47 protein-coding genes, 1 tRNA gene and 1 riboswitch (1 of these 49 running past the window's edge) are annotated in these 57,671 nt (G+C 69.1%); of the genes, 23 read left to right on the plus strand and 25 right to left on the minus strand.

The genetic code is table 11. The annotated features are described in order from the left end of the window. Positions 1 to 91 precede the first annotated feature (91 nt). Together ACIBL3_RS34845 and ACIBL3_RS34850 are read right to left on the minus strand one after the other, a co-directional pair. Entirely contained in the window at positions 92 to 991 is a 900-nt protein-coding gene (locus ACIBL3_RS34845; protein ID WP_396358119.1) for a winged helix DNA-binding domain-containing protein, read from the minus strand. 61 nt (positions 992 to 1,052) lie between these two features. Then, positions 1,053 to 1,604, minus strand: a complete 552-nt coding sequence (locus ACIBL3_RS34850) for an RBBP9/YdeN family alpha/beta hydrolase (protein WP_396358120.1) — start codon at positions 1,602 to 1,604, stop codon at positions 1,053 to 1,055. 85 nt (positions 1,605 to 1,689) lie between these two features. On the opposite strand from ACIBL3_RS34850, the gene ACIBL3_RS34855 reads away from it, so the two are divergent. Beyond that, positions 1,690 to 2,151 carry an Lrp/AsnC family transcriptional regulator gene (locus ACIBL3_RS34855; RefSeq protein WP_396358121.1) on the plus strand — a complete coding sequence of 154 codons (462 nt, stop codon included), beginning with the start codon at positions 1,690 to 1,692 and terminating at the stop codon, positions 2,149 to 2,151. Positions 2,152 to 2,326: 175 nt separating this feature from the next. Further along, complete coding sequence (locus ACIBL3_RS34860) at positions 2,327 to 7,453, plus strand: fibronectin type III domain-containing protein (protein ID WP_396358122.1); 5,127 nt, start codon at positions 2,327 to 2,329, stop codon at positions 7,451 to 7,453. Between the two features lie 3 nt (positions 7,454 to 7,456). Here ACIBL3_RS34860 and ACIBL3_RS34865 read toward each other — a convergent pair whose 3' ends face one another. Together ACIBL3_RS34865 and ACIBL3_RS34870 are read right to left on the minus strand one after the other, a co-directional pair. Further along, positions 7,457 to 8,299 carry an SDR family oxidoreductase gene (locus tag ACIBL3_RS34865; RefSeq protein ID WP_396358123.1) on the minus strand — a complete coding sequence of 281 codons (843 nt, stop codon included), beginning with the start codon at positions 8,297 to 8,299 and terminating at the stop codon, positions 7,457 to 7,459. Then, complete coding sequence (locus ACIBL3_RS34870; protein WP_396358124.1) at positions 8,296 to 9,750, minus strand: flavin-containing monooxygenase; 1,455 nt, start codon at positions 9,748 to 9,750, stop codon at positions 8,296 to 8,298. The genes ACIBL3_RS34865 and ACIBL3_RS34870 overlap by 4 nt, the downstream gene beginning before the upstream one ends. Positions 9,751 to 9,822: 72 nt before the next feature. Between ACIBL3_RS34870 and ACIBL3_RS34875 the strand changes: the two genes are divergently transcribed. From ACIBL3_RS34875 to ACIBL3_RS34905, 7 genes are all read left to right on the plus strand, one after another. Continuing rightward, positions 9,823 to 10,410: a TetR/AcrR family transcriptional regulator gene (locus tag ACIBL3_RS34875; RefSeq protein ID WP_396358125.1), complete on the plus strand. Its 588-nt coding sequence runs from the start codon at positions 9,823 to 9,825 to the stop codon at positions 10,408 to 10,410. Between the two features lie 120 nt (positions 10,411 to 10,530). Continuing rightward, positions 10,531 to 11,985, plus strand: a complete 1,455-nt coding sequence (locus tag ACIBL3_RS34880) for a M36 family metallopeptidase (RefSeq protein WP_396358126.1) — start codon at positions 10,531 to 10,533, stop codon at positions 11,983 to 11,985. Positions 11,986 to 12,189: 204 nt separating this feature from the next. Continuing rightward, positions 12,190 to 13,125 carry an oxidoreductase gene (locus ACIBL3_RS34885; RefSeq protein ID WP_396358127.1) on the plus strand — a complete coding sequence of 312 codons (936 nt, stop codon included), beginning with the start codon at positions 12,190 to 12,192 and terminating at the stop codon, positions 13,123 to 13,125. A 58-nt stretch (positions 13,126 to 13,183) separates the two neighbouring features. Further along, positions 13,184 to 14,776, plus strand: coding sequence for a CocE/NonD family hydrolase (locus ACIBL3_RS34890; RefSeq protein WP_396358128.1), 1,593 nt, complete (start codon positions 13,184 to 13,186; stop codon positions 14,774 to 14,776). A gap of 178 nt (positions 14,777 to 14,954) precedes the next feature. Next, positions 14,955 to 17,417 carry a LamG-like jellyroll fold domain-containing protein gene (locus ACIBL3_RS34895; RefSeq protein ID WP_396358129.1) on the plus strand — a complete coding sequence of 821 codons (2,463 nt, stop codon included), beginning with the start codon at positions 14,955 to 14,957 and terminating at the stop codon, positions 17,415 to 17,417. An 84-nt stretch (positions 17,418 to 17,501) separates the two neighbouring features. Continuing rightward, a complete protein-coding gene (locus ACIBL3_RS34900; RefSeq protein WP_396358130.1) occupies positions 17,502 to 18,329 on the plus strand; it encodes an aldo/keto reductase in 828 nt (275 codons plus the stop codon). Between the two features lie 4 nt (positions 18,330 to 18,333). Next, positions 18,334 to 18,401, plus strand: a riboswitch (guanidine-III (ykkC-III) riboswitch). Positions 18,402 to 18,422: 21 nt separating this feature from the next. Beyond that, positions 18,423 to 18,674, plus strand: coding sequence for a hypothetical protein (locus ACIBL3_RS34905; protein ID WP_396358131.1), 252 nt, complete (start codon positions 18,423 to 18,425; stop codon positions 18,672 to 18,674). Here ACIBL3_RS34905 and ACIBL3_RS34910 read toward each other — a convergent pair. Beyond that, the gene (locus ACIBL3_RS34910) at positions 18,671 to 19,534 is read right to left on the minus strand and encodes a hypothetical protein (protein ID WP_396358132.1); all 864 of its coding nucleotides are present in this window, start codon (positions 19,532 to 19,534) and stop codon (positions 18,671 to 18,673) included. The genes ACIBL3_RS34905 and ACIBL3_RS34910 overlap by 4 nt on opposite strands. Before the next feature lie 290 nt (positions 19,535 to 19,824). On the opposite strand from ACIBL3_RS34910, the gene ACIBL3_RS34915 reads away from it, so the two are divergent. The 3 genes from ACIBL3_RS34915 (at position 19,825) to ACIBL3_RS34925 (ending at position 22,968) form a co-directional block, all read left to right on the plus strand. Further along, positions 19,825 to 20,859, plus strand: coding sequence for an AAA family ATPase (locus ACIBL3_RS34915; RefSeq protein ID WP_396358133.1), 1,035 nt, complete (start codon positions 19,825 to 19,827; stop codon positions 20,857 to 20,859). 163 nt (positions 20,860 to 21,022) lie between these two features. Next, entirely contained in the window at positions 21,023 to 22,015 is a 993-nt protein-coding gene (locus tag ACIBL3_RS34920) for a DUF58 domain-containing protein (protein WP_396358134.1), read from the plus strand. After that, positions 22,015 to 22,968 carry a VWA domain-containing protein gene (locus tag ACIBL3_RS34925; RefSeq protein ID WP_396358135.1) on the plus strand — a complete coding sequence of 318 codons (954 nt, stop codon included), beginning with the start codon at positions 22,015 to 22,017 and terminating at the stop codon, positions 22,966 to 22,968. The genes ACIBL3_RS34920 and ACIBL3_RS34925 overlap by 1 nt, the downstream gene beginning before the upstream one ends. Positions 22,969 to 23,063: 95 nt before the next feature. Here the strand turns inward: ACIBL3_RS34925 and ACIBL3_RS34930 are convergent, their stop codons facing one another. Further along, entirely contained in the window at positions 23,064 to 23,537 is a 474-nt protein-coding gene (locus tag ACIBL3_RS34930; protein ID WP_396358136.1) for a hypothetical protein, read from the minus strand. Between the two features lie 442 nt (positions 23,538 to 23,979). After that, complete coding sequence (locus ACIBL3_RS34935) at positions 23,980 to 26,220, minus strand: glycoside hydrolase family 9 protein (RefSeq protein ID WP_396358137.1); 2,241 nt, start codon at positions 26,218 to 26,220, stop codon at positions 23,980 to 23,982. Between the two features lie 336 nt (positions 26,221 to 26,556). Between ACIBL3_RS34935 and ACIBL3_RS34940 the strand changes: the two genes are divergently transcribed. The 4 genes from ACIBL3_RS34940 (at position 26,557) to ACIBL3_RS34955 (ending at position 30,884) form a co-directional block, all read left to right on the plus strand. Beyond that, entirely contained in the window at positions 26,557 to 27,858 is a 1,302-nt protein-coding gene (locus tag ACIBL3_RS34940; protein WP_396358138.1) for an extracellular solute-binding protein, read from the plus strand. A 263-nt stretch (positions 27,859 to 28,121) separates the two neighbouring features. After that, on the plus strand, positions 28,122 to 29,012 hold the full coding sequence (locus tag ACIBL3_RS34945; protein WP_396358139.1) for a carbohydrate ABC transporter permease: 891 nt from the start codon (positions 28,122 to 28,124) through the stop codon (positions 29,010 to 29,012). After that, positions 29,009 to 29,833, plus strand: a complete 825-nt coding sequence (locus ACIBL3_RS34950) for a carbohydrate ABC transporter permease (RefSeq protein ID WP_396358140.1) — start codon at positions 29,009 to 29,011, stop codon at positions 29,831 to 29,833. The genes ACIBL3_RS34945 and ACIBL3_RS34950 overlap by 4 nt, the downstream gene beginning before the upstream one ends. Before the next feature lie 40 nt (positions 29,834 to 29,873). Continuing rightward, complete coding sequence (locus ACIBL3_RS34955) at positions 29,874 to 30,884, plus strand: LacI family DNA-binding transcriptional regulator (RefSeq protein ID WP_396358141.1); 1,011 nt, start codon at positions 29,874 to 29,876, stop codon at positions 30,882 to 30,884. Between the two features lie 247 nt (positions 30,885 to 31,131). Here ACIBL3_RS34955 and ACIBL3_RS34960 read toward each other — a convergent pair whose 3' ends face one another. From ACIBL3_RS34960 to ACIBL3_RS34990, 7 genes are all read right to left on the minus strand, one after another. Then, a complete protein-coding gene (locus ACIBL3_RS34960) occupies positions 31,132 to 31,629 on the minus strand; it encodes a DUF3145 domain-containing protein (RefSeq protein WP_396358142.1) in 498 nt (165 codons plus the stop codon). A gap of 171 nt (positions 31,630 to 31,800) precedes the next feature. Next, positions 31,801 to 33,222, minus strand: coding sequence for an acyl-CoA carboxylase subunit beta (locus ACIBL3_RS34965; protein WP_396358144.1), 1,422 nt, complete (start codon positions 33,220 to 33,222; stop codon positions 31,801 to 31,803). A 24-nt stretch (positions 33,223 to 33,246) separates the two neighbouring features. Continuing rightward, complete coding sequence (fabF, locus tag ACIBL3_RS34970; RefSeq protein WP_396358145.1) at positions 33,247 to 34,482, minus strand: beta-ketoacyl-ACP synthase II; 1,236 nt, start codon at positions 34,480 to 34,482, stop codon at positions 33,247 to 33,249. Positions 34,483 to 34,586: 104 nt separating this feature from the next. Then, entirely contained in the window at positions 34,587 to 34,835 is a 249-nt protein-coding gene (locus ACIBL3_RS34975; protein WP_130380551.1) for an acyl carrier protein, read from the minus strand. Positions 34,836 to 34,911: 76 nt separating this feature from the next. Then, the gene (locus ACIBL3_RS34980) at positions 34,912 to 35,910 is read right to left on the minus strand and encodes a beta-ketoacyl-ACP synthase III (RefSeq protein ID WP_396358147.1); all 999 of its coding nucleotides are present in this window, start codon (positions 35,908 to 35,910) and stop codon (positions 34,912 to 34,914) included. Beyond that, a complete protein-coding gene (locus ACIBL3_RS34985) occupies positions 35,910 to 37,100 on the minus strand; it encodes an acyltransferase domain-containing protein (RefSeq protein ID WP_396358148.1) in 1,191 nt (396 codons plus the stop codon). The genes ACIBL3_RS34980 and ACIBL3_RS34985 overlap by 1 nt, the downstream gene beginning before the upstream one ends. A 78-nt stretch (positions 37,101 to 37,178) precedes the next feature. Continuing rightward, positions 37,179 to 38,375, minus strand: coding sequence for a PucR family transcriptional regulator (locus ACIBL3_RS34990; protein ID WP_396358149.1), 1,197 nt, complete (start codon positions 38,373 to 38,375; stop codon positions 37,179 to 37,181). A 32-nt stretch (positions 38,376 to 38,407) separates the two neighbouring features. Here ACIBL3_RS34990 and ACIBL3_RS34995 point away from each other — a divergent pair, with 32 nt between their 5' ends. The 3 genes from ACIBL3_RS34995 to ACIBL3_RS35005 are packed head-to-tail and all read left to right on the plus strand — an operon-like array spanning position 38,408 to position 40,712. Then, entirely contained in the window at positions 38,408 to 39,448 is a 1,041-nt protein-coding gene (locus ACIBL3_RS34995) for a PHP domain-containing protein (RefSeq protein WP_396358150.1), read from the plus strand. A 21-nt stretch (positions 39,449 to 39,469) separates the two neighbouring features. Next, positions 39,470 to 39,676: a hypothetical protein gene (locus ACIBL3_RS35000; protein ID WP_396358151.1), complete on the plus strand. Its 207-nt coding sequence runs from the start codon at positions 39,470 to 39,472 to the stop codon at positions 39,674 to 39,676. A gap of 28 nt (positions 39,677 to 39,704) precedes the next feature. Continuing rightward, a complete protein-coding gene (locus ACIBL3_RS35005) occupies positions 39,705 to 40,712 on the plus strand; it encodes a pirin family protein (protein ID WP_396358152.1) in 1,008 nt (335 codons plus the stop codon). Here the strand turns inward: ACIBL3_RS35005 and ACIBL3_RS35010 are convergent. From ACIBL3_RS35010 to aceE, 5 genes are all read right to left on the minus strand, one after another. Beyond that, positions 40,678 to 41,211 (minus strand): hypothetical protein, encoded by a 534-nt coding sequence (locus tag ACIBL3_RS35010; RefSeq protein ID WP_396358153.1) that lies wholly within the window; start codon positions 41,209 to 41,211, stop codon positions 40,678 to 40,680. The two genes, ACIBL3_RS35005 and ACIBL3_RS35010, sit on opposite strands and share 35 nt — an antisense overlap. A 74-nt stretch (positions 41,212 to 41,285) precedes the next feature. Continuing rightward, positions 41,286 to 42,914, minus strand: a complete 1,629-nt coding sequence (locus ACIBL3_RS35015; protein ID WP_396358154.1) for a LuxR C-terminal-related transcriptional regulator — start codon at positions 42,912 to 42,914, stop codon at positions 41,286 to 41,288. Positions 42,915 to 42,947: 33 nt separating this feature from the next. Beyond that, positions 42,948 to 44,042 carry a flavin-containing monooxygenase gene (locus ACIBL3_RS35020; RefSeq protein ID WP_396358155.1) on the minus strand — a complete coding sequence of 365 codons (1,095 nt, stop codon included), beginning with the start codon at positions 44,040 to 44,042 and terminating at the stop codon, positions 42,948 to 42,950. Beyond that, positions 44,042 to 44,371 carry a hypothetical protein gene (locus ACIBL3_RS35025; protein WP_396358156.1) on the minus strand — a complete coding sequence of 110 codons (330 nt, stop codon included), beginning with the start codon at positions 44,369 to 44,371 and terminating at the stop codon, positions 44,042 to 44,044. The genes ACIBL3_RS35020 and ACIBL3_RS35025 overlap by 1 nt, the downstream gene beginning before the upstream one ends. A gap of 167 nt (positions 44,372 to 44,538) precedes the next feature. Further along, positions 44,539 to 47,268: a pyruvate dehydrogenase (acetyl-transferring), homodimeric type gene (aceE, locus tag ACIBL3_RS35030; protein ID WP_396358276.1), complete on the minus strand. Its 2,730-nt coding sequence runs from the start codon at positions 47,266 to 47,268 to the stop codon at positions 44,539 to 44,541. Positions 47,269 to 47,565: 297 nt separating this feature from the next. Here aceE and ACIBL3_RS35035 point away from each other — a divergent pair, with 297 nt between their 5' ends. Then, on the plus strand, positions 47,566 to 48,012 hold the full coding sequence (locus ACIBL3_RS35035; protein WP_360520867.1) for a DUF3052 domain-containing protein: 447 nt from the start codon (positions 47,566 to 47,568) through the stop codon (positions 48,010 to 48,012). Between the two features lie 7 nt (positions 48,013 to 48,019). Then, a complete protein-coding gene (locus tag ACIBL3_RS35040; protein ID WP_396358157.1) occupies positions 48,020 to 48,484 on the plus strand; it encodes a peroxiredoxin in 465 nt (154 codons plus the stop codon). Positions 48,485 to 48,579: 95 nt separating this feature from the next. On the opposite strand, the gene ACIBL3_RS35045 is transcribed toward ACIBL3_RS35040, so the two are convergent. After that, positions 48,580 to 48,656 (minus strand) — tRNA-Val (locus ACIBL3_RS35045). Between the two features lie 225 nt (positions 48,657 to 48,881). Between ACIBL3_RS35045 and ACIBL3_RS35050 the strand changes: the two genes are divergently transcribed. Further along, positions 48,882 to 49,133: a hypothetical protein gene (locus tag ACIBL3_RS35050; RefSeq protein ID WP_396358158.1), complete on the plus strand. Its 252-nt coding sequence runs from the start codon at positions 48,882 to 48,884 to the stop codon at positions 49,131 to 49,133. Between the two features lie 29 nt (positions 49,134 to 49,162). On the opposite strand, the gene ACIBL3_RS35055 is transcribed toward ACIBL3_RS35050, so the two are convergent. The 5 genes from ACIBL3_RS35055 to ACIBL3_RS35075 are packed head-to-tail and all read right to left on the minus strand — an operon-like array spanning position 49,163 to position 54,482. Next, positions 49,163 to 49,720 (minus strand): GNAT family N-acetyltransferase, encoded by a 558-nt coding sequence (locus ACIBL3_RS35055; RefSeq protein WP_396358159.1) that lies wholly within the window; start codon positions 49,718 to 49,720, stop codon positions 49,163 to 49,165. Further along, the gene (locus ACIBL3_RS35060; protein ID WP_396358160.1) at positions 49,704 to 51,218 is read right to left on the minus strand and encodes an ABC transporter ATP-binding protein; all 1,515 of its coding nucleotides are present in this window, start codon (positions 51,216 to 51,218) and stop codon (positions 49,704 to 49,706) included. The genes ACIBL3_RS35055 and ACIBL3_RS35060 overlap by 17 nt, the downstream gene beginning before the upstream one ends. Continuing rightward, positions 51,215 to 52,006, minus strand: a complete 792-nt coding sequence (locus ACIBL3_RS35065) for an ABC transporter permease (protein ID WP_396358161.1) — start codon at positions 52,004 to 52,006, stop codon at positions 51,215 to 51,217. Before ACIBL3_RS35065 ends, ACIBL3_RS35060 begins: the two co-directional genes overlap by 4 nt. Beyond that, complete coding sequence (locus ACIBL3_RS35070) at positions 52,003 to 52,941, minus strand: ABC transporter permease (RefSeq protein ID WP_396358162.1); 939 nt, start codon at positions 52,939 to 52,941, stop codon at positions 52,003 to 52,005. Before ACIBL3_RS35070 ends, ACIBL3_RS35065 begins: the two co-directional genes overlap by 4 nt. Further along, the gene (locus ACIBL3_RS35075) at positions 52,938 to 54,482 is read right to left on the minus strand and encodes an ABC transporter substrate-binding protein (protein ID WP_396358163.1); all 1,545 of its coding nucleotides are present in this window, start codon (positions 54,480 to 54,482) and stop codon (positions 52,938 to 52,940) included. The genes ACIBL3_RS35070 and ACIBL3_RS35075 overlap by 4 nt, the downstream gene beginning before the upstream one ends. A 482-nt stretch (positions 54,483 to 54,964) precedes the next feature. Between ACIBL3_RS35075 and ACIBL3_RS35080 the strand changes: the two genes are divergently transcribed. Further along, positions 54,965 to 57,671 carry the 5' portion of an amino acid adenylation domain-containing protein gene (locus tag ACIBL3_RS35080; RefSeq protein ID WP_396358164.1) on the plus strand. Its footprint extends 7,889 nt past the window's final position, so 2,707 of the gene's 10,596 nt are visible here — the first part of the coding sequence; the start codon lies at positions 54,965 to 54,967; its stop codon lies beyond the right edge, outside the window.

The following is a 57,671-nucleotide window of genomic DNA, read 5'->3' on the forward strand; positions in this document are numbered from 1 at the left end:
GGAGAAAAGCTCCTCTTCGGACGCGGCAAAGATCTTCCTTTCCAGACAACCCAATCTTAGTTGGGTCGCTGTCCGGCAACCTCGGGGCACCTCAGACCTCTTGGAGGGTCAGGGCTTGGCGGGTTGCGGTGTCGATCCAGCGGGAGCGGTCGGCATGGGAGAGGAGGAGGTTGTCGTACTCGGGGAGGAAGCGGACCGGGACCTCGGTGTGTTCGTCGGGGAGGGTGATGTCGGGGAGGTCGTAGAGGGTGCGGCCGGATTCGGCGTCGGTGTAGGTGCGGAGGTCCAGGCGGTCGAAGACCTCGGACAGGCGGGTGAGGCCGGACCAGGTCTGGGCGTCTGCGACGGAGGCGGGTCCGTAGGCGGCGAGGTAGCGCCGTACCAGGTCGTCGACCGACGGGTTCGGGTCGACGGGGGAGCCTAGCCAGAGGTCGGCGGTCGACATCGCGGGGTTGCCGCCCTTGCCCCAGATGCCGCGGGGCGGGGTCTGGATGGTGGGGAGCAGGCAGCGTACGGCGTGGGCGAGCGCACCCGGCTCGCGGTCGGGCCAGAGCGGGCCCAGATGTTCGCGGAGTTGTACGGCGGTCGCGGGGCCCTCCGCCATGCGTTCGATGCCGGCCTTCAGTACGGCGTCGATGTCGAGACCCTCGAGCCGGTGCCGCCCGTACGTCATGTTCTGGAAGACCTCGCGCTCGAGCCGCGGTTGCGTGACGGCCCGGAACGCGAGGAAGTCCCGGCTCGACATCAGGTGGATCGTTGCCCGCATCATCGAACCGCGGACCGCCTCGCGGCTCTCCAGCAGCCCGGCGAGGTCGGCGGGCCCGAAGGTGGTCAGGCGGGTCCAGAGGCCGACGTACGGCGCGAGCGGCGACTGGGCCTGCATGCCGACGAGGTGCTCGATCGCCTCCAGCGCGGTCGCGTCACGGCGCTCGATCAGCCACTGGCGGTGCAGGGTGGCGCGGTTCTGGGCTTGCAGGCTCAACTTCGACATGGCTGATCCTCTCCTGGTTTACGGATCAACGCTAGGAGCGGAAGAGGTCAGGAGCAGTCCTCTATTCGCCAAGGCGGGTGCCGAGACCGGCCAGGAAGCTGGTGAGGAGTTGTTGTCCCTGCGGCCAGAGGCCGAGGTTGCTGTCGGAGTTGAGGTGGCCGTGGCTGCCGGTGATGATCAGCGGGACTTCCCAGGCGGTGGCGAGGCGGGTGGCGGCGTCGACGGTGCAGTACGGGTCGTTGTCGCTGGCAATCAGGACGGCTGGGACGGGGAGGGGGCTCGGGGTGAGGCCGGTGAAGGTCGGGAGCAGGTCGGCGGGGAAGGTGGGCGCGAGCGGGTCGGGTGGCGCGACCAGGAACACTCCGCGTACGGCGGATTGCGGGTCGGTGGTGAGGTAGTGGGCGGCGGCGTGGCAGCCGAGGCTGTGGGTAATCAGGACGGTCGGGTCGGGGGTTAGGGCGTTGGCGATGGCATTGGTCCAGTCGGCGAGGTCTGGGCTGGTCCAGGAGGTGGGGGCGATGCGGGTTGCGTTGGGGAGCCACTGGGATTGCCAGGTGGACTGCCAGTGATTGTGGTCCGAGCCGTCGAGGCCGGGGACGATGATGGATCGCATGAGTGGCTCCTGAGTGCTTTGGTGAGCTGTCAGGATGGGCGATGTCATCGGGGCCGGGCCAGACGAGCTGATGAAGTGAAGGCGGATGAGCGAATCGACGAGTAATCCATTGGACGACATCGACCGCGAGATCCTGGCGATCCTGCAGGCGAACGGGCGGCTCAGCGGCGCGGACATCGGCCGCAAGGTCAACCTGTCCCAGCCAGCGGTGTCGGCGCGGATCCAGCGGCTCGAGCGGTCCGGCGTGATCACCGGGTACCGGGCCGTCGTCGATCCTGCGCGCGTCGGTCTCAACATCCACGCCGTCGTACGGGTGCGTACGTCGCACGCCCGGATCCCCGATGCGCTCGAGTTGTTCGCCACGCTCGACGAGGTGACCGCGACGTACCGGCTGACCGGCGACGACTGCTTCCTGCTCGACGTGCACACTCCGGACGCCGGCCGGCTCGAGCAGGTGGTCGACGCGATCGGCCGGCTTGGGCCGGTGACCACCTCGCTCGTACTGCGCGAGTACCCGGTCAAACCGCTCGCGTCCGGGCGCAGCTGACCCTGGATCCACAAGAACGGTGCCCTCGGCAACGACTCTCGTAGCGTTGGCGGCGGGTAGGGATCTGCAGGTTGATGCAAAATCGCGGAACTGACTTACATCCCGCGTGCGCGGCACCTACGGTTTGGTTCCTGCCCAATGCTTGTGGCCCGTCAGGGCCGATCGTGGAGGACCTGTGCGCCGCGCATTCCGCCTTCTCTCGCTACCACTGCTGTTGTCCCTCTTACTGCCGAGCCAGCTCACCGCCCCGGCGACCGCGAATGCCGCGCCGGCGAAGTCGACCGCCGAGCCAGCTGCCGTGACACCCGGTACTGGCGGTGGACTGTACGTGCCGCTCGCCACGCAGGCCCGCGTGCTCGACACCGGTACGACGCCCATCGCCGCCAACACCCCGGTGACGTCGACCTTCACCGGCCGCGGTGGTCTTCCCACGACCGGGGTGGCTGCAGTCTCCGTCAACATCACCGCCGTGGGTCCGACCGCCGCCGGCCGGGTGGTCGCCTGGCCTGCCGGCGGGACCCAGCCCGGCGTCTCCGGCGTACTGTTCGCGGCCGGTCAGACCTATTCCAACGGCTCGTCCATCCTCCGGCTCAACGCCAACGGCCAGGCAACGTTCCTCAACGCGAGCACCGGTACGGTGCGCATCATCGTCGACGTGGCCGGCTACTACACGACCGACGAGTCGACGACCGGCGGCTCCCGGTACGTGCCGGTGAAGCAGACCCGGATCCTCGACACTCGGACCAACAACACCCCGGTGCCGGCGAAGGGGACGAGGACCTTCACCGCCGCCGGAGTCGGCGGTCTCCCCGCGGCGAGCGCGATCACGTCGGTCGCGATCACGCTGACTGCTCTCGCGCCGGCGACAGTCGGTGGAATGGTCGTCTACCCCGCAGGGTCCACAGCTCCCGCGGTCGCGCATGCCAGTTGGGCGGCCGGCCGGTCCAAGAGCAGCACCGTGGTGACCCGCGTGGCAACGAACGGCCAGCTCACGCTGGCGAACACCTCGAACGGCAGCGTGCATTTCCTCGCCGAAGTCACCGGTTACTACACCACCCCGACGAACAGCGCCGTGGCGTCGTCCCGGATCAGCACGCTGCCGGTCGCAGCCCGCGTCCTCGACACCGGCGGTACAACGCTGGTCCCGGCAGGCGGCAGCCGCACCCTGAAAGTGGCGGGTCTCGGCGGTCTTCCCGCAACGGAGCTGGCAGCCGTCTCGGCGAACCTGATCGTGGCCGGTACGGCGACCAGCGGTGACTTCGTCGCCTATCCGACCGGCGAGACCGCTCCGGTCGCCACTGATGCGATCGCCCTGCCGACGCACTACTCGTTCAACCAGATCCTCGTGCGCCCCAACGCGGCCGGCGAGATCACGATCCTGAACCGCAGCAACGCCGGAGCCCGGTTCTACCTCGATGCCTACGCCTACGCCATCAAGCCGAAGGTCCCCGCAGCTCCCACCGATGTGCAGGCCACCCCGGCCGACCAGAGCGTGAAGCTGTCGTGGACCGCCCCGCAGGACACGGGCGACCTGACGCTGAAGAACTACGAGGTGACCAGGACGCCGGGGAACGTGGTCACCACCGTGACCGGCACGAGTACGACGATCACCGGCCTCACCAACGGCTCGACGTACACGTTCAAGGTTGTCGCGGTGAACGGCGCTGGACGCTCACCCGCCGTTTTCAGTACGCCGGTGGCCCCCGCGCCCCCGGCTCCTCCGGGCCAGCCGTTCATCACCTCGGTGACCTCGCGCGACAGTGCGGCGTACGTCTCGTGGGACGCTCCCGCCGGGCTGCCCGAGGCCATCACCAGTTACACCGTGACGGCGACGCCTGGTGGCGTCACGATGACCGTGCCGGGGACGGCGCGTGAGGCCGTGCTGACAGGGCTCGTCAACGACACGACGTACGCCGTCACCGTGAAGGCCACCAACGCCATCGGGTCGGCGACATCCGACCCGCGCCCGGTGTATCCCGTCCTCGCGAAGGTGCCGCTGGCGCCGCCGATCAACGCGGTGACCGCGCTGAACGAACGCGTCGACGTGCAGTGGGTCCGGCCCGCCGACGGCGGTGCGGCGATCGACAACTACGAGGTGACCGCGGACCCGGGCGGCATCACCCAGACCATCCCGGCCGACACCACGGTCACGGCCTTGACCGGCCTGACCAACGGGCAGAGCTACACGATCAAGGTCCGCGCCCACAACAAGGCCGGGTACAGCACGGCCGCCACCACGACGAGTACGCCGGTGGCCGCGCGCGTGCCCGGGACACCCGATGACATCAAGGCTGCACCGTCGGCCAACGGCGTCGTACAGCTCAGCTGGAAGGCGCCGACAGACGTCGGCACCTCCGCGGTCACCGGGTATCGAGTCACCGTGACGCCGGGCGGACAGGTTGTCGACGTCACCAGCCCGTCGGCAACCGTCTCCGACCTCGACCCGGCGACCGAGTACAGCTTCACGGTCGCCGCGAAGAACGCGGCCGGGACCGGCGCCGCCACCACTCCGACCACCGGGATCAAACCCGCCCTGGCCGAGAAGGTGGCGCCGATCGTCCTGACCTCGCAGTCCCAGCAACAGATCAGCTCACTCACTCCGACAGCGATCGTCGCGGCCACGCCCACCAGCCAGCTGGCTGCGCTGCAGGTCGGCCAGATCGTCGTCGCCGGCGCCAGTCCGACCACACCACAAGGCTTCCTGCGCCGCATCACCAAGGTCCAGACCGTCGGTGGCCTGCTGGTCCTGAACACCGAGGACGCCGCGCTGAGCGACGTGTACGACGAAATGGCGCTGGCCACCCAGTTCCGGAGCACGACCGACGACGTCGCGACGTTCGTCCCGGCCGGGCCCGGCATCCGGTTGGCCGCACCCACGGCCGGCGGGAAGACCCGCAAACAAGGCGGCACCGCGAAGGTGCTCGGGGATTCGGAGGGCAAGCTCTACCTCAAGGACGGCAAGCTCGTGGTCGAGGTGGAGAAGGAGCTCGGGCGCGGCAGCCGGATCACGGGCTCGGCCACCTTCGACCCGAGGTTCGAGGGCAAGGTGGGCGCCGGCCTCCTGGCCACCTCGGAGTTCCGGATGACGTTCGACACCGAGTCGGCGTTCCGGTTCGACCTGGGCGTCGTGGGCGCGAAGGTGGAGCAGCGCATACCGCTGGGCAAGCTGATGCTGACCTGTATGAACTTCGTCGTCGCCGGCGTTCCAGTCGCCGTCTGTCCCGTGGGGGCCGTCGATCTTGTCCTCGGGGCGGACGGCCGGGCGGGCGTGGCCTTCGAAGTGTCGTACAAGCGCCGGCTCGGACTCGCTCTCAAGAGCGTGGGCCCGGACGTGGACTTCACCGGCATCAACGAGCCGATCGACGACCCCTTCACGTTCGAGCGCGGCGAACTGCTCGGCAACGTCGCGGCGTCGGCCGGGATGGCCGCGAAGTTCGTCCTGGCCTTCTACGGCCAGGGCGGTCCCGAGATCGAGCTCACCCCCTACCTCGAGTACGAGATCGACACCGCGTCGGACCCGATGGCCAAACTGGTCTTCGGTATCCAGCTCGGCGGCGGGCTCGAGTTCGACTTCCTCCAGCACAAACTCGTGCGCTGGGTCAAACCCGACGTGCTCAAGTTCGAGGAAGTCCTGTGGGACTCCGGTGGTCCGTTCCTCGGAGTGGTGATCGAGCCGGGCTCGGCCGAGCTCGCCATCGGTGGATCACAGCAGTTCACGGCCAAGGTGGTCGGATTCCCCGAAGAGCCGGCCACCTGGCGGGTGGTGAAGGGCCCCGGAACCATCGACTCCACGGGCCTCTACCGGGCCACCGCGGACGGCATGGTCGAGATCGAGGCTCTGATCCCGGCCGGCGTCGGCCATGGCGACCTGAAGAACACGGCGACCGTCAGGGTCAGCGGGTTCCTACCGTCGGAACCACGCAACGTGCGGGCGACGGCCGGTATCCGGACCGCCGAGGTCACCTGGGACGCCCCGGAGTTCTCCGGGCAGAACCCGATCACGCACTACTACGTCAGCACCTCGCCCGGGACCGGCGCCGTCAAGGTCCCGGTCACGGCCGGCAACCGCGTCACGCTCCGGAACCTGACGCCGAACACCGACTACACCGTGACGGTGTCGGCCGTGAACGCGGACGGCATCGGCCTGCCCGGCAGGTCGGGCACGATCACGCCCCGGACGACGACGCTGAGCGATCCGGGCGGAAGCGACATCACCGACGGCGTCGACGGTGAGGAGTCGGGGATCGACGGTGTCGTGTTCTCGGATTCCGGCCGGTACGCCTTCTTCGCCACCAAGAAGGTCGATCGGCAGTTCTACCTGATCCGGCGTGACCTGGCCGACCGCTCGGACGAGCTGGTGTCGGTCAAGGCCGACGGTACGACGCCCGAGCCGATCGCCAGCGATTTCCCGCAAGTGAGCAGTGCGACGACCGCTCCGAACTACGCGACGTCCGGCGAAGGGCGCTACATCGCCTATCGCACGGCGGCCGGCTCGGTGAATCAGAACGACCAGATCGCCGTCCGGGACCTGGAGACCGGCGAACACTGGACCACCCCGGTGACCCCCAACAAGGTGAGCGTTTTCAGACTCTCGGCCGACGGCCAGAAGGTCACCTACATCACCGGCAGCGGGGGGTTCGGGACGCGCAGGGTCTATCAAGCCACCAAGGGGCAGACGGACGCCGCCTGGCTCGACGGCTGCTTCGACCCGAAGTCCTGCGGCTCGGGCTCACCGCTCGTCCTCGGCGTGACACCCGACGGCAACACTGTGATGTACAACTTCGAGACCGAGGACCCGGCGAGCCCATACCTCACCGCGACCAACCGCGTGATGCTCATGGACGTCCGCACTGGCCAGAAGACCATGCCCTACGTCAACAAGGGTCTGAACTTCGGCGATCCGATCTTCAGCAGCGACGCGTCCTGGCTCACGTCCGGCGTCAATCTCGGCGACGATTTCAACCCGAAGTACGCGCTCGTCGCCCGTAAGGTCGGCACTGGACCGTTGGGGGTCGGCGACGTCCTCTTCCAGGGCACCACGGACCCGTTCGACATCAGCAACGACGGCGAACGCATCGCATGGCGCGACGGCTGGACCTTTGACGGCTATCCGGATCCGAGACGCCTGCACGTCTACTCCCGTTCCGCCGGGACCAACTGGACTGCGCCGACCGTCCCGAACGCCGGCTACTACCTCGACGACCTCGTGGACCTGGCCCCTTCCGGCTCCGCGGTCTCCTGGCGCACCGTCGACGAGAACAACGCGTTCCTCAGCAAACCCTGGGGAGCCGCTCTCGACTAGCGACTATCGCGAGGTGCTGAAGTTGCTGACCCGCGCCGCGTACGCCGATCGCGCGGCCGGGTCAGCGTGGAGGCCGCGGTCGTCGCCCAGCAACCGCATGCCGAGGGCAACCAGCGAGGTCGGGGTCAGACCGTCCAGCGCCTTCCATCCGGGTCGCAGCCAGCGGGGCACCGAGATCTCGGCCTGGCGGGTCCGGCAGGTGCGCAGTACGGCGGAAGCGACGTCGGACGGGTCCACGGTCGGCATGACCCCGCCGAGGCGGACGCCGGAGGAGAGGGAGGTGCGTACGGCGGACGGGAGTACGGCGCTCGCGGTGACGCCGGTACCGTGGAGCTCCCGGCGTACGGCGGCGGTCAGGCCGACGGCGGCGTACTTGGAGGCGTTGTAGACGGCCATTCCCGGGAACGGGATCTTGCCGGCCATCGAGGCGATGTTCACCACATGGCCGTTGCCGCGGGCAATCATGTCGGGGAGGACCAGGCGCATGCCGTGGATGAGGCCCCACACGTTGACGTCGAGGATGGTGCGGCTGAGGTCGTCGGGTTCGTCGAGGAAGCGGCCGAGCGGCATCACCCCCGCGTTGTTCACCAGAATGTCGATCCGCCCACTGTCGGCAATCACAGTGTCGACAAAAGACAGGTAGGACTCCCGTGAGGTGACATCCAACGGCCAGGGCCCGTGAATCCGGCCCACGAGGTCGGTGGGGAGTTCGGGCGCTACAGTCTCGAGGTCGCCGGTGTACACGATCGCGCCGGCGGATGCGAAGGCGGTTGCGGTGGCCAGGCCGATGCCGCGGGCGGCGCCGGTGATCACGACGACGGCGCCGGGGAGGGCGAGCGGTTTCATCGGGCTACCTCCAGGGGTTTGGAGATCGCGTAGTGCAGGGGGTCGAAGCGGGCTACGTCGCGTTGGAGGCGGGCGCTGGACCAGGGCCAGCTGAAGCTGTTGCGGCCGTTGATGTCGTGGTAGTAGCTGGCGCAGCCGCCCTTCTCGTAGACGGTGCCGGCCAGGGCCGACTGGACTTCGGAGACGAAGGCTGCCTGCACCTCCGGGCGTACGTCGAGACTCGACCAGCCGCGATGGATCAGTGCGGACACGGCGGCCAGCACGTGGTCGAGTTGGGCTTCCAGGATCGTGAAGGCCGAGGTGTGGCCGGTGCCGAGGTTCGGCCCGAGCAGGTTGAAGAGGTTCGGGAAGCCGGAGACCGCGGTCCCGAGGTAGGCCTGCGGTGAGCCCTTCCACACGTCGGCCAGGCTCTGTCCGGTTCCGTCGTACACCCGGGACGTGATCGGCAGGTCGAGGATTTTGAACCCGGTCCCGAGGATCAGCACATCTGCCTCGACCCGCGAGCCGTCGGCGCCGACCACGACCGGGCCGTCGAACCGCGTGACCGCGGTCGGGTGCACCGAGACGTTCTCGGCGGCCAGTGCCGGGTAGTAGGTGTTCGACATCAACAACCGCTTGCAACCCAACGTGTACGTCGGAGTGAGCGCGGCGCGCAATGTTGCCGATGGCACCGATCGACGCAGGTGCAGCCGGCCGACCGCCTCTGCCAACCGCATCAGCCGGGGATGGCGGAAGCCGAGTCCGAGTGCCTCCATCGCGAGGTACTCGCCCCGCCGCAGCGCGCGCTGCAGAACCGGGAACCGCCGGAACAACCACCGCTCAGCCGAAGGCACGTGATGATCCGGCTTCGGCAGCACCCATTGCGCGGTCCGCTGGAAGACGTGCAGCGACTCGACCTCCGGCTGGATCGCCGGAATGAACTGCACGGCAGACGCGCCCGTGCCGATGACGGCGACCCGCTGGCCGGCCAACGAGACCGAGTGATCCCACCGGGAGGAGTGGAAGACCGGCCCGGAGAAGGTCCCCGGGACCGATGGCATCAACGGCTCGTGCCATGGACCGGTGGCCGTGATCAGGATCCGTGCCTCGATCGGTCCGGTCGAGGTCTCCAGTGACCAGAGGCTGCGATCCGGATCCCAGGACGCGCGCAACAGGTCGACGCCGAACCGCACGTGCGGCAGCACGCCGTACCGCGACGCCGTATCGGCGAGATACTGCAGGATCTCCGCCTGCCCGGCAAAGGCCCGGGTCCAGGAGGGATTCGGCGCGAACGAGTACGAGTACAGCGCCGACGGCACGTCGCACGCACACCCCGGATAGGTGTTGTCCCGCCATGTCCCGCCCAGCGACGACGACTTCTCCAGTACGGCGAAGTCGGTGATCCCCGCCTGCTTCAACCGGATCGCCGCGCCGAGCCCAGATGCTCCGGCGCCAACCACCACGACGTCCATAGGATACCTCCAGAAACCAACGGTATCCGAATACTCAGAGGATGCCAATACCGCAGGCACTAGAGTCGGACCATGCCGAGGATGACGCGGGCGGAGAGCCAGGCGCGGACCCGCGAGACGCTGGTGGCGACCGCGACCGAGCTGTTCCTGCGGGACGGGTACGGCGCGACGTCGCTGGAGAAGGTCGCGGACGAGGCCGGCTACTCCAAGGGCGCGGTCTACTCGAACTTCCGGAACAAGGACGAGCTCTGCCTGGCCGTGGTCGACGCGATCCGCGCCGACCAGGCGCACCGGATGGCGACCGCGCTGGAAGGCGCCGCCACGCTCGAAGCGATGCTGCAGTCGTTCCAGCGTTGGGCCGAGGCCACCATCGGCGACCAGGCGTGGACCGTCTTCGAGGTCGAGTTCGCCACCCGGGCCCGCCAGGACGACGTCGTACGGCGGGAACTCGCGCAGCGGAACGCGCAGATCCGGGACGCGGTCACCGTTCTGCTCGAGGAGCACGCGAAGGAGTTCGGCATCACGCTGCCGATGCCTGCCGCGGACTGCGCGACCGCGTTGCTCAGCCTCGGCGTCGGACTGGGCGTGCAGCGCGCGATCGACCCCGACGTCGGCGTCTCGGTGCTGCCCAACGTCATCCGCCTGCTCGCGGGTGGCTGATTTCCCTTGCGCGCGCGGACCGGGGTGACTTTCTGCTTCCCACCGGGCACAAGCGCGAACTAGGGTTCGACGGATTGTAGTTGTTGCGTTACGCAACTCGTCCACCTAGGAGGGGAACATATGGCGAAACGCGTGATCGCGGTCGTCACTGCCGGTCTGGCCACTGTGTCGATGGGGATGTCGTTCACCAGCGCCGCGGGGGCGGCGCCGGAGGCCAAGCCTGTGAACGGCCTCGAATTGATCAAGACCAAGACCTCGTTGCTCGGCAAGCACTACTGGTACCAGCAGACGTTCAAGGGTCTGCCGGTCATCAACGGGTACTACGCCAAGCACGTGACCACATCCGGCGGCGTCCAGATCGCCGACGGGCGCGACGCCGTACCGGCGAACCTGGACGTGACCGCCAAGGTGCCGTCGGCAACGGCGACCAAGTCCGCCAACGCGGCGGTCAGCGCCCGCGCCGCCCGGGCTCGGATCGCCGGACCGGAGAAGGACGTCACGCCGGCTCCGGCCGCGACCGACGGTGCCGCGCAACTCGCCGTCGTCGGTGGTCCGAACGCGCGACTCGTCTGGAACGTCACCAGCCGGTCGGCCCAGGGCGTCACCCGCTCGCTCGTCGACGCCAAGTCCGGCGACGTGGTCGAGTCCAAGGTGATCAGCGACCACGCCGACGGGCGCGGCATCGTGTTCGACCCGAACCCGGTGGTGAGCGAGCGGGACGAGAAGCTGACCGACCAGGACGACGCCAACACCGACGAGTTGTTCCCGGCGCACAAGAACGTGATCCTGCGCAACCTGGCCGGCAACGGCAAGCTCGAGGGCACCTACGTCAACATCGTCAAGGCGAAGGGCGGGCTGGCCGAGAGCGCGAACAACCAGTTCCTGTACTTCCGCGACGACGACCGGTTCGAGCAGGTGATGGCGTACTACCAGGTCAACCAGACCCAGGAGTACATCCACAGTCTCGGGTTCACCGAGGTGAACAACGAGTCCCAGGACTTCGAGATCAACACCTACAACGGCGACAACTCGTTCTACGACCCGTCGAAGGACGTCATCACGATGGGCGAGGGCGGCGTCGACGACGGCGAGGACGCCGAGGTGATCTGGCACGAGTACGGTCACGCGATCCAGGACGACGTCGTCCCGGGGTACGGCGAGTCGCTGCAGGCCGGCGCGATCGGTGAGGGCTTCGGCGACTACTGGGCCGTCACGATGTCGGTGCCGGTGAGCCGGAACTTCGACCTGCCGTGCGTGATGGACTGGGACGCCACGTCGTACACGACCACCGAGCCGCACTGCCTGCGCCGTACCGACACCGGCAAGACCACCGACGACATCGTCGGCCAGGTGCACGACGACGGTGAGATCTGGTCGAACGCGCTGTGGGACATCCACAAGGCGCTCGGCCGGACCAAGGCCAACAAGGTGATCCTCGAGGGCACGTTCTTCTACGCGCCGGACACCTCGTTCGCCGACGCCGCCCGCGTCACCGTCCAGGCGGCCCGCCTCCTCTACGGCAAGGCCACCGCCGCCAAGGTCACCGAAGCCTTCCAGGCTCGCAAGATCCTCTGACGAACACCAGGTTGTGCGCCCACGGCCAAGGGCTTGTCGGGTCATCCCCTGCCTACTGCGCGGCACTCGGCACGGCACCTCGCCGCACTGGCGCGAAGGCCACGATGCTCCGCATCGAGACCTCCGCTCCAGCACGCCGATGCACCGCACCGAGCACCTGCTCGCTACGGCATGGGATGACCCGACAAGCCCTACTGTGGGCGCATGACCTGGAGTACGGCGGACATCCCTGACCTGACCGGACGGCGTGCGCTCGTCACCGGTGCCACCAGCGGACTCGGCTACGAGACGTCGCTCGAGTTGCTCCGGCACGGCGCCGAGGTGCTGATCGCGGCGCGGAATCCGGAGAAGGCGGCTCAGAGAGCCGGCGACCTCAAGCAGGCGTCCGGCCGGGAGCCGATCGTCGTCGAGCTCGATCTGGCCGATCTGACGAGTGTCGAGAAGGCGGCCGACCGGGTCAGGAAGTCCTACGACAAGCTCGACCTGCTGGTGAACAACGCCGGCGTGATGGCGACGCCGTACCGGCAGACCGTCGACGGGTTCGAGCTGCAGCTGGGGACCAACCATCTCGGGCACTTCGCCCTCACCGGGCGGCTGCTGCCGTTGTTGCTCAAGGCACCTTCCAGTCGGGTGGTGACGGTCAGCTCGTTCATGCACAAGACGGCGCGCAGCATCCACGAAGGCGACTTCCGGCGGCCCGAGCCGGGCTACTCGAAGTGGGTCGCGTACGGGAAGTCCAAGCTCGCCAACGTGCTGTTCATGCTCGAGCTCGAGCGCCGCGCGCGGGCAGCCGGGGCCAACCTGATCAGCGCCGGCGCCCACCCCGGCTACGCGGCGACCCATCTCCAGACGCACGGCCCGGAGCTGGCAGGCCGCTCGATCGAGGCGAGGGTGTGGACCGGCATCAACAAGCTGGTCGCGCAGTCCGCGGCCGCCGGTGCCTGGCCGAGTCTCTACGCCGCGACGAACCCGGATCTCCGGCCAGGGTCGTACGTCGGGCCCGGCTTCTTCGAGTACCGCGGCAAGCCGGCGATCGCGCTGCCGAGCCGGACCGCGCAGGACCCGGAGCTGGCCGAGCGGCTGTGGACCTGGTCGGTCGCGGCGACCGGAGTGGATCCGGTACTCACCGTGCCGAGGTAGTGACACAGCGGTAGCTTTGTGGTTACCCTCCGGTAATCCCGAGCCGGAGGTCGTCCCCGTGCGCAGAATCGCAGCCGCCCTTGCGGTCGTCCTTGCCCTGATAACGATCGGACCGGCCGTTGTCGCCGAGGCGGATCAGGCCGGCTTCAGTACGTCATACCAGCGCATCCCCGGCGCGGGCGGGATCGAGATCGGCGCGGTGGTGCTCACGCCGACCGGTCAGGGCGACGGCCCGTTCCCGTTGGTCGTGATGCCGTCCAGCTGGGGTGTGCCGAACGTCGAGTACGTCGGCCAGGGCGCGAAGCTGGCCAAGTCCGGGCTCCAGGTCATCTCGTACTCGAGTCGCGGCTTCTGGGACACCGGCGGCGGGATCGACATCGCCGGTCCGCCGACCGTAGCCGACGTCAGCGAGGTGATCGACTGGGCGGATGCGCACACGCCGGCCGACACCAGCCGGGTCGCGGCGGTCGGGATCTCGTACGGCGCCGGCACGTCACTGCTCGCGAGCGCGCAGGACCCGCGGATCAAGGTGGTCGGCGCGATGAGCGGCTGGGCGGACCTGATCGCCTCGCTCGATCCCAACGACACCGTCGCACTCCAGTCCGTCGCCGGTCTGCTTGCCTTGGGCAATATCACCGGTCGACCGGGTCCGGAGATGGCGTCACTGCAGGCGAAGTTCCTCACCGGGAACTTCGACGGCGCGATCGCCGAGGCCAAGCAGTTCGCGCCGGTCCGATCCGCGGCGACCATGGTCGACCGGATCAACGCCAACCGCCCGGCCGTGTTCCTGGCCAACGCGTTCGAGGACTCGATCTTCCCGCCGACGCAGTACACGGACTTCTTCACCCGGCTGACCGGACCGAAGCGGCTGCTTCTCGCGCACGGCGATCACGCGACGCCCGAGGCCTCGGGCGCGATCGGCCTACCAAACGAGACGTGGGACGAGCTCGCTGCCTGGCTGCACCACTACCTGACCGGCGCGGACAACGGCGCCGACGACGAGGCCCCGGTGCAACTGAAGTCGCAACGTGGAGTCTGGCGGGGCTACTCGAGTTGGGTGGCCGTCGGGCAGTCGCGTACGTCGTACCTCACCAAGCCGAGCGGGTTGTCGCGGACCGGTGGGCTGCAGGCGCAGGCGTCGACGGGGTGGAGCAGCGGGATCGGAGCGGGTGTGCCGACGATTGCCGACAGTGGCGTGGCGCTCGTTTCCGGTGCTCTGCAAGGGCTTCTGTCGATTCCGACCGGGGTTGCGACGCCGTTGGTGGACCGGTCGTTCGCGGGCGTCTGGTCCGGCCCGGTCTCTACCAGTGGTGCCGTCATCAACGGTGCGCCGAAGCTGCATCTGACGGTGCAGCCGTCCGGCCCGGACACCTCGCTGTTCGCCTATCTGTACGACGTCGACGCGCTCGGCATCGGCTCGTTGATCGCGCACAAGCCGTTCACGTTGCGCGGGGCGACACCTGGCAAGGCGGTGCCGATCGATCTGCGGCTGGAAGCGACCAGTTGGGAGGTGCCGGCCGGGCATCACCTCGTCCTGGTGGTCGACACGGTCGATCCGCGGTATCTCGGTCGCAGCGTGATCGGCAAGACGGTCACGTTCAGCTCCCCGGCCGGCGACCCGTCCTCGATCACCATCCCAGTGGCGTCATAACCCTCACCCGTCGAGGCTTCCTCGGCACGGCCGCCATGGTCGCGATCCCAACCGGCCGCGCGCAGTCGCCAGGTCTGCGTCCTACCTGCTTGATGTTTGATTCTGCGCGACCTCTTGCGTTTCTGTGGTGAGAGCGTTGTCATGGGGATCGCCTTTCTCCGCCCCTGAAAGGAGCCCCATGTCCAGATTCAGACCGCTGACCGCTGTCCTCGTCCTGTTGTCGACAATCCTGATGCCGACAGCCCAGGCAACTCCCGACTGGCAGCTCGGTACGCCGCCACTCAGCACCCCGTGGACCGACGACGTGTCCCCGACCAACGCACTGCCCGAGTACCCGAGACCCCAGCTGACCCGTCCCGAGTGGCGGAACCTCAACGGTCTCTGGGAGTTCGCTGCCGCGGCACCGGGCGAGCAGCCGCCGATCGGTCGGACGCTGGCCGAGAAGGTGCTGGTCCCGTACCCGATCGAGTCCGCCCTGTCCGGTATCCAGCGACACGAGGACCGCATGTGGTACCGCCGTACCTTCACCGTCCCTGAAGGCTGGAGCGGCAAGCGGCTCGTCCTGCACTTCGGGGCCGTCGACTACGACGCGAAGGTCTGGGTGAACGGCCGCCAGGTCGCCACCCACCGCGGCGGGTACGACGGTTTCGACGTCGACGTGACCAATGCATTGCACCGCAAGGGCTCGCAGGAGCTGATCGTCTGGGCCGAGGACCTCACCGACGAGACGTTCCAGCCGATCGGAAAGCAGCGCGAGGTCGGCGACCGCGGCATCTTCTACCAAGGCAGCTCCGGCATCTGGCGCACGGTCTGGATGGAGCCCGTCAACGCCGCCGCGATCGACCGCCTCCACATCACTCCAGATCTGGCCGGCGGAAGTTTCAAGGTCACCGCCGACACCTCCGGGCCGACCGGGCTCGACGCCGAGGTGACGGCGTACGACGGCCGGCGCGCGGTCGGCCAGGTCCGCGGCAAGGCCGACACCCAGCTCCGACTGCCGATCGCGAACCCGAAGACCTGGTCCCCGGACAGCCCGTTCCTGTACGACCTCAAGGTCAAGCTGATCGACCGCGGCAAGGTCGTCGACACCGTCGGCTCGTACGCCGGGATGCGTTCGGTCGGCCTGCTCGAAGGCGCGGACGGCAAGCTGCGGATGGTGCTGAACGGGAAGATCCTTTTCAACCTGTCCACGCTGGACCAGGGCTTCTGGCCGGACGGGCTGAACACCGCGCCGACCGACGAGGCGCTCCGCTTCGACCTGGAGCAGCACAAGGTCCTCGGCTTCAACACCGTCCGCAAGCACATCAAGGTCGAGCCGGACCGCTGGTACTACTGGGCCGACAAGCTCGGCCTGATGGTGTGGCAGGACATGCCGTCGTCGAAGACCGACGCGATGCCCGAGCCCTGGCGGACCCAGTTCAAGGCGGAGCTCCACGAGCTGATCGAGGAGCACAAGAGCTTCACGGCGATCACCGTCTGGGTGCCGTTCAACGAAGGCTGGGGGGAGTGGGACCAGGCCGAGACCGGGCGGATCGCCGACTCGGTCAAGGCGCAGGACCCGTCCCGCCTGGTGAACGCACACAGCGGCGTGAACTGCTGCAACTCCAAGGGCGACTCGGGCCGCGGCGACCTGATCGACCACCACGCGTACCTCGGCCCGGCCACGTCCGCGCCGGCCGGTGCACGCGGCGCCGTGGACGGCGAGCACGGTGGCTTCGGCCTGAAGGTCGCCGACCACATGTGGTTCGGCGACGGCTTCGCCTACGAGATGACGCCGGACTCGGCCACCCTCACCCGCCGGTACGTCGAGAACCAGCGCGACGTCCTGCGATCGGCGAACACCTGTGGCATCGGCGGCTCGGTCTATACCCAGATCACCGATGTCGAGGGCGAGCTGAACGGCTTCTTCACCTACGACCGGCAGGTCCCGAAGATGGACTTCGCCCAGGTGCGGGCCGTCAACCAGGCCATCATCGCCGGCGCCGACGGCACCGGGACCGGCGGCCCGAACCCGGGCCCGGGCACACCAGGGGCCGACGGCATCCACTTCTACCCGCTCGACGGCAGCGCGGAAGATGCTGTCGGCAACAACGACGCAACCCTGGTGGGCGGGGCAACCTTTGCCCCGGGCAAGAACGGCGAAGGCGTTGCCCTGAACGGATCCGCGCAGTACGTCGACACCGGCGCCGCGCTGCTCGACACCAATGGCAACTACTCGGCGGCCGCCTGGGTGAAGCTGAACAAGGCCGACGGCGCGTTCCAGACCGTAGTCAGTCAGGACGGCGAGCGTGACAGCGCCTTCTTCCTGCAGTACTCCGGCCAGGACCAGCGGTTCGCGATGAGCTTCCCGGGTGTGCGCGCACTCTCGCCGACGAAGCCGAATCCGGATCAGTGGTACCACCTGACCGGCGTACGCGATGTCGTGAAGGGTGAGCTGAAGCTCTACGTGGACGGGCAACTGGTGGCCACGAAGCCCGCGTGCAGCCTGGACGCGACGTCGACCGGGAACACCGTGATCGGGCGGGCCAAGTTCGGCGGCAACCAGGTCGACCACCTGGACGGCACCGTCGACCAGGTCCACGTCTACGACCGCGCCCTGACCGACGCGGAGGTGCGAACCCTCTACGACTCCGGCCGCTAGCGCCAACGCGAGGGTTCGGGATGCGAGTTCGGCGTCAAACCCCGATCCTGGTGAGAGACTGCCGACCAGGGAGGTGACAGTGCGATGGCTGCTCCCAGTCGCGCCCTTGCGCACCTCGTGACGAACAGGTTCCGGCCGCCCCGGTTCGGGCTCGGTAGTTCGCGACTCGGCGAACCGCCGGGTCCGGACGGGGACGCCAAGGCGGTCGCCACCGTCGACGCGGCGTACCAGGCCGGCATCCGGTTCTTCGACACCTCACCGGCGTACGGCGTCGCCGAGCAACGACTCGGTACGGCGTTGCAGCGGCGGCCCCGTGGTGAGTTCCTGGTGTCGACGAAGGTGGTCGCCGACGCGCGGGAGTCGGTGAAGGCGAGTGTCGAGCGGCTCGGGCTCGCGGTGGACCTGGTGTTCGTCGAGGATCCAGCTGCGGTCGAGACGGTGTACCCGGAGCTGGACGAACTGCGGCGCGACGGCGTGATCAAGGCGATCGGCGTTGCGTCGGGCGACTGGCGACTGCTCGACGAGATCGTTCGCGACGTCGAGCTGGACACGGTTCTGCTGGCCGGGCAGTACTCGCTGCTCGACCAGTCCGCGCGGCCGCTGCTCGATCGTTGCCTGGCACGCCAGGTCTCGGTGATCGTGTCCGGCATCCTCACGCCGCAGATCCTGCAGGCCGAGCAGTCGAGCGACCCGGCAACAATCCGCGCCCGCCGGATCTCCGCGGTCTGCGAGCGGTACGGCGTCTCGCTGCCACAGGCCGCACTCGCCTTTCCCACCAGGCATTCCGCGGTCACTTCAGTGCTCATCGCGGCGGCCAGCGCGGCGGAGATCCGGGCCGACGCGGCCCTCGTCCGGCAGCCGGTGCCGGCGAACCTGTGGCGCGATCCGGACTTGGCGCGGTTGGTATCCTGAAAGAGAGGAGCCGCGATCTGCGGTTCCCCGGACGAGTGGCGTCGTACCCGGTCCACGACAAGACGACGCCCGCCCCCAGGAGGGGGTCCTCCGATGCATGCCATTGACATCGTCGAGATCGCCGGTGCGCTCACCATCCTGACCGCCTTCGCGGCCGCCCAGGCCGGATGGTTGCGGCAGCGCACCACGTCGTACCAACTGCTGAACCTGGTGGGCTCGGCCGTACTGGCAGTGATTGCCGCGGTCGAGTCGTCCTGGGGCTTCCTGCTGCTGGAAGGCACCTGGGCCGTGATCAGCCTGATCGGGCTACTGAGTCTGACCCGCACTCGCGAGTCGACGACCTAGAACTTGTCGCCCGGATCGCCGGTGCCGGGGCTGCCACTCGTGCTCGGCAGGGTCGTCGGGATCCCGGTGGTCGGGCTCCCCGGCGTCGGGCTGGGACCGGTGGTCGGCGTCGGCCCGGTGGTCGGCGCCGGCGGCGGCGTGGTCGGAGTGACCGTGACCGTCGACGTGTTGGTCGGGGTCGGGATGACCGGCTCCGGCTCGAGCGGCTCGGCGTTGCGGAACAACAGCCAGGCCAGCAGGACGGCCAGCGCCATCACGACCGCCATCGCGAGCAGGGACAGCACGAGCGCCCACCGCGACGCCGCCCGCAGCGCGCTCGGCCACGGCAACGGCCAGATCCGGAACAGGCCCGGGCGCCGCCGGCCCTCCCAGTAGTGCAGGAAGTCGGGACCACGGAACCGCCCGAGGTGCGGGATCCGGTCCATCAGTACGGCGGACAGCACGTCCTCACCGCGGCGCTCGGCGATCAGCCGCTCGTCCGAGGCCGCGCTCGAGCCGTCGTCCTCACGGATCGGCCCGATCGCGACCCACAGCGCGAGATCGTCGTCGTCACCGTCGTTGTGCGCCAGGACCGCCTCGTCCGGCAGGTCGTCGACCGCGGTGACGAACCGGTCCCGGGCCGCGGCGTCGTCGGCCGAGCCCTCGGTCATCATCGCCACCACCGCGTCCACGCCGGTCTCGTCGCTGGCGGCGTACAGGTAACCGGCCGCGTTCGCGCCGAGCCGCCCGCGCAACCAGTACGCGCCCACCCGGGGCGGGTCCTCCGGCAGCAGCGGCAATGCGTCCGGAATCGCCCGGGCAGGTGCCTCCTCCGGCGCATCCGCCGGCCGCACCTCGGTGGAGGATTCCGTCGCTGTCATCACCCCAATCCCACCACATCCCCGGTAGCACTGTCGCCACACCCGGATACCGGACGGCCGCCGCACCCACTTTGTGCACGGGGTGAGCGTTTCCGGCGGTCCGCGGTACGCGAACCGTGCACAAAGTCGCCGGCTACGTCGATTTGCGTGATCGGGGAGGATGGGGGGATGGAGCTGGTGGGCCCTGCGGGCGGGGGACCCGGGGATCTGATGGAATGGCCGGTGTTGTGAGTGCGCCGGGCGACGGCGCGGCGTTGACAAGGTCCGAGGCGGACCCCGGAAGGACAGGCATGACCGAAACCACTGTGCCGGCTGGATCGGTGGCCCAGCAGTCCCGGCTGATCGGCGAGGCGATCAGCGAGGTCAAGCGGGTGATCGTCGGCCAGGAGCACATGGTCGAGACGCTGATGGTCTCACTGCTCGCGAAGGGACACTGCCTGCTCGAGGGTGTCCCCGGTGTCGCCAAGACGCTCGCGGTGCGGACCTTCGCCTCGGTGGTCGGCGGCACCTTCGCCCGGATCCAGTTCACCCCCGACCTGGTCCCGTCCGACATCGTCGGCACCCGGATCTACCGGCAGACCCGGGAGACGTTCGACATCGAGCTCGGCCCGACGTTCGTGAACTTCGTCCTCGCCGACGAGGTGAACCGGGCCCCGGCCAAGGTGCAGTCGGCGATGCTGGAGCTGATGGCCGAGCGGCAGGTGTCGATCGGCGGCCAGACCTTCCCGATGCCGAAGCCGTTCATCGTGATCGCCACCCAGAACCCGATCGAGTCCGAGGGCGTCTACCCGCTGCCGGAGGCGCAGCGGGACCGGTTCCTGGTGAAGATCGACGTACCGCACCCGCGCGGGCACGAGGAGTTCGAGATCCTGCGCCGGATGAGTGTGGACCCGCCGGAGCCGCGGCAGGTGCTGAAGCCGGAGACGATCCTCGAGCTGCAGCGGTCGGCCGAGCAGGTCTTCGTGCACAACCTGGTCGCGGAGTACGCGGTCCGCCTGGTGATGGCGACCCGGACGCCGTCAGACTTCCACCTGCCCGACCTGGAGCCGATCATCGAGCTCGGCGTCAGCCCGCGCGCGACCCTCGGCCTGATCTCGGCCGGCCGGGCGCTGGCGCTGATCCACGGCCGCGACTACCTGCTGCCGAGTGACATCCAGACCGTCGCGCTGGACGTGATGGGGCACCGCCTCGGCCTGACCTTCGACGCGGTGGCCGACAACATCGACCCGCGCGCCGTGATCGAGCGCATCCTGGCCACCGTCCCGCCGCCGCAGCCGGTCTGGCGCGACGGCGCCGACGGCACTGGCCGCCCGGAGTTCGTCTAGTGCTCCGGACCGGGGAGTGCTTGGCGCTGGCGACGCCCAGGCACGCACCTCACGGCACCAGCCGAGCATCCACGATGCTCCGCATCGAGGACGCTCGTCCGGCACCGCGATGCACGCACCTGAACGCCGCCATCACTCAAGCACTCCCCGGCCCGGAGCACTAATGCCCAACCGACCAGACCCGCGGGCTGCGATGACGATCTCGCAGCTCGCTCCCGAGCGGGCGCTCCGGCGGCTCGAGCTGACCGTCGTACGGCGCCTGGAGGGGTACCTGCACGGTGAGCACCTGGGGCTGCTGCCCGGTCCCGGCACCGAGCTGGCCGAAGCCCGCGAGTACCAGGTGGGCGACGACGTACGGCGGATGGACTGGGCGGTCACGGCGCGGACGACGGTTCCGCACGTGCGGGACCTGATCGCGGACCGTGAGCTGGAGACGTGGGCCCTGGTCGACCTGTCCGCCTCGATGGACTTCGGTACGTCGCAGCTCGAGAAACGGGAGCTGGCCGTCGCGGCAGTGGCCACCGTCGGGTTCCTGACGCATCGACTGGGCGACCGGTTCGGCGGGTTGATGTTGCGTGACTCGGCGCTGCGGCGGTGGCCGGCGCGGTCCGGGCGGCTTGCTCTGTACGGGCTGCTGCGGGCGCTACTTGCCGAGCAGGTGAACGGTGACCAGGAGGCGCACCGCAGCGACCTCACGGCGGCGCTGGAGTCAATGGCCCGCACGCAGCGCAAGCGTGGACTCCGGGTGATCGTGTCCGACTTCCTGACCCCGGAGGACAGCGAGATCGACGCCCGGATGGAGCCGTCCTGGGAGCGGGCGATGCGCAAGCTCACCGCGCAGCACCAGGTGCTCGCGGTCGAGATCGTGGACCCGCGCGAGCTGGAGATGCCGAACATCGGCGTCGTCCTGGTCGGCGACCCCGAGACCGGCGCGGTGCGGGAGATCGACACCCGGCGGCGCAAGGTCCGGGAGGCGTTCGCGACCGCCGCGCTGGCGCAACGGGAACGAACCAGGGCCGCTTTGCGTAGGGTAGGTGCGGGGCATTTGGTCCTCAGGACCGATCGTGACTGGGTCGCCGACACCGTGCGGTTCGTGCTCGCCTACCGGCGGGTCGCGCCCCGCCTGCACCAACCGCCGAAGGGAGTGACTCGCTGATGGAGTTCCTGTCTCCCGGGCGGTTGTGGTTCCTGCTGATCATCCCGGTCGTCGTCGCCGGCTACATCTTCCTGCAGCACCGCCGGGCCCAGTACGCGCTGCGCTTCACCAACATCGCCCTGCTCGATCGGGTCGCGCCGCGGCGCCCGCAGTGGCGGCGGCACCTGGCCGTCGTCCTGGCGCTGCTGGCGGCGCTGTCGTGCATCGTGGCGTTCGCGCAGCCCAAGGACCAGGTGAAGGTGCCGCGCGAGCGCGCCACCATCGTGGTCGCGATCGACGTGTCGCTGTCGATGATGGCCACCGACATCGAGCCGAACCGGCTGGAGGCGGCGAAGAAGTCGGCGAAGAACTTCATCAACACGCTGCCGTCCAAGTTCAACGTGGCACTGGTGAACTTCGCCGGTACAGCGTCGATCATCGTGCCGCCGACCACCGACCGGGCCACCGTGTTGCGGTCGGTGGACGGGCTGGAGCTGGCCGAGTCGACCGCCACCGGTGAGGGCATCTTCACCTCGCTGCAGGCGCTCACCCAGGTCCCGCCGGACCCCGATCACCCGAACGACCCGGCCCCGGCGCGGATCGTGCTGCTGTCGGACGGCAAGCGGACGGTCGGCCGGACCGCCCAGGAGGGCGCGCAGGCCGCGAAGGCGAAGAACACGCCGGTCTACACGATCTGCTTCGGCACCGACTCCGGCTTCATCGAGATGGACGGCATCCGGCAGCGGGTGCCACCGGACCGCGCCGAGCTGCGCAGCGTTGCCGAGATCAGCGGTGGCGAGGCCTACACTGCCGAGTCGGCCGGTGAGCTCGAGGACGTCTACAAGGACATCGGCTCCTCGGTCGGGTACGACGAGGTGGACAAGGAGGTCACCGCCCGGTTCGCCGGTATCGCGATGATCTTCACCCTGGCCGCCGCCGGCGCCTGCATCGCCCTCGCCTCCCGGTTCCCGTAGGACTGCGACGGCCACCCACGCTGGACTGCATGGGTGGCCGCGGGATTCACAGGCGAGAAGACCTCTCGAGCGGTCTTCTCCCTGTCAGGTGGTTGTCAGGTCACCGGCACCGTGATCGTGTCGGAAACGATGCCGTCCTCGAGCAGCGTGAGAGTGGCGTCTCCGAACGTGACGTCGATGATCTCAGGTGTCCACTGATCGTTCGGGCACGTCGGCGTCGGAGGCAACGGGTTCGGATCGTCGCTCTCCAGACTGAATCTGAACTGGCCGTTGCGTGGCGTTGCCAGCGGTCCGCTGGATCCGGCCACGTCTACTGCCGTGTCTTGACCTGGGGCGACGTTGCCGCCCGGGTTGGTGCACTCGACCGAGGCGATGCCGTCGGCCGCAACGGTGATCTCGAACGTGGTGCCGCCGAGGCCGGCAACCTTGCCGGTGCACAGGACCGTCACACCTTCGTCGGTGCAGGTCGGCGTCCCGACGAAGTGGCCGCTCTGTGCGAACGCGGGCGTTGCAGTCAGCCCGAAGATCGCGAGCACAGCGGCCAGCATGAGTACTACAGATCGTTTCATTTCTTCCCCCAGCCCAACGCAGCGAAGTGCTGCGCAGCTGCTGAACCAAGTATGAGCAAGGGGTCTCCACTGGAGACATGCCAAATCGTCGCGCTGCTCCCGCACCGCGGCGGCGCGCGCGCTCTCGCCCGAAGTGACAGGCCCATCCCCAGACCCCGGAGATCCGTTTCCTGATTCCTGGTGGAACCGCACGATCACCCGGCGGCACTGCTCAGACACAGACCGGGGACGCGCAGCGCTTCGCGCACGATGCTTGCGATCCCCACTCTGCATCCGCCGCTCCCCCAGAGCTGTCGGCGTCGCCGAGAACTCTCAACCGCAACATACGCCGGTCCGGGAACAAATGAATAGATGGGGTAATCAAAATTTGTGAGTAATTCAGCTGGTGATATTACCGTCGCGTAAGAGGATCAGTATCCGGTGAAATTCCGTGGCGAACCGGTTAATGCGTGGGCGCCGGTCGGGAAGGCCACCGGCTGTCGGCGTAGGCGGTGAGCCAGGACAGGGCGGAGTTCCAGTTCACCGCGACCTCGTTGGTGGAGTAGGAGCCGATCTCGTCGATGTAGCACTTGGCCGGTGCGCAGCCCTGGAGGTTGCGCTGGGCAACGGGATCCTGCAGGCCGGAGTTCGGCCCGCCGGCCAGCGAGCCCGGGTACGGCGACGGGAGCGCCGGATTCAGCGAATGGGCCCAGAACCGGTGGTGCTGGTTGTGGCTGGATCGCTCGCCGTAGCCGGTGATGTACGACGTGCCGACCGCGTTGCGGCCGAGCAGGTAGTCGAGTGACTCCAGGGCCGCCGAGCGGTACGCCGTACGCTCGGTCAGGTCGGCCGCGATCGCGAGGATCATCGCGTTGTTCGCCGTACCGCTGTTGGAGCCCCAGACGTACTTGCCGTCGGCCGGTTTGTAGGGGTTGGCGTAGCCCTGGGCGCTCAGGTCGGCGAGGTAGACGTTCGCCGCGTCGACGATCCGCTGGTGAACTTTCCAGTTGTCGACAATCGATAGGCGCCACGGCACGCGGGCGAGTGCGAGGTCGGCCAGTCCGCCCGTCTCCTGCCACGAGAAGCCGTCCGCGGCCTTGAATCCTGTTGTAATGAAGCGTTTGTACGACGCCTCGCCTGATGCGGCGAACAACTCCGCGGCGGCCCAGGAGAATTCGTCGGTCACCTTCGTGTCGTCGTATGCGCCGCCACCTTCACCACCGGGCGGCGCATAGAGCGCTGGGTGCTGGCGGGCAGCGTTCCAGGCTTTCTCAGCAGCGGTCAGGCAGCGCTTGGCCAGTTGGCGGTCCCAGCGGGCGTAGACGCGTGCACAGCGCGCGCCGACGGCGGCCAGGTTGAGGGTCGCCGCGGTCGACGGCGGGTAGAGGTACCGCTGCTGCGGGTCGGCGGCCGGCGCGAGCGGAAGGCCGGTCCACTTCTCGTCGTGCATCTTGTGATGCACCATCCCCGCCAGCGGCTGACCGGCCGGGACCTGCATCCGCAGTACGAAGTCGAGCTCCCACCGCGCTTCGTCCAGGACGTCGGGGATCCCGTTGCCTGCCTCGGGAATCCGGAGCGCACCGTCGGCGGTGCCGGACTGTTCGTAGAGGTCGAGCAGTTGCCACGCCGCGAGAGCGCCGTTGACGACGTATTTGCCGTGGTCGCCGGCGTCGTACCAGCCGCCGCGTACGTCGAGGCTGTAGTCGCAGGTGCCGGGGAAGCAGGGGACTGAGGTGTCGCCCTTGTTGGGTGCGATCCCGAGGTGTCCGGCGGGTCGCGCGTACTGCGCACCGACGTACTCGGCCTTGATCTCGATGCCGCTGCGGTTGTTGTAGAAGTACTCCAGCGCGTCTCGGCGGAGATCTGTGTAGATCCGGTCGCCGATGTCGAACGGCTCGCTCAGGTCGTCGCCGACTGCGAGCCGGAAGCCAGTGTCCTTCTGGTGGAAGCGGGCGAAGTCGATCAGTTGGACGTCATCACCCGAGGCCGCGTCGGCGCCGTACGGCTTGGTATTGCCGGTGGCAACGATCTGGTTGGTCGCATCGACCAGGCGCCAGTCGAGGGCGGTCGTTGCCTTGGTCACGTATGTCGCCCGCTTCGGGCCGCTGGTGAGATAACCGAGCTGGTTGACGCGCACTGGCGAGCCGTAGTCGGGGATGCCGCCCGGTGGCAGGAGTCCGCCGACGACCGAGATGTTGTCGAGGCACAGCGTGTACGGCTCGGTCGCTCCGCCGGCCTGGAACGACACCTGGCCATGCGTGTCGGTGATCGGCGACGTACCGGTGAATTCGAAGGTCGTCGGCGTGGTCGTCACGTCGACCGCTTGGTTCAGCACTGTCGAGTACGGCGCGGCCGCTTGCTGGAGCGCGGTACGGAACTGGACCGGACGGCTCGCCGACGCCTCGAAACGCAGCGTGTACGGCTGCCCCTGCTCGAGCGGAAGGTCGTCCTGCCCGATCATCGCGTCCCACGGGTTGACGGTCCCGGCCGGCACCTGCGCGCACAGCCGTCCGTCCGCGACCTCGGCCGGGAAGTTGCTCCACCACGGGTCCTTGCCGGTGTCGAACGTCCCGTTGAGGACCCGCTCGTACGGCGGATCGGCCGTGGCGGCTGCTGTCGACGTGACGGCCGGGGTGGACGCGGTGAGCAGGGCGAGGGTGACGGTCAGGGCGATCGCGCCGGATCGCCGTCGGAGAGTGGGCATGGGCGGGCCTCCGAGGAGCCGTGGTGCCTGGGCGGGCACCGGTAGAGCGCTGGGAGCGCTTGCAGTACACCGGTGAAGTTGCGATCGGCGTGGTGAGCATGCTGCCGACGGCTGGCTGCCATGTCAAGACTCAGAAGGCCTTCACAAGTGGGGTGTCAGTACCCTATGGTCAGCGCTGGAAGCGCTCCCAGTTTCGAAGCCGATCAGCCTCTCACCTGTCAGATCGGGTTCCCGACCGGGCGCTGACCCAGCGGCGTCACCGTGGCCTCTGCGTCCGCCGTACTGGGAGCGCTCCACCCCATCCCCAGACCTGTACTTCGCCCCAGAGGAGGGTCCATGTCGTCACTTCGGCGACCCCCGGTTCGCAGCGTTGTCGCGGCGGCTGCCGCAGTCGCCTTGTTCGCGGCAGCCGGGTGCGGCGGCTCGAACGAGGACGCGAGCAGCGCGGACGGCACGATCACGCTGACCGTGAAGACGTTCGGGCAGTTCGGCTACGACGAGTTGATCAAGCAGTACGAGGCATCGCACCAGGGCATCAAGGTCAAGCAGGAGAACATCGCCCAGCTCGACGACTACACGCCCAAGCTGCAGCAGTGGCTGACCGCGGGCAGCGGAGCCGGCGACATCGTCGCGCTGGAGGAGGGGATCCTGGTCAAGCTGATGGCCAAGCCGGACCAGTTCGCCAACCTGCTCGAGCACGGCGCCGGTGAGCTGAAGGGCAACTTCCTGGAGTGGAAGTGGAACCAGGCGCTGACCGGTGACGGCAAGAAGCTGGTCGGCCTCGGCACCGATGTGGGTGCCCAGGGCATGTGTTACCGGACCGATCTGTTCGCCAAAGCCGGGTTGCCGACGGATCGGGCCAAGGTCGGCGAGCTGTGGCCGACCTGGGACGCCTACCTTGCCACCGGCAAGCGGTTCGTTGCCGCAGGCACCGGGGCTAGCTTCTTCGACACCGCCGGCGGGATCTATCAGAACATCCTGATGCAGCAGGGCGACACGACGTACTTCGACCGGGACAACAAGCTGATCGTGGACAGCAACCCGGGCGTACGGGCGGCCTGGGACCAGACCGTGGCGATGATCGACGCCGGGCTGTCCGGGAAGCTGCAGATGTGGGGTCCGGCGTGGAACGCGGGGTTCAAGAAGGGGACGTTCGCGACGATCCCGTGCCCGGCGTGGATGCTCGGCATCATCAAGGACCAGGCCGGCGCGGAGAACGCCGGGAAGTGGGACGTGGCGCGGGTTCCTGGTGAGGGCGCGGTCCGCGGTGGGTCGTTCCTCGCGGTACCGGCCCAGAGCAAGCACCCGAAGGAGGCGGCCGAGCTCGCGAAGTACCTCACCAGCCCTGAAGGCCAGACCGCAGCCTTCAAAGCGAAGAACAACTTCCCCTCATCCCCCCAAGCCATCGATGACCCAGCCGTCGCCGGCGCCGTCAACTCCTACTTCAACAACGCCCCCGTGGGCAAAATCTTCGGCACCTCCGCCAAAAGCCTGAAACCCGTCTACCTAGGCCCCGAAAACCAGTTGGTAGGCGACGCCCTAGGCGACGCCCTAACCGCCATCGAACAAGGCAAACTCAAGCCAGACGAGGCCTGGACCAAAGCCCTCGCCGACTCCAAACGAGCAGTCAAGAAATGAGCCCCTCGCAAGAAGCATCCCGCGGCTCCGGCGCGGCAAACCGTCCCGGAGCCGCAGGTGTCCAGGCGGCACCGACGGGCCACCCCGCAGCTGACGCGCCGGCAAAGCGCCCTGCAGTCGCGGGGGATGAGGTGGGGCTCGAGGGGCGGTCGGCTGGCGCGGCGGGTCAAGACGAGGCTGTGGGGTGGAGGAGTCCGGTGGGGGCGGCCTGGCGGGTGGGGACTTCGTCCGGGTCGGGCGGTGCTACGACATCCCGGCAGTCGGTGTGGAACCGGTTCGACCTGCACGGGGCGCCGTACCTGTTCATTGCGCCGTTCTTTGTTTTGTTTGCGGGGTTCGGGTTGTTCCCGTTGGTGTATACGGCCTGGGTTTCGTTGCGGGCTTGGGATTTGACGGGGGACTCGGGGTTTGTGGGGCTCGATAACTATGAGCGGTTGCTGGGGGATCCGGATTTTTGGAATGCGTTGGGGAACACGGCCGGGTTGCTGGTGCTGGCGACGGGGCCGCAGTTGGTGTTGGCGTTGGTGGTTGCGGGATTGCTGAACCGGCCGATTCGGGCGTTGTTGGTGTTTCGGCTCGGCGTGTTGATCCCGATCGTCACGTCGGTCGCCGCGGTGGCGATCGTGTTCGGGCAGCTCTATGGTCGCGACAGCGGACTCGTGAACGGCGTACTCGGGCTCGTCGGCGTCGACCCGATCGACTGGCAGGCGAGCAAAACCTCGTCCTGGATCGCGGTCGCCAGCATGGTCAACTGGCGCTGGACCGGCTACAACGCCCTCATCTACCTCGCCGCGATGCAGTCCATCCCACGCGACCTGTACGAGGCGGCGCAGCTCGACGGCGCCGGCGCGATCCGCCAGTTCCGCAGCATCACCGTGCCTCTCATCCGCCCGGCGCTGATCTTCACGGTGGTGATGTCGACGATCGGCGGGATGCAGCTCTTCACCGAGCCGCTGCTGTTCGGCCAGGGCGACGTCTCCGGCGGCAGCCTGCGGCAGTTCCAGACCATCGCGATGTACATGTTCGAGCAGAGCTTCCAGAACTTCGACTACGGCTACGGCTCCACGATCGCCTGGATGATCTTCCTGCTCACCGTGCTCGCCGGCATCACCAACGCGCTGGTCGGCCGCCGCCTGCGGGGAGGCACCCAATGAGACGAAACGGCCTGGTCTACTTCACCCTGCTGGTCAGCCTGGTCCTGTCGGTCTTCCCGCTGTACTGGCTGTTCGTCGTCGCCACCCGCTCCAACGACGTCGTCGGCGACATGCCGCCACCGCTCCTGCCCGGCGGGAATCTCGGGGAGAACGTCCAGCGCCTGTTCGGCCCCGAGGCCGAAGCAGCACATTTCGCCCGCGGTCTGCTCAACTCGGCGATCGCCTCGGTCGCGGTGACCGTGTCAGTGGTGTTCTTCTCCTCGCTGGCCGGGTTCGCGTTCGCCAAACTGCGCTTCCGCGGTCGCAACGCGCTCCTGCTCGCCGTCCTCGCGACCATGATGGTGCCGGTCCAGATGGGCCTCGTGCCGCTCTACATGGTGATGGTGAAACTCGGTTGGCAGAACCACCTGCAGGCGGTGATCGTCCCGTTCCTGGTGTCCGCGTTCGGCGTCTTCCTGATGCGCCAGTACGCCGAACGCGCCGTACCGGACGAGTTGATCGAGGCGGCCCGGTTGGACGGATGTACGACGTTCGGACTGTTCCTGCGCGTGGTATCGCCGGCGCTGCGGCCCGGTGCCGCCGTACTGGGGTTGTTCACCTTCATGGCGACGTGGAACGAGTTCCTCTGGCCGCTGGCGGTCCTGGAGGCGGACAACCCGACTGTGCAGTTCTCGCTCAGCCAGCTGGCCACCCAGTACTACACCGACTACACGCTGATGTTCACCGGCACGCTGATCGCGACCGTGCCGCTGCTGGTGGTGTTCGTGCTGTTCGGCCGTCAGCTGATCAGCGGCATCATGGACGGCGCCGTCCGGTCGTGATGATCTACCCTCTACCCACTCAAACGTTAAGGACCATCCGGTGACCGACAGCTCCAAACGGCAAGTGACGCTCGACGAAGTCGCCGAGCGGGCCGGTGTGTCCCGATCGGCGGCGTCCCGGGTGATCAACAACGCGCCGCACGTCAGCAAGGCCAAGCGGGAGGCAGTGCAGCGGGCGGTCGTGGACCTCGGGTACGTGCCGAACGCAACGGCCCGGGCGCTCGCCACCCAGCAGGTCGGCGCCGTCGTACTCGCGATCTCGAGTGACAACCCGCAGGTGTTCGCCGACCCGTTCTTCGCCGAGGTCGTGGTCGGAGTCAACTCGGTGCTGGAGGAGACCGAGCTCGAGCTGATGTTGCTGCTGGCGACGTCGACGCGCGGCCAGACCCGGCTCGAGCAGTTGCTGCGGACCCGGCAGGCGGACGGCGTGATGCTGATGTCGATGCACGGTGACGACCCGTTGGCCGCGCTGGCCGACAAAGCCGACGTACCGGTCGTGTTCGGGGGATGCCCGGTCAACTTCGAGCCGCGGTACTACGTCGACGCTGACAACCGAGGTGGTGCGCGGCTGGCGACCGAGCACCTGGTCGCGGCCGGGCGGAGGCGGATCGCGACCATCACCGGCCGGATGGACGAGGGTGCCGGCACCGCGCGGTACAAGGGCTACCAGGAGGCGCTCGCGGTCGCCGGCCTGGAGTCGCACCGGGTGGTGCACGGCGACTTCAGCGAGGACGGCGGCAGCCGGGCGATGGCGGAACTGCTGGCCGAGCACCCGGACCTGGACGCGGTCTTCATCGCCTCCGATCAGATGGCGATCGGCGCCCTCCGGGAGCTGAAGGACGCCGGCAAAACGGTCCCGGGAGATGTAGCGATCGTTGGTTTCAACGACATCACCAGCGCCCGCCACACCGAGCCCCCGCTGACCACGATCAGCCAGCCGATCCAGTCGCTGGGCCGCGAGATGGCCCGGATGCTGCTGAACCTGATCTCCGGCGAGCAGCCCACTCCGCTGATCCTGCCGACCCGGCTGATCGCCCGCTCGTCGACGTAGCCGCACGAAGAACGCAAGCCGCACGAAGGGCGCGAACCCTGAGGTTCGCGCCCTTCACGTGGTGCGGCCGCTGTTTACGACAACCGGGGGTGTCCCGACACCCGGTGGCCCAGCGGCCACGGCCCCTCCCACCCTGGTGAAATGTCTGATGCTCAGTCTTGGCGAAAAGTTCGGCGCTGTCCGTACCTTTCACGGCTTTCTTCAGAAGTTCTCAGGTTCCCCTCAGCCGTGAGAGCTCAGACACAGCTCAGACCACCTGGTGCAGCCAGCGCACCGGCGCACCGTCCCCGGCGTAGCGGAACGGCTCGAGCTCGTCGTCCCACGGACGGCCGAGCAAACGCTCGACCTCCTCGCTCAGGTCCGCCTCGCCGGTGGCCGCCTTCAGCATGGCCGCCTTCAGCCGCTCCTCGGGCACCATGATGTCGCCGTGCACCCCGGTGGTCGCGTGGAAGATGCCGAGCGTGGGCGTGAACGAGTACCGCTCACCCTCGACACCGTTGCTCGGCTCCTCGGTGACCTCGAACCGGAGCTTCTGCCACCCGCGCAGCGCGGACGCCAGCTTCGCCGCCGTCCCGGCCTCGGCCTGCCACGACAGCTCGGCCCGGTAGGTGCCCTGAGCTGCCGGCTGCGGAGTCCAGTCCAGTTTCACGGGCACGCCAAGTACGCCGCCCGCGGCCCACTCGACATGCGGGCACAACGCGGACGGCACCGTGTGGACGTAAAGAACGCCACGAGTCGTCGCCACCGGGACCTCCTGTGCTCGAGGGGCGCCTTCCCCAGCGTTCTCGAACACCCGCTCGTCGATCCCGGCGGACTACTCGTACATCTTGCACCACGGCCCCCACCAACACCAGTAACCTCGCCGTGTCAACCACATCACCGTCGTGTCGCGGCCCGGATCCGGCCATCGGACACGTCAGAGCGGGATGTTGCCGTGCCGTCCGCGGGCGCCGGAGTCGGCGGCGGCGATGGCCGCGGCCAGGGCGGAGCGGGTCCTGGCGGGGTCGACGACCTCGTCGACGACGCCGATCTCGCGGGCGCGTTCGATGCCACCGGCAATTTTCTCGTGCTCGGCGGCCAGCTCGGCCTCGACCTTGGGCCGGAGCTCGGGGTCGACCTCGGCCAGCTTGCGCCGGTGCAGCACCCGGATCGCGGCGACCGCGCCCATCACCGCGACCTCGGCCCGCGGCCACGCGAACACCCGGGTCGCGCCGAGCGACCGCGCGTTCATCGCGATGTAGGCGCCGCCGTACGTCTTGCGGGTCACCAGCGTGACGCGCGGTACGACGCTCTCCGCGAACGCGTGCAGCAGCTTGGCACCCCGCCGTACGACGCCGTCCCACTCCTGACCGACACCGGGCAGATACCCGGGTACGTCGACCAGGACCACGAGTGGGACGCCGAAGGAGTCGCACATCCGGACGAACCGGGACGCCTTCTCGGCGGACAGGGCGTCGAGGCAACCACCCAGCCGGAGCGGGTTGTTCGCGATCACGCCGACGGTCCGCCCGCCGAGCCGGCCGAGCGTGGTGACGATGTTCGGCGCCCACCGCTGGTGCAGTTCGACGGAGGTGTCCTCGTCGAGCACCCCGCCGACCAGCGGATGGACGTCGTACGCACGCTTGGCCGACTCCGGCAGCAACCCGGACAGATCGGTGTCCGGTACGTCGGTCGCGACCGACCCCTGGTTCGCCAGCAGATCCGCCAGCCGGCGGGCCTCGTGCAGGGCGGCCGCCTCGGAGTCGGTGGTGATGTGGACGACCCCGGACCGGCGGCCGTGCGGCTCGGGACCGCCGAGGCGCAGCATGTCGACGTCCTCGCCGGTCACCGAGCGAACCACGTCCGGACCGGTGACGAAGATCCGTCCCTCCGGGCCGAGGATGACGATGTCGGTCAGCGCCGGACCGTACGCCGCGCCACCGGCCGCCGGGCCGAGCACCACGGAGATCTGCGGGATCTTCCCCGAGGCCTGCGTCATCGCGTAGAAGATCTTGCCGACCGCGTGCAGGCTCAGCACGCCCTCGGCGAGCCGGGCGCCGCCGGAGTGCCAGAGCCCGATGATTGGCAGCTCCTCGCGGCGCGCGACCTCGTAGGCCTTGACCACGACCTCGCAGCCCTCGTCACCCATCGCGCCGCCCATCACGGTGGCGTCGGAGCAGAACGCGACGACCGCCGCGCCCTCGATGGTCCCGCGCGCCGCGAGCATCCCGCACAGGTTGTCCGGCGTGATCAACTCCAGGCTGCCCTCATCGAGCAGCTGAGTCAGCCGGGCGACCGGATTCCGGGGATCGTCCTCGCGGGGGAGCTTGGTGGGTTTGGGCGGGGCTGCGGTGGTCATGCGTCCTCCGGGATGTGGAAGGAATTACACCGTCTTGAAGGCGATGGCGGCGTTGTGGCCGCCGAAGCCGAAGGAGTTGTTCAGCGCCGCGATGTCCCCGTCGGCCAGCTTGCGCTGCTCCGTCGCGACGTCCAGCTCGATCTGGTCGTCGAGCTTGTCCACGTTGATGGTCGGCGGCGACACCCGGTGGTGCAGCGCGAGCACGGTCGCGATCGACTCGACCGCGCCGGCCGCGCCGAGCAGGTGCCCGATCATCGACTTCGGCGCGGTGGCGACCGCGTGGTCGGCCTCCTTGCCGAGCGCCTGCCGGATCGCCAGCGACTCCGCGATGTCGCCCTGCGGGGTCGACGTGGCGTGCGCGTTGATGTGGAAGATGTCGGCCGGGGTCAGGTCGCCCTCGGACAGCGCCCGCTCCATCGCCCGCCGCGCGCCGGAACCGGTCGGGTCGGGCTGCGCGATGTCGTGACCGTCGGCGGAGATGCCGGCGCCGGCCAGCTCGGCGTAGATCTTCGCGCCCCGCGCCTTGGCGTGCTCGTACGACTCCAGCACCAGGATCCCGGCGCCCTCACCAAGCAGGAAGCCGTCCCGGTCCACGTCCCACGGACGCGACGCCCGCTCGGGGTCGTCGTTCCGCTTGCTCAGCGCCTGCATCATGCCGAACGCGGCCAGCGGCAGCGCCATGATCGCGCCTTCGGTGCCACCAGCGAGTACGACGTCCGCGCGGCCGAGCCTGATCTGGTCGAGGCCGAGCGCGATCGCCTCGTTGCCGGAGGCACAGGCCGAGACCGGGGTGTGCACACCGGCCTTGGCGCCGAACTCCAGGCTCACGTACGCGGCCGACGAGTTCGGCATCAGCATCGGGATCGCCAGCGGCGACACCCGGCGCGGGTTGGTCTTCAGCGCGTCGTAGTTGGCCAGCGTGGTGTGCAGGCCGCCGATGCCGGAGGCGCAGGCGACACCGAGCCGCTCCTTGTCCAGGCCGGAGTCCTCGAGGCCGGCGTCGGCCCAGGCCTCGCGGGCCGCGACGACGGCGAGCTGCGCGTTGCGGTCGAGCCGGCGGGCCTTGACCCGTTCGATCACCTCGGTCGGCTCGACGGCGGCCGGGGCCGCGATCTGCACCGCCAGGTTCTGCACCCACTCGTCGGTCAGCCGCCGCGCGCCGGAGCGTCCGGCCAGCAACCCTTCCCAGGTGCTGGACACGTCGCCCCCGAGCGGGGTCGTGGCTCCGAGCCCGGTGATGACGACTCGGGTCTTCGACATGGTTACCTCATCCTTCAGGTTTCGGGGATCCGGTCAACGAGGGGTGGTGCTGGTGCTCGCCGGACCGGGTCCGGCGAGCATCGGCCAGCGAAAACGGGGCTTGGTCAGCCGTTCTGGGCGCGCTCGATGAACGCGACCGCGTCGCCGACGGTCTTCAGGTTCTTCACCTCGTCGTCGGGGATCTTCACGTCGAACTTCTCCTCGGCGGCCACCACGACCTCCACCATGGAGAGCGAGTCGACGTCGAGGTCGTCGGTGAAGGACTTGTCCAGCTGGACGTCCTCGACCGGGATGCCGGCGATCTCGTTCACGATCTCGGCGAGGCTGGAACGGATCTCTTCGGTGCTGGCCATCTGTTGGTTTCCCTTTCGGATTCTCTTGCTTGCACGGCCGGGCCGGCCACCTGAGCCGCCCCGGACAACTGGGGTACTACGGGACCCGGATCACCTGGGCGGCGTACACGAGCCCGGCGCCGAACCCGATGATCAGGGCCAGGTCGCCGCTCTTCGCCTCGCCACTGTCGCGCATCGCGGTGATCGCGAGCGGGATCGACGCGGCCGAGGTGTTGCCCTGCCGCTCGATGTCGCGGGCCACCTTCACGTGCTCGGGCAGCTTGAGCGCCCGCCGCATCGCGTCGGTGATCCGCATGTTCGCCTGGTGCGGCACGAACAGGTCGAGGTCCTCGGCCTTCACGCCGGCCACGTCCAGCGCCTGCTGCGCGGTCTTCGCCATCTCGAACGACGCCCACCGGAACACCGGGTTGCCGTCCATCCGCAGGTGCGGCCAGTTGTAGCTGCCGGCCGCCTCCTGCCAGGACTCCTTCTGGCTGATGACCTGGTACTGCGTGCCGTCCGAGCCCCACACCACCGGGCCGATTCCCGGCTCCTCGGTCGGTCCGACCACCGCGGCTCCGGCGCCGTCGGCGAAGATGAACGCCGTACTGCGGTCGGTCCGGTCGGTGAGGTCGCTGAGCCGCTCGACGCCGATCGCCAGCACGTACTTCGCGCTGCCGCCGCGGACCATGTCGTTGGCCAGCGCGATGCCGTAGCAGAAGCCGGCGCACGCGGCGGAGACGTCGAACGCGGCCGCGGTCGGGGCTCCGACCTCGACGGCGATCCGGGTCGCGATCGCCGGGGTCTGGTACAGGTGCGTGACGGTGGAGACGATCACGCAGCCGATCTGGGCCGGGTCGATCCCGGAGTCCTTCAGCGCGTCCTTGGCGGCGTGCACCGACATCATCAGGACGGTCTCGTCGTCGCTGGCCCAGCGCCGCTCCTTGATCCCGGACCGGGTCTGGATCCACTCGTCACTGGAGTCGATGTGCTCCAGGATCTCCGAGTTCGGCACGACGCGCCGCGGCCGGTACGACCCGATGCCGAGCACCCCGGCGTACGTCGTACCCGTCGAAGGAGTGATTGGCACACTCATCAGTTGCCTCCGTTGGGGTGCAAGCGGACCAGGGGTTGCCCGGGGGAGACCGGGTCGCCCTCCTCGACCAGCCACTCGACCACGATGCCGCCGTGCGGCGCCGGGATGTCGAGCTCGTCGCGCAGGCTCTGCACCTTCGCGACCACTTCGCCGGCCTCGACCGTGTCGCCGGCCTCGCGCGGGGTCTGCCCGGCGCGGCTGAAGGTGCCCTTCATCGGCGCGACCAGCAGCCGCCAGGTCGGCGAGGCGTCGATCTCGGACGGGCTGCCGTGCTTCTCGACGAACGCGCGGGCGTCGTCCAGCTGGTCCGGAGTCTTGAGTGCGAAGGTCTCCACGCCCTTCAGCGCGCGCTTCGCGATCCCGGTCAGCGTCCCGGCCGGCGGCAGCTCCAGGATGCCGGTCACCTGCAGGTCGGCCATCGTCTGCATGCACAGGTCCCAGCGGACCGGGGAGTTGACCTGGGTGACGAGCCGGTTCAGCGCCTCGCGGCCGTCGTGCACGACCTGGCCGTCGCGGTTCGAGATCAGCCTGGTCCGCGGGTCGTGGGTGCTGATCGCGGTCGCGTACTTGGCCAGCGTCTGGACGGCCGGCTCCATGTGCTTGGTGTGGAACGCGCCGGCCACCGACAGCGGGATCAGCCGGGCCTTCGCCGGCGGGTCCTCGGCAAACGCGGCCAACTCCTCGACCGTGCCGGCGGCGACGATCTGGCCGGGGCCGTTGTCGTTCGCGGCGGTCAGACCGTGCTCGGCCAGCTTGGCCAGGATCTCGTCCCGGTCGCCACCGAGGACGGCGGTCATCGAGGTCGCGGTCAGCCCCGAGGCGGCGGCCATCGCCTTGCCGCGCTCGCGGACGAGCACCATCGCCTGCTCGGCGCTGAGCACGCCGGTGCCGGCCGCGGCCGCGATCTCACCGACGCTGTGGCCGGCGACGGCGCCCACCTTGGTGAACGCGTCGGACGGGTGCGGGAAGACCGCCAGCGCCGCCAGCATGCTGGATGCCACCAGCAGCGGCTGCGCGATCGCGGTGTCCCGGATGGCGTCCGCGTCGGCCTTGGTGCCGTAGTGGGCGAGGTCGAGACCGGCCACCGCGGAGAGCCAGTTCAGCCGGCTCTCGAACGCGGGATCGGCCAGCCACGGCTCGAGGAAACCTGGGGTCTGGGCACCCTGACCGGGCGCGACGATGACGAGCACGTGACAACTCTCCCTGAGCCGGGCCGTCCGTGGGCCGGAATGCAGCACGAATTCTACCGGCCCGTCTTTGTGGGAATCCTACAAAACGGTGCTTCCCGGCTCGGGGTTGAGCAGGCGCCCCAACGCCAGTGCGACACGTAATGTGAAAGCGTCGCGGGAGTTGAGCGGCGAGTAGCCCGTGATCTCGCCCACACGCTTCAGCCGGTACCGGACAGTATTCGGGTGGATGAACAGCGCGCGAGCGGTCGCCTCGATGGAACCACCCGAGTCCAGGTACGCCGAGACTGTGTCGAGCAGCACGCCATCGCCTATTGTGAGCGGGCCGTAAACGTCGGAAGCTAGTTGCCGACGTGCGTGGCCGTCTCCGGAGAGTGATCGCTCCGGGAGTAGTTCGTCGGCCTGCACGGGTCGCGGGGCCGCTGGCCAGGCAGGCGCCGCGCGGAGACCGGCGACGGCCGCCCGGGCGGACGTCACCGCGGCCATCAGGTCTTTCACCACGGGCCCGACGACGATCGGGCCGGGTCCAAACCATTGGGCCAGGTTTTGTACGATCTCGACAGGTTTACTCGTACCACCGAGTACCACCACCAGCCGGTCGCCCTGCATCGCGCACAGAGCGTCAGCACCGGCTTCCCGGGCCGCGTGCCGGACCAGGTCGGCGACGTTGGCGCTGCCCGGCTCCGACTCCAGGGCCCGGCCGACGACCACGGTGACCTCCGAGGATCCCGTCGTACCGGCTCCGGTCCAGCCGAGGGCGGAGGCGCGGGAGCGGACCGACTCGTCGGCCTCGCCGCGGATCACCGAGTCGACCACGAGGGCTTCTAGCCGGGCGTCCCAGGCGCCGCGCATCTCGGCGGCCTGCGCGTAGACGGTGGCGGCGGCGAACGCGACCTCGCGGGCGTAGCGCTGCATCGCCTCGCGGACCACTGGCACGTCCTCGGCGGGGAGCAGATCGCCGATGGTGGTCTCGATCATCTCGATCGTGGTGCGCAGCAGCTCGACGGTCTGGTGCAGCGAGATCACCCGGGTGAACTCCCGCGGCGCCGAGCCGAACATCCGGGTCGGCATCGACGAGTGCGCCTCGGGATCGCGGAACCAGTCGACGAACGCGGTGATACCGGACTGGGCGACCAGACCGATCCAGGACCGGTCCTGCGCGGACAGCTTGCCGAACCAGGGCAGCTTCTCGTCCATCGCCGCCATCGCCGCGGTGGCCAGCGCACCGGTCGCCGCCTGCAGCCGCTCGGCCCGCGCGAGATGCCCCTTCTTCACCACGCCTCGACCATAGCCGCTGACATGATGGGGAGATGACGGACAAAGCGGGCGTGGCGGATGCGATCGCGGCGCTGCGGGCGATCGGGTACTACCTGGAGCGCGACCAGCAGCCGACCCACCGGGTGAAGGCGTACCGGCGGGCGGCGGACACGATCGCCGCGCTGCCTGCCGCCGAGGTGCGGGCCCGTCGCCGGGCCGGGACGCTGACCGAGCTCCCGGGGATCGGGCCGAAGACCGAGGCCGTCATCGTCGAGGCCATGGACGGCAGCACCCCGGCGTACCTGGTCAAGCTGGAGGAGGCGGCCGGCGAGCTGACCACGGCCGGCAAGCGGATGCGCGAGGTGTTGCAGGCCGACCTGCACCTGCACTCGGAGTGGTCCGACGGCGGCAGCCCGATCGAGGAGATGGCCCGTACGGCGTACCGCCTGGGGCACAAGTACATGGCCCTGACCGACCACTCCGCCCGGCTCCAGGTCGCCAACGGACTGTCCCGGGAACGCCGGCTCCAGCAGCTCGAGGTGGTCGCCGAGCTGAACAAGAAGCTGGCCGACGAGCTCGACGGGTTCACCATCCTGAACGGCATCGAGGTCGACATCCTCGAGGACGGCTCGCTCGACTGCGACAGCGAGATCCTGGCCCGGCTCGATCTCGTCGTCGCCAGCGTGCACTCGAAGCTGCGGATGGCGGCCGGGCCGATGACCGAGCGGATGGTCCGGGCGATCGCGAACCCGCACGTCGACATCCTCGGCCACTGCACGGGCCGCCTGATCACCGGTGGCCGGGGGACGCGCCCGGAGTCCGAGTTCGACGCCGAGGTCGTGTTCGAGGCGTGCCGGCAGTTCGGTACGGCGGTCGAGATCAACTCCCGGCCGGAGCGCCTGGACCCGCCCAAGCGGCTGCTGTCCCTCGCGGTCGAGATGGACTGCGTCTTCTCGATCGACACCGACGCGCATGCGCCCGGTCAGCTCGACTGGCAGGTGTACGGCTGCGAACGCGCCGAGGACTGCGGCGTCACCCCTGACCGCGTCATCAACACCTGGGATCAGGAGAAGCTGCTCAGCTGGGCCAGCTAGCGGTGCCGCCGCCTGCCACCAGTGATCGCGATCCTCTGCGGCCACGTGCACACTGCGCTGGCGTCGTCCCTCGACGGCATCCCCGTGCTCGGCGCACCCGGCATCGCGTCCACCCTCGCGATCGACCCGGACCAGCGCCCGCGGACCCTCGGCGACGTCCCGCCCGGCCTTGCCCTGCACCAGATCGATGCGGACGGACGACTGACCACGACCTTCCACCCTGTGTAGTGCGGACTCGCCGGGCTAGATTTCTTGCATGAGCGATCTGGAGAAGGACCCGGCGGAGATCGTGAGTGTGTGTGGCGACGGGGGACCGGTGCTGGAGTTCCTCGAGCCGCGGGAGGTGATCCTGGGCCGGACGACGAAGGTACGGCGGTTGCTGCCGAACAAGAACCGCCGGATGGTCGGCGCGTGGTGCTTCGTCGACCACTACGGGCCGGACGACATCAGCCGTCGCGTCGACTCCTACGACGTGCCGGGGGACCGCGGCATGCAGGTCCCGCCGCACCCGCATACCAGCCTGCAGACGGTGAGTTGGCTGTTCGAGGGGGAGATCGAGCACCGCGACAGCGTCGGGTCGCACGCGATGGTCCGCCCGGGCGAGCTGAACATCATGACCGCCGGCAACGGCATCGCGCACTCCGAGGTGTCGAGCCCGGACGCGCCGCCGATGCTGCACGGCGCGCAACTCTGGGTCGCCCTGCCGGACTCCGTGCGTACGACGACGCCGCCCGCCTTCAACGCGTACGCCGACCTGCCGATGATCGACTTCGACGGCGCCCGGGCCACCGTGATGGTCGGCACCGTGGCCGGGGTGACCTCACCGGCTCCGGCGTACACCCCGCTCGTCGGCGCGGACATCACCATCGACCCGGGGCGCACGCTGACGCTCCCGCTGACACCTTCGAACGAGTACGCCGTGATGGTCGTCGACGGATCGCTCAGTGTCGGGGAGCTGGCGCCGTCGTTCGGGGAGATGGTCTACCTCGGGTCCGAGCGGGAGTCCGTCGAGCTGGTTGCCTCCGACAACGGTGTCCGGTTCCTGCTGCTCGGCGGCGAGCCCTTCGAGGAGCAGCTGGTGATGTGGTGGAACTTCATCGGCCGCACCCACGAGGAGATCGTCGCCGCCCGCGACGCCTGGCAGGAAGCGATCGCCGCCGGCGGCACCGACCGCTTCCCGATGGTGCCCGGCTACGACGGGGCCGCACTGCCTGCCCCGACGCTGCCGGCTACCGCGCTGAAACCACGGCCACGCGCGCGCTGACCCGGCGGCGGTAGTACGCCCAGGTGAGGACGAGGAGGGACGGGCCCCAGAGTTGGAGCGGGGCGTAGCAGGCGATCATCAGGGTTGCCCAGCCGGCGTTGGCGAACGGCAGGAAGTCGCCTGTGAAGGCGTCGCGGAAGCCGTAGGTCCAGATCGCGATCAGGGACAGCGCACCCAGGATCGCTGGGACGATGGCGGCCCATGGGTTGACCCGGCGGCCGCCGATCAACGGGATCCAGCGCGGCGCGACCTCACCCCACGGCTTGACCAGGCCGAAGGCGATCAGGGCGACCGCTTCGGAGAAGATCGACAGGAAGACGATGTAGATCTTCTCGCCGGTGTCGACCACGTAGATCGGGTGGCCGGCGTCGTCGAGGACACCCATCGACGACCCGGCGACCAGCCCTAGCCGCCACAGGCCGGACGGCAGCGTCATCAGCGGGATCGCGTGGGCGAGCCGGTAGGCCCACCGGGGGACGGGGCGCTCAGTCGTGTTCACTCTGCCGAGCATCCACCGCGCGCCGCTTGCGGACCTCACCCGTGAGAGTGAACCGATTCCCTCCAGAGAGCGTTTCAGAGCAGGTCGTGGTCGCGCGCGTACGCGGCTGCCGCGGTCCGCGACGGTACGTCGAGCTTGGTGAAGATGTTGGTGAGATGCCGGGCGACCGTCTTGTCACTCAGCACCAGCCGCTGCGCGATCTCGGTATTACTGTTGCCCGAAGCAACCAGCCGGAGCACTTCGAGCTCGCGTCCGGTCAGCCCGCCGGCCGTCTCGCGGTGCAGCAGCCGCTCGACCTCTTGCCGGGCGGGCGCGGCGCCGAGTTCCTCGAAGGTACGCACGGCCGAGGCCAGCTCCGCCGACGCCGAGTCCTCGTCGCCGAGCAGCCGGAACGCCCGTCCGACCAGCACCTTCGACCGCGCGACGTCGTACGGCGCCTGCAGTCCACTCCACAGTTGAGTCGCCGACCGCGCCGGCGGCAGCGCGCGCTCCGGCTCGTCGGTCGCGAGTGCCACGAGGCTCTCGCCGTACGCCGCCATCGCGCGTAGTCCCGAACAGCCGAAGCGGCCCGCGACGTCGCTCAACTCGGCTGCGACCGACACCGCCTCCTCGAGGTGCCCGCCGACCAGGAAGACCTCCACCGCCGCCGGCAGGAGTCGTGCGCGGTGGACCGGATCACCGGCCTCGGACAACAACCGCCGCACGGTCGCAACGGCTCCCGGTGTACGGCCGCGGGCGAGCAGCAACAGCGCACGGCCCGGCTGTGGCTCATACCCGTAGCCGGCTGCTTTCTCGTAGGAGGCTTCTGCCCCCGTGTAGTCGCCCCGGAGCCGCTGCACGTCGCCGGCTTCGCTCAGCGCGAGCCCGGCGGCCGCCTGCGCTCCGGAATCCGCGTAGCGCTTGCAGGCCCGCTCGAACTCGTCCAATGCCGGCCCGAAGGCTCCACGCAGCCTCAGGATCTGACCTCGGTGTACGGCGCACTGCCCGGTGTACGGGACCAGATCCGGCTGACTGTCACACCAGCGGGTGAGCGCAGTCGTCCAGGCGGACGCGCGGTCGAAGTCCAGCACCTCCTGGCAGCCCTCGATCATCGCGCAGTACACGTTGCCCGCGACGATCGGCGACACCTCCCCGGCGGCGACGCCGACCATCGCCTCGTCCATCCGGGCCAGCCCCTCCGGCACCCGGCCCATGTACAGCAGCAGCCGGCCCTGCGCGATCAGGCCCTCCGCCAGCAGATCAGGATCCCCGAACCGGCGCGCCGCCGCGGTGACGTCACTGGCCGCGCGCTCCGCGCCGGCGAAGTCGCCCTGGCCCAGATGGCGGAAGAACGCGGTCAGGCGCAGGTAACCCCGCTCCACCACGTCCTCGGGGTAGTCGGCCAGCAGTCGCTCGGCCCGGGCAGCCCAACCGCCGGCGACCGCCATCTCACCTCGGAGGCTGAGCACCAGCGTGAGCCAGAAGGCGAACCGGACCGCACCTGGGACCTCCCCGTGGTCGACCTGCAGCCGGTAGCCGCGCTGGAGCGCCCGGACACAGGCGTCGTTGTCGCCGACCAGGTAGGCCGCGGTGCCGAGCGCCAACAGGTCGTCCGGGCCCAGAGCGGTGTCCGCGCCGGTGGCGGTCAGCCGGTCGTAAGCGGCCGCCCACTCGCGCCGTTCGAACGCCGCCCGGGCCCTCTCGAGATCGTCAACAATCCCCATCACACGCCCCCACTCGCGAGCATGCGCGCCGAATCAGGCCGCGGCAAGGCTCCGGCCGGATCGGGCTGCGATGCGCTTGGCGACGTACGCGGCGTCCCGCCCGACCCCCGGCAGCACCATCGAGCTGAAGGCGAACTGGAAGGACAGCCCGCAGAAGAACAGCCCGGGCGCGTCCGTGACCACGCCGCGCTCCTCGACCGGCCAGCCGTCAGCGCCGAAGATCGGCAGCCGGATCCAGTCGAAGACCTGCTTGAACCCGGTCGCCCAGACCACGTTCGCCACGTCCAGCACCCGGTCGTCGCCGAGCACCGGCAGCCCGTCCCGGACCCCGGTGACCCGGTCCTGGACCCGCTCGACCCCCCGCGCGAGCAGGTCGGACCGCTTCACCCGGAGCATCGGACCACCGTGGAACCGGATGTCCTCCTTGGCCTTCCGGCCGATCGGGGTCCGCCGGGTGACCACGTGCTTGCCGACGAACAGGAAGACCGGGAAGAACACGTGCGCGCCGAGGCTGTCCAGCCGGACCGGGATCTGGCCCGGGTCGCGGCCGCACAGGACGGTCGGGTGGCTGGTCGCGACCTCGTAGGCGATGTCCGTCCCGGAGTGCGAGCCGCCGACGACCAGCACCGGGCCGTCCTTCAGCTGCTCGGACCGGCGGTACTCGCTCGAGTGCAGCTGCCGGATCGCCGGGTCGAGGTCGACGGCGAAGTCCGGCAGGTACGGCGTCCTGCCGAAGGTGCCGGTGGCAACGACCACGTTGTCGGCGTGGATGGTGCCGGTGCTCGTGGTCAGGGCGTACCGGTCGCCGTACGCCTCGAGCTTCTCGACCCGGGTGCTGCTGCGGATCGGCAGGTCGAACCTGGCGGCGTACGACGCCAGGTAGTCGGCGACCTCGTCCTTGGTCGGGTACGACCACGGCGTGCCGGGAAACGGCATCCCGGCCAGCCCGTCGTACTTGCGCGGCGTGTAGAGCCGCAGCGTGTCCCACTGCGCCCGCCACTGGTCCCCGACCCGGGCGTTGCCGTCCAGGATCAGGAACTCCTTGTTCCGCTTGCGCAGGTGGTGGCCGGTGGATAGTCCGGCCTGGCCGGCGCCGATGATGACGGTCTCGACACTTTCGGTGTTCATCACGCGAGCCTCCGCTCGTCTCGTGCGACGCCGCGGTGCGTTGCCTGGTAGCGGGCGTGGTAGCCGGTGTGGTAGCGCAGCCACCACAGCAGCATCACCGCGGACGTCACGACGTAGAAGCCGTGCAGGGCCCAGATCGGTCCCGGCGGCAGGTGCACCACGTAGATGCAGTGGACGGCGTTGCCGACGTTGGCGAGGACCAGGTTGGCCGGGCTGTACGACTTCAGGTCGCGGGTCCGGACCGCCTTGATCACCATCGGCATGGCACTCGACGCGAAGAGGATGGTGGACACCGTCCCCGCGAGAAGAGCAATGCTTACGCCAGTCATGTCACCGACGGTAGGGACCGGGGGCCGCCTGCCGCGTCGGACGGAATGCGCAACCTGCGCAGGCAGCCGGCTACGAGGTTTGTCGTACGCCGGTGTGCCGCCGGATCCACTGGGTCCGCACACAGGAAAGCCGCCCACCCCGAACGGGGTGAGCGGCTTCCCAGGTGTCAGGCGCCGGCGCCCTCTTGCTTCACGCCGGCGACCGCGGTCGGGTCGTCGATGCGGTACTTGCGGGCCGCCTCGGCGGCGACCTCCGGCTTCACGTCACCGCGCTTGGCCAGGATCTCCAGCGTCGCGACCACGACCGACTCAGCGTCGACGTGGAAGTGCCGCCGGGCCGCCGCCCGGGTGTCGGCCAGACCCCAGCCGTCGGTCCCGAGCGAGGTGTAGTCGTTCGGCACCCAGCGCGAGATCTGGTCCTGCACCGAGCGCATGAAGTCGCTGACCGCGACGACCGGGCCGCTGGTGTCCTTCAACTGCTCGGTCACGAACGGCACCTGCTCCGGCTCGTCCGGGTGCAGCAGGTTGTGCTCCTCGGCCGCGATCGCGTCCCGGCGCAGCTCGTTCCACGAGGTCACCGACCAGATGTCGGCGGCCACCGAGTACTCCTCGGCGAGGATCTGCTGGGCCTTGCGGACCCACGGCAGCGCGACACCGGACGCGAGCAGCTGGACCCGCGGTACGTCGTCGCCCTCGGCCGTCTCGTACTCGCTGAACCGGTACATGCCCTTCAGCAGCGCCGCGACATCAAGATCGGCCGGCTCTGCTGGTTGGGGAACGGGCTCGTTGTACACGGTCAGGTAGTAGAAGACGTCCTCGCCGTACGGCGCGTCCTTGTCCAGGCCGTACCCGTACATCCGGCGCAGGCCGTCCTTCACGATGTACGCGACCTCGTAGGCGAAGCCGGGGTCGTAGTGCACCGCGGCCGGGTTGCTCGAGGCAAGCAGCGGCGAATGGCCGTCGGCGTGCTGCAGGCCCTCACCGGTCAGCGTCGTACGCCCGGCGGTCGCGCCGACCAGGAAGCCCCGGCCGAGCTGGTCGCCGAACGCCCAGAGCGAGTCACCGGTCCGCTGGAACCCGAACATCGAGTAGAAGATGTAGAACGGGATCATCGGCTCGCCGTGCGTCGCGTACGCCGTGCCGGCCGCGATCATCGAGCCCATCGCACCGGCCTCGCTGATGCCCTCGTGCAGCAGCTGGCCCTGCTCGGACTCCTTGTACGACAGCAGCAGGTTGCGGTCGACCGCCTCGTACTGCTGCCCGTGCGGCGAGTAGATCTTCGCCGTCGGGAACATCGAGTCCATACCGAACGTGCGGTACTCGTCGGGCGCGATCGGGACGATCCGGGGACCGACCTCCGGGTCCTTCATCAGGTCGCGGAACAGCCGGACCAGCGCCATCGTGGTCGCCACCGGCGCGTTGCTGCCCTTGCCGAGCGGCTTGTAGACGTCGTCACCAGGAAGCTTCAGCGAGGTCTTCGGGGTCACCCGGCGCTCCGGCAGCGAACCGCCCAGCTGCTTGCGCCGCTCCATCATGTACTGGTACTCCGGCGAGTCCGTGCCGGGGTGGAAGTACGGCGGGTTGTAGGCGTCCTCGAGGTCCTTGTCCTCGATCGGCAGGTAGAGCCGGTCCCGGAAGGCCTTCAGGTCGTCCGAGGTCAGCTTCTTCATCTGGTGGGTCGCGTTGCGGCCCTCCAGCGCCTCGATCGTCCAGCCCTTGATGGTCTGGGCCAGGATCACCGTCGGCTGCCCGACGTGCTCGGTGGCGCTCTTGAACGCCGCGTAGACCTTGCGGTAGTCGTGACCGCCGCGCGGCAGCTTGCGCAGGTCCTCGTCGGACAGGTTGCGGACCATCGCCTGCAGCCGCTGGTCGCCGCCGAAGAAGTTGTTCCGGATGTACTCGCCGGACTCCACCGAGTAGGTCTGGAACTGGCCGTCCGGCGTGGTGTTCATCTTGTGCACCAGCACGCCGTCGTGGTCCTGCGCCAGCAGGTTGTCCCACTCCCGGCCCCAGATCACCTTGATCACGTTCCAGCCGGCGCCGCGGAAGTACGCCTCCAGCTCCTGGATCACCTTGCCGTTGCCACGGACCGGGCCGTCCAGCTGCTGCAGGTTGCAGTTGATCACGAAGGTGAGGTTGTCCAGCTCCTCGCGGGCGGCCAGGCCGATCGCGCCGAGCGACTCCGGCTCACCCATCTCACCGTCGCCGAGGAAGGCCCAGACGTGCTGCTGGCTGGTGTCCTTGATGCCGCGGTGGTGCAGGTACCGGTTGAACCGGGCCTGGTAGATCGAGTTCAGCGCGGCCAGTCCCATCGAGACGGTCGGGAACTCCCAGAAGTCCGGCATCAACCGCGGGTGCGGGTACGACGACAGTCCGCTGTGCGGGCCGCGGGAGACCTCCTGGCGGAAGCCGTCCAGCTGGTCCGCGGACAGCCGGCCCTCCAGGAAGGCGCGCGCGTACATGCCGGGGGAGGCGTGGCCCTGGATGAAGACCTGGTCGCCGCCGCCGGGGTGGTCCTTGCCGCGGAAGAAGTGGTTGAACCCGACCTCGTACAGGCTCGCCGCCGACTGGTAGGTGGCGATGTGGCCGCCGACCTCCAGGCCCTTGCGGTTGGCCTTGCTGACCATCACCGCGGCGTTCCACCGGATGAAGGCGCGGATCCGCCGCTCGATGTGCTCGTCGCCGGGGAACCAGGGCTCCCGCTCGGGCGGGATCGAGTTGATGTAGTCGGTGCTCCGCAGCGCGGGCACTCCGACCTGTCGCTCCCGGGCTCGCTCGATCAGCTTGAGCATCAGGTAGCGCGCTCGCGCCTTGCCCCGTTCGTCCAGGACCGCGTCGAGCGATTCGACCCACTCCCGTGTCTCGTCGGGGTCGATGTCGGGGAGCTGGGTGGGCATCCCCTCGGTGATGATGGCTGGTGGTTCGTGTCCGGAAGCCACGGTGTCCTGCCGTTCTCTCTGGTTGCTCTTCCCTGCAATCCTGTCACCTGTTCGGAATGCGTTCTACTTCGCCTTCCACAGGGGCCCGATTCTGGCCGTCCCGGCGTGTTCCCACCGGACACGCGCCGGACCCACCACGCGGATACCGGACACGTCACGGAACCCTCGTGCATACTTGCGCGACGCGGTAGGCCACGATGGACTATCGCTACTGACGCCTACCCCCGGGCAAGCGGGGACCACGGAGGAGGACACGTGAGCGCGACCGCGGACCACGCGGACGGCAAGAGCGGAGGGCCGAACATGGCCTCCCGGCTCGGCCTGGAGACCGGCTGGATCGTGCAGGAGATCGGCTACGACGACGACTGCGACGACGAGTTCCGCGACGCGATCCGGGAAATCACCGGAGAGGAGTTCGTCGACGAGGACACCGATGAGGTCGTGGACGCAGTCCTGCTCTGGTTCCGGGAGGACGACGGCGACCTGGTCGACGCGTTTTTCGACATCCTGACCGACCTGAAGGCCGGCGGCGTGGTGTGGCTGCTGACCCCGAAGGTGGGCCGGGACGGATACGTCGACGCCAGCGACATCGCCGAGGCCGCCCCGACGGCCGGACTCGCCACCACGAGCAGCCTGACCGTCACCGACGACTGGTCGGCGACCAAGCTGGTGGTGCCCAAGTCGGCCCGCGGCAGCCGGTGACCGTCCGGTGACCCCTGCCGTCGGCAGCCGGGCACCGGACTTCACCGCCCGGAACCAGTACGGCGAACAGGTCCGGCTGACCGACTTCCGCGGCCGGCGCGACGTCGTGCTGGTGTTCTACCCGTACGCGTTCAGTGGCGTGTGCACGAGTGAGCTGACCACGCTGCGGGACCGGCCCGACCTGCTCGCGGCAGCGGAGTTCCTGGCCATCTCCTGCGACCCGATGTTCACGCTGCGGGCCTATGCGGAGGCCCAGAAACTCGAGTTCGGGCTGCTCACCGACTTCTGGCCGCACGGGGCGATCGCGTCGTCGTACGGCGTCTTCGACGCAGACCGCGGCTGCGCCCTCCGCGGCACCTTCGTCGTGGACCGGTCCGGTGTGATCCGGTGGTCCGTGGTGAACCCGATTCCCGAGGCCCGAAACCCCGACGACTACGCCCAGGCCCTGGCAAGTCTGGGCGGGAAGCCATAGGCCAGCGGATCGACCTGGCTTGGGTGGGCGGCGCTGGGCATGGCGAGGCTCCTCGGATCCTCCGCCCAGCGCCGCGCGGCGAGCAGGTGGGAACCTGGTGGGCTGTGAGGGACTCGAACCCCCGACCCCCTCGGTGTAAACGAGGTGCTCTAACCAACTGAGCTAACAGCCCACGTCCGTGGCAAACGAAGCCCCGGACCACAAGGGGCCGGGGATCGCGCACTCCTGCGGAGCGGACACCTGACCGTATCACCTCACCGCGGCCGATGCTGACTCATCAGGCCTTCTCCGCGCATCCTCGGTTCTGCCGGGCGCTGTCAGGCCCGGGCATTGCCCCGCCGCGCAGGTGGGAGGAGCCTGAGAGGGTCCGAGCCATACCCCGTGGAGGGAGTCGGAAATGACCACGCACACCGAGGTTGCGGATCACGAGCACCTTCCCGGCGACGGGTGCGAGACAGTCGACCACGAGGACCATGTCGACCACGTGCACGGAGCTGAACGCCACCCCGAGGCCGAGGTGCACGCCGGCCACCGAGAAGCACACAGCGCCGGCGACGGCTGCGAGATCGTTCAGCACGGCGACCACGAGGATCACCTTCACGACGGGCACAGGCACTTCCAGCACGGCGATCACGTGCACGAGCACTGATCGCCGACTCGATTCGGCTGCCTTGGGTGTCAGGTGGTCCTGGGGATCGGGATTTCGAAGTGGACGGCGGGGCTGTGGTGGGGGTCTACGCGGCCGTCGTGGACCTGTGTGGCGATGGTGCGCCAGAAGGGTTCGGCGCCCTCCACGGCCGCGTTGGTGTGCAGGTAGATCGTGTTGTAGCCGGGTGTGTCGGCGATGAACCGGCAGGCGAGGTCGACGAGAGCTCGGGCCAGGCCGTGACGGCGGTGCTCGGGCCGGACGTAGACGCGGAAGATCTGAGCGGTCGTGCCGGACGGGTACCGCTCCGCGATCCAGGGTGCGTGCGGCGGGCTTTTCGGGCCGTCGGCGCGGACGGCGGCAGTCCCGACCACCTCGTCGTCCAGTACGGCGACGAACAGCCGCTGTCGGGGATCCTCGAAGTACGCCCGGCCCGGATCGACGACGTCGGCGTGCCAGCGCGGGACGTACCCGTGCCCGAACACGTGGTAGAAGGTGTCGAGCATCACCGAGCGCGCCCCGTCGATGTCCTCGCGCCGAGCGGTCCGGACGACGTACGGGCCGAGCTGGTGTTCAGCGGGTAGGGGCAAGGCTCTCCTCCATCGTCGAGGCGGTCACCAGAGCGCGGGTGACCAGGTGGGCGGGATTGGCGAGGACCTTCGCCGTGGCGCCTTGCTCGACGATCCGGCCGTCGTCCAGGATTGTGACCCGGTCCATCAGGCCGGCCACGACGGACAGGTCGTGGGTGACCAGCATCAGTGCGCAACCGCTGCGTACCTGCAGCGTGCCGAGTACGTCGAGCAGCTCCGCCTGCGTCACGGTGTCGAGGCCGGACGTGATCTCGTCGCAGATCAGCAGCTCCGGTCGCGCGAGGACGGCCCGTACGAGGGCTGCCCGCTGCAGCTCGCCGCCGGACAGCGATCGCGGTAGCCGGGTCGCCACGTGCTCCGGCACTCCGAGCCTGTCCAAGTCGTCGAGCGCCTGCCTGCGGGCGACCGCGCGTTGCACACCGCGCAACCGCTCAGCCGTCCGCGCGACCTGGTCGAGCACCGGGACGAACTCGTTGAACGACGCGCGCGTGTCCTGATGGACATACTGAATCCGGGCGAGCTGCTCCCGGGTTCGCTGCCGGAGCAGTGGCGACAGGGGAGTGGCGCCGAGCAGAATCTCACCGTCGCCATGCGGATGCAGGCCGGCGATGCACCGGGCCAACGTGGTCTTCCCGCTGCCCGACCGCCCGACGACGGCGAGCCGATCGCCGGGCCAGATCTCCATCGACACCTCGTGCAACGTGTCCACTCGCCGGTGTCCGGCAACCAGGTCGCGGACGGTCACCGTCGGCTCCTGCCGGTCAGCCGGTGACGGCGACGGCGACGGCGCAGCTGCGATTCGCTCGGCCTCGACCAGTCGCTGGGTGTAGGGATGCCTGGGTACGGCGAGAAGGTCGCCGGCCGGCCCGGATTCCACGATCGCGCCGGCGTTCATCACCAGCACGTGATCGGCGAGCATCCGGACCAGCCCGAGGTCGTGGGTCAGCAGCAGGATCGCGATACCTTGCTCCGCGACCGCACGCAGTTCCCCAGCGAGCCGGCGCCGGATCAACGCATCCTGTCCCGTGGTCGGTTCGTCGGCGATGAGGACCTTCGGCCTGCCGATGAGCTGGTGCGCGAGGACGACGCGTTGCTGCTGGCCGCCGGAAAGCTGATGCGGATATCGCTTCAGCAGTTGTTCGCCGTCCGGGAGTTGCGCCTGCTGCAACGCTTGCAGCACGCGTTGCGGGACCCGCGGGCGAGGGACGTGCAGCCGCGCGATCTCCCGCAGCACGGCGCCGACCCGCCGGACCGGATTCAACGCCGACGAAGGTTGCTGCGGCATGTACCCCACCGGTCTGTCGACGTGCACCTCACCCGTGACGGTTGCCCCGGCGGGCTGCTCACCGAGCAGCGCCAGCGCGGTCGTGGTCTTGCCGCTGCCGGATGCACCCACGAGGGCCGTGACGCTGCCAGAGGTCAGGCTGAACGAGACATTGTCGACAATCGAACGATCGTCGATGCGGATGGTCAGATTGTTGACAACGGCGACGGTCACCGGGCCTCCGCTCGCAGAATCCGGTCGAACAGGAGGTTCACGCCCACGGCCAGCATGACGATCAGCAGTGCCGGGACGACGACCGCCCACGGCTGGACGAACAATCCGCCGCGGTTGCGATCGACCATCGCCGCCCAGTCGCCGGCCTGTGGCGAGATGCCGACCCCGAGGAAGCTGGCCGAGGCGACGAGGTACGTCGCACCAGTGAATCGCGTGCCGAGGTCGGCCGCGAGGGTACGGCGCATCGACCGGGCGACGTACCCGAGTCCGATCCGGATCCGGCTCTCGCCCTGCAGTCGCATCGCCTCGACGGCCGGCCGCGCGGACAACGCGAGCGCGGCGGCCCGGCTGATCCGCACCACGTCGGGGATGTTGATCAGAGCAACGACCGCGGCGAGCACCCACGGCGAGTGTGGGGCGATCGACACGAGCAGGAGCAGCATCAGCATCGACGGCACCGCGAGCAGCAGGTCGAGTGGCCGCATCAGCACCTCGTCGAGCACCCGGTTGCGGGTCATCCCCGCCGCCAGCCCCACTGGCACCGCCGCCAGGTAGGTGCACGCGGTCGCGGCGACGGCGATCAGGATCAGCGAACGGCCGCCGAGCAACACCTCGTTCCACACGTCCCGGCCGACGAAGTCCGTACCGAGCCAATGCCCGCCGCCGAGACTGAACGGCACGTCTTTCGCGGTGTCTCCCGATGCGACGAGCGGCCCGGCCAGCGCCAGCAACAGCGGTACGGTGACCAGCGCGCCGGGGAGCACATAGCCGGTGAGCCGGCGCATCATCGCCCCACCTCCGCGGCGGGTGCGAGGACACGGGCCGCGATGTCGGCGGCCAGGTTCACCAGCACTGTGGTCGTCGCCAGAACCACAGCCAGACCCTGGACCACCGGCAGGTCGCGGGCGGCGACGGCCTCGGCAAGGGCGGTCCCCAGGCCGGGGATGACGAAGATCGCCTCGATGACGATCACGCCGCCGATCAGCCAATCGGTGGTCCGGGCGAACTGCTGGACCGATGGGGCGATCGCGGTGGGGAGCGCGTGCAGCAGCCGGATGCGGATTGCAGACAATCCGATTCTCTGCACGTGCCGGACATAGCCGGACTGCTGGGCGTCGATCATGCCCGCGCGGATCAGCCGGCTCAGCGAGCAGACCGGCCGCAGCAGCAAGACCAAGACGGGCAGCACGAGTACGGCGGGATTGCTGCCGATCGATGTACCGACGGCTGTCGGAGGAAACCAGCCGAGCCTCACGGCGAAGACCGTGACGACGAGGATCCCCATCGCGAACTCCGGCGCCGAGTACAACCCGAGCGTGCTGCCGGTGATGACCCGATCCAGCCGTCCGCCCTCACGATGCGCCGCGAGCATCCCGAGTCCGACCGACAGCGGGATCAGCAACACCAAGGTCAGCCCAGCCAGCAACACCGTCGGACCAGCCGCAGTCGCGATGATGCCGACGACCGAACGAGGTCCGACCAGCGACTGACCGAAGTCCCCATGCAGCGCCGCAACGAACCAGTCGCCCAGCCGATGCCAGGATGACTCGTCCAGCCCCAGCCGTTCCCGCAGCGCCGCGATCACCGCCGGATCCGGGTTGTCCCCGGCGATCGTCACCGCCGCATCACCTGGCAGCGCCTCGGTCAGGAAGAACATCCCGCTCATCACCACCAGTACCTGGGCGACACCGAGCAGCAGCCGATTGACGACGTACCGGGTCACGCCAGCCAGACCTTGTCGAACCGCGCCCAGTTCAAGGTGTTCGCCGGCGCTTTGTCGTCGACGCCGCCCACTGCGGGGGCCGAGGCAACGATCCAGTCCGAGACGCCCCACCACAGGAAGCCGCCGTCGTCGAACAGTTGCTGCTGCATCCGCAGATACAGGTCGGCGCGTTCGTCCTCGTCGGTGGTCGACTGGGCCTCGTAGTACAACTTGTCGAAGTCCGGCCGCCGCCACTGCGTGTTGTTGGTGGTCGAGGTCGTCAGCAAGCGCTGCGAGATATGCGACTCGAGCGGCATCGCTCCGGACCGATAGCCGGCCAGCACGCCGTTCTTCGCGATGTCGGCCCAGTAGGTGTCCTTGTTGCCGAGCTTGACGTTCAGGTTCAAGCCGATCGCGCGCGCCTGGTCGCTGATCGCCAGCGCGGCCTCCTTGAGTCCGGTCGACGCGTCCGAGGTGTCGAAGTCGATGGTCAGGCCCTCGGCGCCGGCCTGCTTCAGCAGCGCCTTCGCTCGGTCCAGATCCTGACCGCGCTGCGCCAGACCCGCCGCGTAGTACCGGTAGTTCTTGCCGTAGAGATCGTTGCCGAGCTCACCCGATCCGTGCAGCACGGACCGGATCAGTTCGTCCCGGTCGATCAGGTGGAACATGGCCTGCCGCAGTTCCGGCTGGTTGAACGGCGGCCGGTCGACCTTCATCGCCAGCCCGTGGAAGTTGCTCAGCGGCAGCCGGTGGATCCGCACGGCCTTCTCGTGCGTACGGGCGCTCGTCGGCGTGAGGTCGTGCGCGTACTCGACCTGCTTGCCGAGCAGTGCGTTGACCCGGGCGGCCTCGTCGTTGCTGATCAGCAGCTGCAACTCCTCGATGTACGGCGCTCCGTCCCAGTAGTCCGGGTTGCGCTCGGCCACGAAGCTCCGGCCAGGCTCGAACGAGCGGAACCGGAACGGCCCCGACCCGACCGGCTTCGCGAGGTCCGGCGTACCGGAGGGCGCGATGTAGGTCCCGAGGGTCGCGAGCGCGTTCGGGAACTCGCCGTACGGGCGTTCGAGGCGGAACTCGATCGTGCGGTCACCGATCGCGCGACTGTTCGCCAGATCGATCACCGACAACGCCGACTTCGCCCGCCGGGTGGAGCCGGGCTCGACGATCCGGGCGAAGCTCGCGAGTACGTCGGCCGGCCGGACCGGCTGCCCGTTGTGGAAGGTCGCCTGGCGCAGTGTGATCCGCCAGGTCCGCAGATCCGCGCTTGGTTCCCACTTCTCGGCGAGCCGGGGCTGCGGCGCCATGTCCGAGCCGTAGTCGGCGAGCTTGTCGTACAGCGCCTTGGTCCGGGCGATCTCGACGTACAGGTTGGTCTGGTGCGGGTCGAGCACCTCGGCCGCGCCGCCGCCGGAGAACGCGGCGCGCAACCGGCCGCCGGACCGCGGTTGTCCGATTGTCGACGATCCGGAGGAGCCGCCTCCGCAGCCGGGCAGGGCGGTGGCCGCCGTACCGGCTGCTGCGAGACCGAGGAAGCCGCGACGGCTCAACGACGAACTGGACATACGAGGACCTCACTCCCTCGGGGTGGACAGGCAATCGAAAACGATAATGGTTTTCAATTCCTAGAGCCAACTCGGTCGGCTGATCCCACGAGGGGATTCCGCTCATCGGACGGTGTCGGCGGATGCCGTAGCCGGTGGTGGCGCCGCTCGTTGTGATCGGCGGCGGCGAGCGCGGGGATTCTTAACCTTCGGCTGCTGGGATCGGACTCCTCCAGGGCGGGTCGTGGCTGGTAGGGTTCACGGCTGTCGGTCGGCGCGATGACACACCGGTTCCACCCGGTCACGGCATCGTTCCGGCAGGCGAAAACGGGGCTTCTGTCGGTGAGAGCGAGGCGGGTCTGCCCTGAGCCCGGCTCCGTCCAGTTGGGGAGGCGCGTGTCCGTGGGTCGCCAACTGGCTGGCGCCACCGTCCTGGTGACGATCCGGCCCGCGTTCCCGCGTGACGCCGTACCGGTCCTGCTCGCGGTGGTGGCATCGGCGTGGTGAGGAGCGGTGTGGACCGGCCGGCGATCAGCACCGGACCGGCCCTGATGATTCCGGCCGGGTACCCGCGCGATCTGCCGAGCGCGCTGCTGCGCGCCGCCCGCGACTTCAGCGCCGCCGGCGTGGTCGAGATCGGACCCGACGGCCGCGAGACCAAGCTCGACTTCCCGACCCTGCTCGAGCTGGCCGCGCGCATCCTGGCCGGCCTGCGGGCGAACGGCGTACGCGCGGGCGACCCGGCCGTCGTACACGTCACCGAGCCGGTCGGCTTCTTCGCCGCGTTCTGGGCCTGCACGCTGGGCGGCATCCGGCCGCTGCTGATGGCGCCGAGCGCCGGCGGCGACCGGACCGAGGAGGGCCGCGAGCGACTCCGCCAGGTCACCGACCTGCTCGGCTGGACCGTGCTGATCGGCCGCCCGTCCGACCTGCCGAACGACCTCGGCCTGCCCGTTCTCGACCCGGACGCGCTGGCCGGCCACGAGCCGACCTCGGAGTTCCACCGGCCGGCCGCCGACGACGTCGCCGTACTGATGATGTCGTCCGGGACCAGCACCGGTTCTCCGAAGATCGTGCAGCTGACGCACCGCGGACTGGTCGAGTTCGCCGCCGGTACGCCGGCCATGCTGCCGGTGCGGCCTGGTCAGACGACGCTCAACTGGCTGCCGCTCGACCGCAGTGGCGCATTCCTGCTGTACCACTTGCTGCCGATGTTCACCGGGTGCACGAACATCCACGTCAACACCGACTGGGTCCTCGCCAACCCGCTGCGCTGGCTCGACCTGATGGACCAGCACCGGGTCAACCACTCCTGGTCACCGAACTTCGGCTACCGGCTCGCGACACAGGCGATCGCCGGCGAGCCGGACCGGCACTGGGACCTGTCCGCGCTGCGCAGCCTGGTCAGCGGTGGCGAGCAGATCACCGTGCCGGTGACCAGCGAGTTCCTGCGGCTGACGAACCGATTCGGTGTGGTGCCGGAGACCTTCGTCGCGGCGTGGGGGATGACGGAGACCGTCACCGGGATCACGTTCGCGCGGCCGGGGCTGACGCCGAACGTGCATCGCGTCCGGATCCCACCGACCGGCGTCGTCGAGTGGGTCGACCAGCGGCCGTCGAGCGGGAAGGTTGCCGTCGCGCGGCCCGGCAAGACGCGGGCCGAGGCGCCGGGCGTGCTCAGCTTGGTGTCGGTTGGTGCACCTGCGCCGGGGACGACCGTACGGATCGTCGCTCCGAACGGCGCGGTGTTGCCGGAGGGCCGGATCGGGCAGTTGCAGGTCGCGTCCGCGCGGGTGACGCCCGGGTACCTGGGCAACCTGGAGGCGGACCGGCTCGCGTTCCCGATCGGCAACTGGCCGGCCCGTAAGTGGCTCGCGACCGGCGACCAGGGGTTCATCACCGGCGGGCAGGTCGTCATCACCGGCCGGGACAGCGAACGCATCATCATGTCCGGCAAGCTGTACTACGCCCACGACATCGAGACCGTCGCATCCTCTGTGGTGGGCGCCGAGCACGGCCTGATCGCGGCCTGCGGGGTGGCCGACCCGGAGAGCGGGACCGACCGGCTGGTCGTGTTCTACGCGCTGACGCCGGAGTCGATCCCGGGGATGGACCAGGCGATCCGCAGCCTGATCCAGGGCCGACTCGGCCTGGCCGCGGAGGTCGTCGGCGTCCCGCGACGCGACTTCCCGACCACGCCCGGCGGCAAGATCCTCCGCCCCCTCCTGCGCCAACGCTGGCTCGACGGCACCCTGGAAACCCCCGCCCACCCGTACGTCGAACCAGCCGGAGCCAACGCCCACTCAGGCCCCACCGGCGAAGGCCCTCACGCCACCACCGCCGACACCCTCATCTCCCTGGAGGAAGACCCCGCCGAACGCACCACCGAACTCCCGGTAGTCCGCCTGGCCTGGCAACGCACCCTCCAACAATCCATCCCCACCCCACCCCAACGCCCCACCCTAGGCGCCAACCGCCACCCCACCCCGGAACCCGACCCAGCTCCCACCGCGACCCCCGAGCCAGCTCCAGCCACCGCCCCCGACCCCGACCCCACCGCCGCAGACGAGTCAGCTCCGACCGCAGCCGAGTCGGCTCCAATCGCCGTACCAGAGTCAGCTCCGGCCACCGCAGCTGAGCCTGACCCCAGCCGCACCCCCCAGCCCGGGCATACGTCCGCGGCCTCCGAGGACAACTCCGCCCCGAGCCCGACGGCCGCCACCGACCTCGCACCCGACGCGGAGACGACCAGTCATCCCGAGGCGGACCGCGAAAGCGACGACGAGCCCGACGCGTACTTCGACAGCACCGCCTTCTCCCGCAAGCCCTCCACAGACCCCGAAGCCACCACAGAACTCCGCCGCATAGACGCCCCCATCCTCGGCGCCCACCCCACCACGGCCGCCGAGCCAACCACCACGGACGAGCTCGCCCCCGACGCCGGCCCCACCGCTGACGCTGAGACCCTCACCGAAGCCGGCCCCGCCCCTGACGCCGAGTCCGTCACCGAGGCCAGCCCTGCCCCCGACGCTCAGCCCATCCCCGGAGCCGTCGCCACCGCCGACGTCCAGCCCGACACCCAGCCGCACCCTGATCCCAGTCCTGAGGCCGCCTTCGGCCCCGAGGCGGTGTCAGTGGCGGCCGGTGCCGTCACACCTCCAACAACCACCGACGCACAACCCGCCAACGCCGAGCGCCCCGCTGCCCCTG

Source organism: Kribbella sp. NPDC050124 (assembly GCF_044460355.1).
Taxonomy (GTDB): Bacteria; Actinomycetota; Actinomycetes; order Propionibacteriales; family Kribbellaceae; genus Kribbella.

What these genes read in the sequence shown, in the direction of transcription:
- ACIBL3_RS34845 (WP_396358119.1), bottom strand. Translation starts at nt 991, where the DNA reads ATGTCGAAGTTGAGCCTGCAAGCCCAGAACCGCGCCACCCTGCACCGC.
- ACIBL3_RS34850 (WP_396358120.1), bottom strand. Translation starts at nt 1,604, where the DNA reads ATGCGATCCATCATCGTCCCCGGCCTCGACGGCTCGGACCACAATCAC.
- ACIBL3_RS34855 (WP_396358121.1), top strand. Translation starts at nt 1,690, where the DNA reads ATGAGCGAATCGACGAGTAATCCATTGGACGACATCGACCGCGAGATC.
- ACIBL3_RS34865 (WP_396358123.1), bottom strand. Translation starts at nt 8,299, where the DNA reads ATGAAACCGCTCGCCCTCCCCGGCGCCGTCGTCGTGATCACCGGCGCC.
- ACIBL3_RS34870 (WP_396358124.1), bottom strand. Translation starts at nt 9,750, where the DNA reads ATGGACGTCGTGGTGGTTGGCGCCGGAGCATCTGGGCTCGGCGCGGCG.
- ACIBL3_RS34875 (WP_396358125.1), top strand. Translation starts at nt 9,823, where the DNA reads ATGCCGAGGATGACGCGGGCGGAGAGCCAGGCGCGGACCCGCGAGACG.
- ACIBL3_RS34880 (WP_396358126.1), top strand. Translation starts at nt 10,531, where the DNA reads ATGGCGAAACGCGTGATCGCGGTCGTCACTGCCGGTCTGGCCACTGTG.
- ACIBL3_RS34885 (WP_396358127.1), top strand. Translation starts at nt 12,190, where the DNA reads ATGACCTGGAGTACGGCGGACATCCCTGACCTGACCGGACGGCGTGCG.
- ACIBL3_RS34895 (WP_396358129.1), top strand. Translation starts at nt 14,955, where the DNA reads ATGTCCAGATTCAGACCGCTGACCGCTGTCCTCGTCCTGTTGTCGACA.
- ACIBL3_RS34900 (WP_396358130.1), top strand. Translation starts at nt 17,502, where the DNA reads ATGGCTGCTCCCAGTCGCGCCCTTGCGCACCTCGTGACGAACAGGTTC.
- ACIBL3_RS34905 (WP_396358131.1), top strand. Translation starts at nt 18,423, where the DNA reads ATGCATGCCATTGACATCGTCGAGATCGCCGGTGCGCTCACCATCCTG.
- ACIBL3_RS34910 (WP_396358132.1), bottom strand. Translation starts at nt 19,534, where the DNA reads ATGACAGCGACGGAATCCTCCACCGAGGTGCGGCCGGCGGATGCGCCG.
- ACIBL3_RS34915 (WP_396358133.1), top strand. Translation starts at nt 19,825, where the DNA reads ATGACCGAAACCACTGTGCCGGCTGGATCGGTGGCCCAGCAGTCCCGG.
- ACIBL3_RS34920 (WP_396358134.1), top strand. Translation starts at nt 21,023, where the DNA reads ATGCCCAACCGACCAGACCCGCGGGCTGCGATGACGATCTCGCAGCTC.
- ACIBL3_RS34925 (WP_396358135.1), top strand. Translation starts at nt 22,015, where the DNA reads ATGGAGTTCCTGTCTCCCGGGCGGTTGTGGTTCCTGCTGATCATCCCG.
- ACIBL3_RS34930 (WP_396358136.1), bottom strand. Translation starts at nt 23,537, where the DNA reads ATGAAACGATCTGTAGTACTCATGCTGGCCGCTGTGCTCGCGATCTTC.
- ACIBL3_RS34935 (WP_396358137.1), bottom strand. Translation starts at nt 26,220, where the DNA reads ATGCCCACTCTCCGACGGCGATCCGGCGCGATCGCCCTGACCGTCACC.
- ACIBL3_RS34940 (WP_396358138.1), top strand. Translation starts at nt 26,557, where the DNA reads ATGTCGTCACTTCGGCGACCCCCGGTTCGCAGCGTTGTCGCGGCGGCT.
- ACIBL3_RS34950 (WP_396358140.1), top strand. Translation starts at nt 29,009, where the DNA reads ATGAGACGAAACGGCCTGGTCTACTTCACCCTGCTGGTCAGCCTGGTC.
- ACIBL3_RS34965 (WP_396358144.1), bottom strand. Translation starts at nt 33,222, where the DNA reads ATGACCACCGCAGCCCCGCCCAAACCCACCAAGCTCCCCCGCGAGGAC.
- fabF (WP_396358145.1), bottom strand. Translation starts at nt 34,482, where the DNA reads ATGTCGAAGACCCGAGTCGTCATCACCGGGCTCGGAGCCACGACCCCG.
- ACIBL3_RS34975 (WP_130380551.1), bottom strand. Translation starts at nt 34,835, where the DNA reads ATGGCCAGCACCGAAGAGATCCGTTCCAGCCTCGCCGAGATCGTGAAC.
- ACIBL3_RS34980 (WP_396358147.1), bottom strand. Translation starts at nt 35,910, where the DNA reads ATGAGTGTGCCAATCACTCCTTCGACGGGTACGACGTACGCCGGGGTG.
- ACIBL3_RS34995 (WP_396358150.1), top strand. Translation starts at nt 38,408, where the DNA reads ATGACGGACAAAGCGGGCGTGGCGGATGCGATCGCGGCGCTGCGGGCG.
- ACIBL3_RS35005 (WP_396358152.1), top strand. Translation starts at nt 39,705, where the DNA reads ATGAGCGATCTGGAGAAGGACCCGGCGGAGATCGTGAGTGTGTGTGGC.
- ACIBL3_RS35015 (WP_396358154.1), bottom strand. Translation starts at nt 42,914, where the DNA reads ATGGGGATTGTTGACGATCTCGAGAGGGCCCGGGCGGCGTTCGAACGG.
- ACIBL3_RS35020 (WP_396358155.1), bottom strand. Translation starts at nt 44,042, where the DNA reads ATGAACACCGAAAGTGTCGAGACCGTCATCATCGGCGCCGGCCAGGCC.
- ACIBL3_RS35025 (WP_396358156.1), bottom strand. Translation starts at nt 44,371, where the DNA reads ATGACTGGCGTAAGCATTGCTCTTCTCGCGGGGACGGTGTCCACCATC.
- aceE (WP_396358276.1), bottom strand. Translation starts at nt 47,268, where the DNA reads ATGCCCACCCAGCTCCCCGACATCGACCCCGACGAGACACGGGAGTGG.
- ACIBL3_RS35050 (WP_396358158.1), top strand. Translation starts at nt 48,882, where the DNA reads ATGACCACGCACACCGAGGTTGCGGATCACGAGCACCTTCCCGGCGAC.
- ACIBL3_RS35065 (WP_396358161.1), bottom strand. Translation starts at nt 52,006, where the DNA reads ATGATGCGCCGGCTCACCGGCTATGTGCTCCCCGGCGCGCTGGTCACC.
- ACIBL3_RS35075 (WP_396358163.1), bottom strand. Translation starts at nt 54,482, where the DNA reads ATGTCCAGTTCGTCGTTGAGCCGTCGCGGCTTCCTCGGTCTCGCAGCA.